The 57,671-nt window shown below is 52.8% G+C and carries 49 protein-coding genes, 1 tRNA gene and 1 riboswitch (1 of these 51 running past the window's edge); of the genes, 21 read left to right on the top strand and 29 right to left on the bottom strand.

What is annotated here, in order from left to right:
• The 3 genes from AB1598_11160 to AB1598_11150 form a co-directional block, all read right to left on the bottom strand.
• Nucleotides 1–288, bottom strand: partial view of a VOC family protein gene (locus AB1598_11160; GenBank protein ID MEW6145565.1) — the 5' portion only. The gene continues 198 nt to the left of window position 1, outside the view; only the first 288 of its 486 coding nucleotides appear in the window; its start codon is at nt 286–288; the stop codon falls past the left edge of the window.
• 360 nt (nt 289–648) lie between these two features.
• Nucleotides 649–724 (bottom strand) — tRNA-Arg (locus AB1598_11155).
• Nucleotides 715–1,518 carry a uracil-DNA glycosylase gene (locus AB1598_11150; protein ID MEW6145564.1) on the bottom strand — a complete coding sequence of 268 codons (804 nt, stop codon included), beginning with the start codon at nt 1,516–1,518 and terminating at the stop codon, nt 715–717. Before AB1598_11150 ends, AB1598_11155 begins: the two co-directional genes overlap by 10 nt.
• 140 nt (nt 1,519–1,658) lie before the next feature.
• Between AB1598_11150 and leuS the strand changes: the two genes are divergently transcribed.
• Complete coding sequence (leuS, locus tag AB1598_11145; GenBank protein MEW6145563.1) at nt 1,659–4,145, top strand: leucine--tRNA ligase; 2,487 nt, start codon at nt 1,659–1,661, stop codon at nt 4,143–4,145.
• Here the strand turns inward: leuS and thiE are convergent.
• A complete protein-coding gene (thiE, locus tag AB1598_11140) occupies nt 4,129–4,803 on the bottom strand; it encodes a thiamine phosphate synthase (protein ID MEW6145562.1) in 675 nt (224 codons plus the stop codon). The genes leuS and thiE overlap by 17 nt on opposite strands.
• Nucleotides 4,804–4,939: 136 nt before the next feature.
• Here thiE and AB1598_11135 point away from each other — a divergent pair, with 136 nt between their 5' ends.
• Nucleotides 4,940–5,824, top strand: coding sequence for a hypothetical protein (locus AB1598_11135; protein ID MEW6145561.1), 885 nt, complete (start codon nt 4,940–4,942; stop codon nt 5,822–5,824).
• A 38-nt stretch (nt 5,825–5,862) separates the two neighbouring features.
• Here the strand turns inward: AB1598_11135 and thrC are convergent, their stop codons facing one another.
• Nucleotides 5,863–7,200, bottom strand: a complete 1,338-nt coding sequence (gene thrC / locus AB1598_11130) for a threonine synthase (GenBank protein ID MEW6145560.1) — start codon at nt 7,198–7,200, stop codon at nt 5,863–5,865.
• Nucleotides 7,201–8,165: 965 nt separating this feature from the next.
• Here thrC and AB1598_11125 point away from each other — a divergent pair.
• From AB1598_11125 to AB1598_11100, 6 genes are all read left to right on the top strand, one after another.
• Entirely contained in the window at nt 8,166–8,441 is a 276-nt protein-coding gene (locus tag AB1598_11125) for an acylphosphatase (GenBank protein MEW6145559.1), read from the top strand.
• Between the two features lie 24 nt (nt 8,442–8,465).
• Complete coding sequence (locus AB1598_11120; GenBank protein ID MEW6145558.1) at nt 8,466–9,110, top strand: MBL fold metallo-hydrolase; 645 nt, start codon at nt 8,466–8,468, stop codon at nt 9,108–9,110.
• 1 nt (nt 9,111) lies between these two features.
• Entirely contained in the window at nt 9,112–9,381 is a 270-nt protein-coding gene (locus AB1598_11115; protein MEW6145557.1) for a septum formation initiator family protein, read from the top strand.
• Nucleotides 9,353–11,491 carry a diguanylate cyclase gene (locus AB1598_11110; protein ID MEW6145556.1) on the top strand — a complete coding sequence of 713 codons (2,139 nt, stop codon included), beginning with the start codon at nt 9,353–9,355 and terminating at the stop codon, nt 11,489–11,491. The genes AB1598_11115 and AB1598_11110 overlap by 29 nt, the downstream gene beginning before the upstream one ends.
• Nucleotides 11,492–11,596: 105 nt before the next feature.
• Nucleotides 11,597–12,481 (top strand): 16S rRNA (adenine(1518)-N(6)/adenine(1519)-N(6))-dimethyltransferase RsmA, encoded by an 885-nt coding sequence (gene rsmA, locus AB1598_11105; GenBank protein ID MEW6145555.1) that lies wholly within the window; start codon nt 11,597–11,599, stop codon nt 12,479–12,481.
• A 64-nt stretch (nt 12,482–12,545) separates the two neighbouring features.
• Nucleotides 12,546–13,115 carry a hypothetical protein gene (locus AB1598_11100; protein ID MEW6145554.1) on the top strand — a complete coding sequence of 190 codons (570 nt, stop codon included), beginning with the start codon at nt 12,546–12,548 and terminating at the stop codon, nt 13,113–13,115.
• Nucleotides 13,116–13,194: 79 nt separating this feature from the next.
• Here AB1598_11100 and AB1598_11095 read toward each other — a convergent pair whose 3' ends face one another.
• From AB1598_11095 to coaE, 4 genes are all read right to left on the bottom strand, one after another.
• A complete protein-coding gene (locus AB1598_11095; protein ID MEW6145553.1) occupies nt 13,195–13,689 on the bottom strand; it encodes a biotin/lipoyl-containing protein in 495 nt (164 codons plus the stop codon).
• Complete coding sequence (accC, locus tag AB1598_11090; GenBank protein ID MEW6145552.1) at nt 13,686–15,179, bottom strand: acetyl-CoA carboxylase biotin carboxylase subunit; 1,494 nt, start codon at nt 15,177–15,179, stop codon at nt 13,686–13,688. Before accC ends, AB1598_11095 begins: the two co-directional genes overlap by 4 nt.
• Nucleotides 15,180–15,196: 17 nt before the next feature.
• A complete protein-coding gene (locus tag AB1598_11085; GenBank protein MEW6145551.1) occupies nt 15,197–16,741 on the bottom strand; it encodes an acyl-CoA carboxylase subunit beta in 1,545 nt (514 codons plus the stop codon).
• Nucleotides 16,742–17,441: 700 nt separating this feature from the next.
• The gene (gene coaE, locus AB1598_11080) at nt 17,442–18,044 is read right to left on the bottom strand and encodes a dephospho-CoA kinase (GenBank protein MEW6145550.1); all 603 of its coding nucleotides are present in this window, start codon (nt 18,042–18,044) and stop codon (nt 17,442–17,444) included.
• 156 nt (nt 18,045–18,200) lie between these two features.
• Here coaE and AB1598_11075 point away from each other — a divergent pair, with 156 nt between their 5' ends.
• Entirely contained in the window at nt 18,201–19,043 is an 843-nt protein-coding gene (locus AB1598_11075; protein ID MEW6145549.1) for a 3-hydroxybutyryl-CoA dehydrogenase, read from the top strand.
• A 72-nt stretch (nt 19,044–19,115) separates the two neighbouring features.
• Here the strand turns inward: AB1598_11075 and gltX are convergent, their stop codons facing one another.
• Complete coding sequence (gene gltX, locus AB1598_11070; GenBank protein ID MEW6145548.1) at nt 19,116–20,522, bottom strand: glutamate--tRNA ligase; 1,407 nt, start codon at nt 20,520–20,522, stop codon at nt 19,116–19,118.
• A 703-nt stretch (nt 20,523–21,225) separates the two neighbouring features.
• A complete protein-coding gene (locus AB1598_11065; protein ID MEW6145547.1) occupies nt 21,226–21,957 on the bottom strand; it encodes a hypothetical protein in 732 nt (243 codons plus the stop codon).
• Between the two features lie 566 nt (nt 21,958–22,523).
• Between AB1598_11065 and AB1598_11060 the strand changes: the two genes are divergently transcribed.
• A complete protein-coding gene (locus AB1598_11060) occupies nt 22,524–23,087 on the top strand; it encodes a hypothetical protein (GenBank protein ID MEW6145546.1) in 564 nt (187 codons plus the stop codon).
• The gene (locus tag AB1598_11055) at nt 23,084–23,866 is read left to right on the top strand and encodes an ABC transporter permease (protein ID MEW6145545.1); all 783 of its coding nucleotides are present in this window, start codon (nt 23,084–23,086) and stop codon (nt 23,864–23,866) included. Before AB1598_11060 ends, AB1598_11055 begins: the two co-directional genes overlap by 4 nt.
• A gap of 226 nt (nt 23,867–24,092) precedes the next feature.
• Here the strand turns inward: AB1598_11055 and AB1598_11050 are convergent, their stop codons facing one another.
• On the bottom strand, nt 24,093–24,584 hold the full coding sequence (locus AB1598_11050) for a hypothetical protein (GenBank protein MEW6145544.1): 492 nt from the start codon (nt 24,582–24,584) through the stop codon (nt 24,093–24,095).
• 123 nt (nt 24,585–24,707) lie between these two features.
• Nucleotides 24,708–24,794: riboswitch (cyclic di-GMP riboswitch) on the bottom strand.
• Nucleotides 24,795–25,088: 294 nt separating this feature from the next.
• On the opposite strand from AB1598_11050, the gene AB1598_11045 reads away from it, so the two are divergent.
• Entirely contained in the window at nt 25,089–26,633 is a 1,545-nt protein-coding gene (locus AB1598_11045) for a nicotinate phosphoribosyltransferase (protein MEW6145543.1), read from the top strand.
• A 47-nt stretch (nt 26,634–26,680) separates the two neighbouring features.
• Here the strand turns inward: AB1598_11045 and AB1598_11040 are convergent, their stop codons facing one another.
• The 3 genes from AB1598_11040 to AB1598_11030 all read right to left on the bottom strand — a co-directional run bounded on the left by AB1598_11040 (nt 26,681) and on the right by AB1598_11030 (nt 30,086).
• Complete coding sequence (locus AB1598_11040; protein ID MEW6145542.1) at nt 26,681–27,688, bottom strand: carbon-nitrogen hydrolase family protein; 1,008 nt, start codon at nt 27,686–27,688, stop codon at nt 26,681–26,683.
• Nucleotides 27,689–27,770: 82 nt separating this feature from the next.
• Nucleotides 27,771–28,649 (bottom strand): LLM class F420-dependent oxidoreductase, encoded by an 879-nt coding sequence (locus AB1598_11035; GenBank protein MEW6145541.1) that lies wholly within the window; start codon nt 28,647–28,649, stop codon nt 27,771–27,773.
• 684 nt (nt 28,650–29,333) lie between these two features.
• Nucleotides 29,334–30,086, bottom strand: coding sequence for a lytic transglycosylase domain-containing protein (locus tag AB1598_11030; protein MEW6145540.1), 753 nt, complete (start codon nt 30,084–30,086; stop codon nt 29,334–29,336).
• Nucleotides 30,087–30,643: 557 nt separating this feature from the next.
• On the opposite strand from AB1598_11030, the gene rpmH reads away from it, so the two are divergent.
• The 6 genes from rpmH to AB1598_11000 all read left to right on the top strand — a co-directional run bounded on the left by rpmH (nt 30,644) and on the right by AB1598_11000 (nt 34,114).
• Nucleotides 30,644–30,793, top strand: coding sequence for a 50S ribosomal protein L34 (gene rpmH, locus AB1598_11025; protein MEW6145539.1), 150 nt, complete (start codon nt 30,644–30,646; stop codon nt 30,791–30,793).
• Nucleotides 30,790–31,143, top strand: coding sequence for a ribonuclease P protein component (rnpA, locus tag AB1598_11020; protein MEW6145538.1), 354 nt, complete (start codon nt 30,790–30,792; stop codon nt 31,141–31,143). The genes rpmH and rnpA overlap by 4 nt, the downstream gene beginning before the upstream one ends.
• Complete coding sequence (gene yidD / locus AB1598_11015) at nt 31,140–31,364, top strand: membrane protein insertion efficiency factor YidD (protein MEW6145537.1); 225 nt, start codon at nt 31,140–31,142, stop codon at nt 31,362–31,364. The genes rnpA and yidD overlap by 4 nt, the downstream gene beginning before the upstream one ends.
• Before the next feature lie 11 nt (nt 31,365–31,375).
• A complete protein-coding gene (yidC, locus tag AB1598_11010; protein ID MEW6145536.1) occupies nt 31,376–33,058 on the top strand; it encodes a membrane protein insertase YidC in 1,683 nt (560 codons plus the stop codon).
• Between the two features lie 2 nt (nt 33,059–33,060).
• Nucleotides 33,061–33,708 carry a Jag N-terminal domain-containing protein gene (locus tag AB1598_11005; protein ID MEW6145535.1) on the top strand — a complete coding sequence of 216 codons (648 nt, stop codon included), beginning with the start codon at nt 33,061–33,063 and terminating at the stop codon, nt 33,706–33,708.
• A gap of 88 nt (nt 33,709–33,796) precedes the next feature.
• Nucleotides 33,797–34,114: a zf-TFIIB domain-containing protein gene (locus AB1598_11000; GenBank protein ID MEW6145534.1), complete on the top strand. Its 318-nt coding sequence runs from the start codon at nt 33,797–33,799 to the stop codon at nt 34,112–34,114.
• An 11-nt stretch (nt 34,115–34,125) separates the two neighbouring features.
• Here the strand turns inward: AB1598_11000 and tadA are convergent, their stop codons facing one another.
• The 5 genes from tadA to trpE form a co-directional block, all read right to left on the bottom strand.
• The gene (gene tadA / locus AB1598_10995) at nt 34,126–34,587 is read right to left on the bottom strand and encodes a tRNA adenosine(34) deaminase TadA (GenBank protein ID MEW6145533.1); all 462 of its coding nucleotides are present in this window, start codon (nt 34,585–34,587) and stop codon (nt 34,126–34,128) included.
• 37 nt (nt 34,588–34,624) lie between these two features.
• The gene (locus AB1598_10990) at nt 34,625–36,352 is read right to left on the bottom strand and encodes an AMP-binding protein (protein ID MEW6145532.1); all 1,728 of its coding nucleotides are present in this window, start codon (nt 36,350–36,352) and stop codon (nt 34,625–34,627) included.
• Between the two features lie 206 nt (nt 36,353–36,558).
• Nucleotides 36,559–38,280 carry an AMP-binding protein gene (locus tag AB1598_10985; protein MEW6145531.1) on the bottom strand — a complete coding sequence of 574 codons (1,722 nt, stop codon included), beginning with the start codon at nt 38,278–38,280 and terminating at the stop codon, nt 36,559–36,561.
• 127 nt (nt 38,281–38,407) lie between these two features.
• Nucleotides 38,408–38,992 (bottom strand): aminodeoxychorismate/anthranilate synthase component II, encoded by a 585-nt coding sequence (gene pabA / locus AB1598_10980; GenBank protein MEW6145530.1) that lies wholly within the window; start codon nt 38,990–38,992, stop codon nt 38,408–38,410.
• A 49-nt stretch (nt 38,993–39,041) separates the two neighbouring features.
• Nucleotides 39,042–40,517, bottom strand: a complete 1,476-nt coding sequence (gene trpE / locus AB1598_10975; GenBank protein ID MEW6145529.1) for an anthranilate synthase component I — start codon at nt 40,515–40,517, stop codon at nt 39,042–39,044.
• A gap of 347 nt (nt 40,518–40,864) precedes the next feature.
• Between trpE and AB1598_10970 the strand changes: the two genes are divergently transcribed.
• Complete coding sequence (locus tag AB1598_10970; protein ID MEW6145528.1) at nt 40,865–42,232, top strand: phosphomannomutase/phosphoglucomutase; 1,368 nt, start codon at nt 40,865–40,867, stop codon at nt 42,230–42,232.
• 9 nt (nt 42,233–42,241) lie between these two features.
• Here AB1598_10970 and AB1598_10965 read toward each other — a convergent pair whose 3' ends face one another.
• The 3 genes from AB1598_10965 to AB1598_10955 form a co-directional block, all read right to left on the bottom strand.
• Complete coding sequence (locus AB1598_10965) at nt 42,242–42,475, bottom strand: hypothetical protein (protein ID MEW6145527.1); 234 nt, start codon at nt 42,473–42,475, stop codon at nt 42,242–42,244.
• A 195-nt stretch (nt 42,476–42,670) separates the two neighbouring features.
• Complete coding sequence (locus AB1598_10960; GenBank protein ID MEW6145526.1) at nt 42,671–43,810, bottom strand: carbon-nitrogen hydrolase family protein; 1,140 nt, start codon at nt 43,808–43,810, stop codon at nt 42,671–42,673.
• Nucleotides 43,811–43,823: 13 nt separating this feature from the next.
• The gene (locus tag AB1598_10955; protein ID MEW6145525.1) at nt 43,824–44,216 is read right to left on the bottom strand and encodes a hypothetical protein; all 393 of its coding nucleotides are present in this window, start codon (nt 44,214–44,216) and stop codon (nt 43,824–43,826) included.
• 163 nt (nt 44,217–44,379) lie between these two features.
• Here AB1598_10955 and AB1598_10950 point away from each other — a divergent pair, with 163 nt between their 5' ends.
• Nucleotides 44,380–46,074 carry a thiamine pyrophosphate-binding protein gene (locus tag AB1598_10950; GenBank protein MEW6145524.1) on the top strand — a complete coding sequence of 565 codons (1,695 nt, stop codon included), beginning with the start codon at nt 44,380–44,382 and terminating at the stop codon, nt 46,072–46,074.
• Between the two features lie 34 nt (nt 46,075–46,108).
• On the opposite strand, the gene lepA is transcribed toward AB1598_10950, so the two are convergent.
• The 6 genes from lepA to AB1598_10920 form a co-directional block, all read right to left on the bottom strand.
• A complete protein-coding gene (gene lepA / locus AB1598_10945; GenBank protein ID MEW6145523.1) occupies nt 46,109–47,902 on the bottom strand; it encodes a translation elongation factor 4 in 1,794 nt (597 codons plus the stop codon).
• 148 nt (nt 47,903–48,050) lie between these two features.
• On the bottom strand, nt 48,051–52,346 hold the full coding sequence (locus AB1598_10940) for a PAS domain S-box protein (GenBank protein MEW6145522.1): 4,296 nt from the start codon (nt 52,344–52,346) through the stop codon (nt 48,051–48,053).
• A gap of 190 nt (nt 52,347–52,536) precedes the next feature.
• Entirely contained in the window at nt 52,537–54,234 is a 1,698-nt protein-coding gene (locus tag AB1598_10935; GenBank protein ID MEW6145521.1) for a DUF2207 domain-containing protein, read from the bottom strand.
• A 33-nt stretch (nt 54,235–54,267) separates the two neighbouring features.
• Nucleotides 54,268–54,825 (bottom strand): LemA family protein, encoded by a 558-nt coding sequence (locus tag AB1598_10930; protein MEW6145520.1) that lies wholly within the window; start codon nt 54,823–54,825, stop codon nt 54,268–54,270.
• A 182-nt stretch (nt 54,826–55,007) separates the two neighbouring features.
• The gene (locus AB1598_10925) at nt 55,008–56,231 is read right to left on the bottom strand and encodes a DUF1015 domain-containing protein (protein MEW6145519.1); all 1,224 of its coding nucleotides are present in this window, start codon (nt 56,229–56,231) and stop codon (nt 55,008–55,010) included.
• On the bottom strand, nt 56,231–56,863 hold the full coding sequence (locus AB1598_10920; GenBank protein ID MEW6145518.1) for an L-threonylcarbamoyladenylate synthase: 633 nt from the start codon (nt 56,861–56,863) through the stop codon (nt 56,231–56,233). Before AB1598_10920 ends, AB1598_10925 begins: the two co-directional genes overlap by 1 nt.
• A gap of 311 nt (nt 56,864–57,174) precedes the next feature.
• Here AB1598_10920 and groES point away from each other — a divergent pair, with 311 nt between their 5' ends.
• Entirely contained in the window at nt 57,175–57,462 is a 288-nt protein-coding gene (gene groES, locus AB1598_10915; GenBank protein ID MEW6145517.1) for a co-chaperone GroES, read from the top strand.
• The last annotated feature ends 209 nt before the right edge of the window (nt 57,463–57,671 follow it).

Genomic DNA, 57,671 nt, shown 5'->3' with positions numbered 1-57,671 from the left:
CGCGTTCCAGTAACGATCCGTTTCGGCCTGGTCAACAGTTGCGACCTGAAATGAGAACGCTTCGTTGTGCTTGAATGCGGGTCCGCCATTGAGCCCGAGGCAAGGAATCCCCATAACGGTAAACTCGACCGTCAACACGTCCCCTTGCTCCCCCGACGGAAAATCTCCCGGTGCGCGGAGTACCGCGCCAACAGATGAATCGGGGAAGGTCTCGGCGTAAAAACGCGCCGCCTCTTCGGCGTCGCCATTGTACCAAAGGCAAATCGTGTTCTTTGCTTGCTTCATCATGTCGCTTCTCCATCGTAATGAGCCACCCTAAACCGGAGTCAACGATGTGCTCGCAATCGAAGGGCAGTGGCTCGACAAACATTTTCGCGTCAAAGTGTACGGCAAGATTCGTATCATTCCGGCGCTTCTTCGCTGTGCTTCGCACAATCGGGATAACTACAAATTAGGCTGTAAATATGCAGTATAGTATCCCATATAGAGTGTTATACAGCAAACCGGCGAAATTTAAAACACGGGTAATCCGCTCCCAACTGTTGCAAAGAGAAGCGTTAATGCAACGATTCTGATAGCTATTAATTTAGGAGTAGACACCAATTTGGACACTACGCACTATCTACATACTATTCATAGTTTATTTCCTGGCGGGCGATGGGGGACTCGAACCCCCGGCCTCAGGCTTCGGAGGCCTGCGCTCTATCCACTGAGCTAATCGCCCGGTCTTGAGATTCCCAATTCCTTCATTACTACCTGCATGTCTTCCCAGAGGGGCTTCTTGAAATTCGGGTTCCTGAGAAGGGCAGCCGGATGATAAGTTACCATAAGTTTCGCCCTTCCGTACTGATGGAACTTCCCGCGGAGGCTCCCGAGGCTGAGTTTCGATTTAAGCACCGACTGGGCGGCCGTGCTCCCGAGGCACACTATAACCTGGGGCTCTATCGACCGAATCTGCTTGAAGAGGAACTGCTCGCAGGTCGCCATCTCGTCGGGCTCGGGCGTCCTGTTGTCGGGCGGGCGGCACTTCACCACGTTGCAAATGTATACGTCCTCCCTCTTTAACCCCATCGCCTCTATGATCTTGTTGAGTAACTGCCCGGCTCTCCCCACGAACGGCCGTCCCTGCAAGTCCTCATCCCTCCCGGGCCCTTCGCCCACGAACACGAGCCTCGCCTTCGGGTTCCCTTCCCCGAACACGATATTCGTCCTTCCTTCAGAGAGCTTGCACCTCGTGCAGTCTCCTATCTCGGCCCTTATCTCCTCGAGCGTCATTCTCTTGGCCGATGCGTCGAATATGCCGATCTGCTGCTCTACCTTGATGACGTCTTCCTTCTTTTCGGTTTTTACAGGCGCTTTCATCTGTGCTCTCGCGGGCTCTCTATCTTGCGGTTTCGGGGGCGGCTCTTCTTTCGCCTCTTTTATTACGGACACCCTCCCGACCCCCATCGATTTCTCGAATTCCAGGTAGTTCTTTAAGTCCTCGATAATGCCTTTAAGCTCCGATTCGCGGCTCATGTCGCTCGATACCTCATATAATAAACACGGTTTAGGCCGAAAAATCCATATCCCGGGAATATACGTATTCTTTGTCCTGAGCCTCCGGTTATGGTAAATAATTCTATCCTTATCAAACGGCCGGAGACGAAGAGCGCGCAATGAAAGACAGCTACAAGCCTGAAGAAATAGAAAAAAAGTGGCGGGACATATGGGACAAGGGAAAGGTCTACGAGGTCAGGACCGAGAAGGACCGTGAGAAATACTACGTCCTCGAGATGTTCCCTTACCCCTCCGGGCGCATACACATGGGCCACGTGAGGAACTACACGATAGGGGACGTCGTCGCGCGGTACAAGCGCACGAGGGGTTATAACGTGCTCCACCCGATCGGATGGGACGCGTTCGGCCTCCCCGCCGAAAACGCCGCCATCGCACGCGGCGTGCACCCGGCAGAGTGGACATACGACAACATCGCGCAGATGAAGGCTCAGCTCAAGCAGCTCGGCTTCAGTTACGACTGGACGAGGGAGATCGCCACATGCGACCCGGCTTATTACAAGTGGGAGCAGATGGTGTTTACCCGGATGTATGAGAAAGGGCTCGCCTACCGGAAATCGACGACCGTCAACTGGTGCCCTTCCTGCGAGACGGTGCTCGCGAACGAGCAGGTGGAGGACGGGCTCTGCTGGCGCTGCGGCTCCGTAGTCGAGCAGAAGGTAATGGAGGGATGGTTTTTCAAGACGACGGAATATACCGAGGAGCTCCTCGAATACACTGAAAAGCTCAAATACGGCTGGCCCGAAAGGGTACTTGCCATGCAGAAGAACTGGATCGGGAAGAGCACCGGCGCCGAGATCGAATTCCCGCTTGCAGAGCCCGTCGATGGCGATAGCGCGCTTAGCATATTCACCACGCGCCCGGATACCGTGTTCGGCGTCACGTACATGAGCATAGCGCCCGAGCATCCGCTTGCAACGGAGCTTATAAAAGGGAAACCCGAGGAAAAGACGGCGCTCGAATTCATAAAGAGAGTCACTCAGCAGTCGAGCCTCGAAAGGATAGCGGAAGGGGCCGGGAAAGAGGGCGTCTTCACGGGCGCTTTCGCTATCAATCCATTCACAGGAGGGCGCGTCCCGATATACATAGCCAACTTCGTGCTCATCGAATACGGCACCGGAATAATCATGTGCGTCCCCGCCCACGACCAGCGTGACTTCGAGTTCGCGAAGGAATACGGGCTTCCGATCGTTCCCGTGATAGAACCCGAAGGGACTCATCTCCGCGCTGAAGACATGACCCAGGCCTTTGAGGATACCGGCATAATGGTGAATTCGGAGCAGTTCTCGGGACTTCCTTCGGAAGAAGGGAAAGAAAAAGTCATCGAATTTGTCGAGGGAAAGGGGATAGGGAAGAGGAGGGTCAATTACAGGCTCAGGGACTGGGGCATCTCGCGGCAGAGGTATTGGGGCGCGCCGATTCCGATCGTCTACTGCGATAAGTGCGGTATAGTTCCCGTGCCGGACGAAGACCTCCCCGTCGAGCTCCCGCTCGATATAGAGTTTACGGGGAAGGGCGGCTCGCCGCTGTCCAAGGCGGAGAGCTTCGTCAACACCGTATGCCCGAAGTGCGGCGGTAAGGCGAGGCGCGAGACGGACACCATGGATACGTTCGTCGAGTCCTCGTGGTACTTCCTCAGATACGCGTCCCCTCATTACGAGAAAGCCATGTTCGATAAAAAAGAGGTCGGATACTGGCTCCCCGTCGACAGGTACATAGGCGGCATCGAGCACGCGATACTCCACCTCCTCTACGCGAGGTTCTATACGAAGGTCCTCCGGGACCTGGGGATGTGCAAGCTCGACGAGCCTTTCACGAACCTCCTCACGCAGGGCATGGTCATAAAGGACGGTGCCAAGATGTCGAAGTCAGTCGGCAATATCGTAGACCCCGACGACATGATAAAGAAATACGGCGCCGATACGGTGCGGCTGTTCATGCTCTTCGCCGCGCCCGTTCAGAAGGACCTTGACTGGAGCGACGAGGGGATTGAAGGGGCGTACAGGTTCCTTAACAGGCTCTGGCGTCTCGTCTCAGACAGGTTCCCTCAGATCGAAAAACTTAAAGGCAAAAACCCGGACGTGAATAAAATATCCGCCCCTGGAAAGGACCTGCTTACCAAGGTGCATAAGACCATAAAGAAGGTCAGTGACGACCTGGAGAAGTTTCAGTTCAATACCGCAATCGCCGCCGTCATGGAGCTCCTCAACGACACCTCGCGCTTCGAGCCTTCCGGAGGCGAGGACGAGAAGGTCGTAAGAGAGGCGGTCGAGGCGATGGTCAGGCTCCTTTACCCGATCGCCCCCCACGTTTCGGAAGAGCTGTGGAGCGAGCTCGGCTACGGCAAATCTCTCGTGGACGAGCCCTGGCTCGAGTGGAATAAAGAGCTTGTGGCCGGAGCCGCGATAACCGTCGTCGTTCAGGTGAACGGCAAGGTCAGGGCGCAGCTTTCGATGGACGCGGACGTGAGTGACGAAGGCATGAGAGAGGCCGCATTCGCCGATGAAAAGGTAAAGGGTTATCTCGCCGGAAAAGAGCCAAAGAAGGTATTCGTAGTGCCTAAAAAGATAGTCAATATAGTGGTTTAGGAGCGGGATTCAATCCCTTTTTTTTCAAATACCGTTCGGCGATGGATGAAAGCCCCCTCGCCGCTTTCTCCGGATCCTCCGCACCGAATACGGAGGTGATGACAGCGATGCCGTCGACACCTGTTTCGAGTACGGAATCGACGTTTTTAGAGGTTATACCCCCGATAGCGAATATCGGGATGCTCTTGATTTTCGATACAGCTACTCTCAGGACATCGAACGACGTAGGTGTCCTTTCGGGCTTGGTCGGCGTGAAGAACGGGGTCCCGAAGGCGACGTAATCAGCCCCACTCCGCTCTGCATTGATTCCTCGTTCGATCTTCCCGTAGCAGGAAACGCCGATGATCTTGTCCTCCCCGAGCACCTCCCTAGCGCGATCGACCGGCGCATCTTCTTCGCCTAGGTGAACGCCGTCGGCCCCTATCTCCTTCGCCGCTTCGATGGAGTCGTTGATTATAAGCGGGACGCCGTATTTCCTCGTCAATTTCAGGAGGGCTTTCCCGAGCTCGACTACCTCATCCGCGGGCGTATCTTTCTCCCTCAGCTGAACTACATTCGCTCCGCCGCGAAGCGCTTTTTCCACTGTCTCGATGAATCTGTCCCTCGGTATGAGCTTCTTGTCCGTGATCACGTAAAGCCCTTTCAGCCTATGCTTCATAATGCTAGAAACTTATCGGGGCTTTTTGCTAAGCGCAAATACGGTACGAGCCGGATCGATGCCGGGTGATGCAATTTGTAATCTTCATACTCTCATAATAAAATCTTAGCAAAATGTGCGAGGAGGCAGAGACGAAATGACGGCGAGCAGAATTATATCGGCTGCGTTTGTACCGTTTTTTTTGACCCTGACCGCGTTCATGCTCATGCCTCCGAATATAGCGGGCGCTTTCGGCAGCAATGTCCCCTATTCTTTCTTCCTCGAGCATCCTTACACGAGAACGGGGCTCAAGGCGAACCTGGAGATTGCTACAGTCGACGGAGGCGGCGCTCTCGTAATGAACCAGCTGAGGGCCGACCTCAATCTGAACGACAACATATTCGGCCTTTACGCGAAGTTCCCGTTTTCGGGCGTGACGGACGATGTCTTCGGAAATGGCGATTACGACTTCGGTAACATAGGCGTCGGCACGAAGTACACGCTCCTCGACTCTCCGAGCACTGCGCTTACATTCGGATTCGAGGCCATTCTGCCGACGACCGGGAATAACTTCGGGGCTCTCGGCGCTCGCTCATACTTCCGCGATTTCGCCTATTTTACGGACGACGCCTATACGTTCGTTCCTTACGGCGTGTTCGCTATCGGCGGCGACGTGCTAGCATTCCAGGCCAATCTGGACTTCGACATAATGACGAACGCCAAGGACGCAGACGAGAGCCCGTTCGATACCGGTCGCGATGATATGGAGCTCATCATCAAGTACGGCGGCACGGCGAGCGTAACGCCCCGATTCAACCTGCCCTTTTCGACCTCATTTCTTCTCGAGCTCCTGCTCGCGTCATCAACTTCTTTCGACAAGAACGTCACGGGAGTCTATGTCACCCCGGGCGTGAGGCTTGGCGGTTTAAAGTACTTTTTCGGTGCGGGAGTGCAGATTCCTTTCGGGAGCGACGAGATAAGCGATTTCGCCGGCGTCGATTTTTTGGTGGATTTCCAGATAAAGTTCGGAAGCGACCGCTGAATATAAGCGCGCCGGTTTTTACCGCTCGACCGCAGCCTTCAATGCTTCCCTATGGCCTTGAATATCGCGTCCGTCACGGCGTTATAGTCAGGCGGGAGCTCGACAGGCTTGTTCGCGTACTTTGAGAAAACTCCTTCGAGCTCGCCCTTGTGGTAGCCGATCTTGAACTCGACGAATTTCAACCCATGCGCAGTCGATATTATCACGATCCTGTCGGAAGGCCTGAACACCTTTCTCTCCTTGAGTTTGAGGAACGCCGCGAGAGCGACTCCGGTGTGAGGGCAGTTGAACGTCCCCGTCTTGTCGACGATCGCGCAGGCGTTTGAGAGCTCGTCTTCGCTTGCCTGCTCCACTATGCCGTCGAATTCCTTTATTATTCTTATGGCCTTGTTTACGCTCACCGGGTTTCCGATCTGTATGGCGTTCGCGAGCGTTGTCTTCGCTTTGACGGGGTGGAACTCCTCGAAGTTTTTAAGGTAGCTTAGGTAGAGGGGGTTTGCGTGCTCGGCCTGAGCGCACACGAGGCGCGGGAGCTTGTCTATGAGCCCGAGCTCCTTCATGATTAGGAATCCCTTTCCCAGAGCGGAAATATTTCCCAGGTTGCCGCCCGGGATTATGATCCAGTCAGGCACCTCCCAGTCGAACTGCTGGCATAGCTCTATGCTTATCGTCTTTTGCCCTTCGATGCGGAGAGAGTTAATTGAATTCGCCAGGTATATGTTGTTCTCCGTGCATACCTTCTGCACCATCTCCATGCAGCCGTCGAAGTCCGTATCCAGCGACAGAACAAGCGCGCCGTTCGAGATAGGCTGCACGAGCTGGGCTATGGAGACCTTGTCTTTGGGGAGGAATACTATGGCGGGTATTCCCGCCGAAGCGCAATACGCGGCAAGGGCGGCCGATGTGTCCCCCGTGGACGCGCAGGCCACGGCCGGAATATCCTTCCCCTCGGCTATCATCTGATTGACGACCGATACGAGCACGGTCATCCCCAGGTCCTTGAAAGAGCCCGTATGGCTGTTCCCGCACATCTTTATCCATATATCTTCCATCCCGATCTGCTCGCCGAACCTCTCCGCCCAGAAAAGGTTGGTCGCTCCTTCGTACATGGACACCACATTGTCGTCGTCTACGTAAGGGCATACCCATTCTTTCTTGCCCCAGACGGAGCTCCCGTGGGGCCAGCTCTGTTTCCTGTAACGGTTATCGAAGAGGTTTTTCCATTCCTGTGCGGATTTCTCCTTAAGGGTGTCGATATCATGGGTTACTTCCAGCAGATTTCCGCACTTCCTGCAGCGGTAAATAATCTCGTTGAGAGGGTATGTTTCCCCGCAATTTTCGTCGATACAGCTGAACCAGGCCCTGTAATTGCTCATAGATAAACAAAATACCCCCTCGTATTTTGACTGTCAAACAAAGCCGCCCGAGGCCGTTATTACCGGCTAGCAATTGTAAATGTTAAATAATTCGCGGCTGGAATTTCTCCGGATGACATGTAATGGAGAGGGCTTGTATTTCCCGACATTCACGGAATCGTCGGCGCAGAATCTGCGCTCATATTCGATTCTTCCCAGGCCCATCTGCTTAGCTAACGCCGCACCCAACCCGTTTGCCCTGAGGCGCAGAACCTGCGCTGGTATATGATTCCTCTGTCGCTCCTTAGCTTTAGCCAAATGATGGAGTCGATCCCGAACCGCGCCCGTCCTGAGCTCCGTTCATCCTGAGACGCAGAATCTGCGCTCATATATGATTGCTCCGTCACTCCTCAGCTTTCGCCAAATAACGGAGCAAGGACAATACTGATCTGCGAGCCTGTCCTGAACGAAGTCGAAGGGTCGAAGGACGAAGGATCGAAGGGTTGAACGGGTTTAACTCCCGTTAGGTCCGGGGCGGAACTGATAGATTGTAGCCGTAATAAGATATTTTAGCCAGGATTCTGTGCGGGTGTGCACCCGCGGGCATACGATCTCTAATCTCCACATACGCTAAATTTCTACAATTGTTAGATTTGCGACTGTTGTTGCTTAACAACCATAAAACACACTGTGTGTGCTCGTTTCAGGATCATTTCAGGAAAGGAAAAGAAGAATAATATATCGCTTTCTTATGTATTCCGATGGGACAACTTTTGTCCACGAATTACTTGACATCTACAACAATGAGCAATTTCCCGTGTGGACGACTGTCCCTACTGGTATTTTTTACAAAAATAATGTAGTGTGTATAATTAAAGGAAATTCTAAAAATTAGATCATAAGTATATGGGGATTTGTGATAATTGGAGCGAGAGTTGCTCATTCGTTGACACAAAATAGGTGCTTCGGTAATCTGAGCGTGTCTAATGTTGAAAAGCAAAGTGCATCTCAGGATCCAAGGGCGAGTTCAGGGCGTGTTCTTCAGGGCATCTGCCATGGATAAAGCGAGGGCGCTCGGACTGACGGGCTGGGTGAGGAATAATCCGGACGGTTCTGTCGAGGTCGTAGCGGAAGGGCCCAGAGAAGACGTCGAAAAGCTCGTTGCCTGGTCCTATCAGGGTCCGAGACACGCAGTCGTAACCAGCGTCGAGGTGGATTGGGAGCCGTGTATTGATGAATATACCGATTTCACTATCGAATAATTACAGCGGAGACTTGATAATAGAATGATAATTAAATGCATACCTGGCGGTATTTTTCTTACCAACTGCTATATAATCGGGGACGAGGAGACGAGAGAGGCTATACTCGTCGATCCGGGGGAGCAGGTCGACGATATTCTGGATGAGGTTAAAAGGTCGGGACTGAAAATCACAAAGATCGTCAATACGCATACCCATATAGACCATGTGGCCGGTGCGGTGGAGGTGAAAGAGGCTCTTGGTGTGGGATTTTATATCCATCCCGAGGAGGAGCCCGTGCTTCAGGCGCTTCCCGAGTCCGCGATGAGGTTCCCGCAGTTCGGCGACGTAAGCGTTCCGGAGATAGAGGGTTATATAGAGGAAGGGGATGAGATAGAGATCGGCAATCTCAGTGCGAAGGTGCTGCACACCCCCGGTCATACCTGGGGGAGCATATGCCTTGTCATAGATGATCAGGTTATTTCTGGGGACACGCTCTTTGCGGGGAGCGTGGGCAGGGTCGATCTCACGGGCGGGACGTCCATGAGAGAGCTCGTCCGCTCGATCAAGACGAAGCTCATGGTGCTGCCGGATTCCTATAAAGTGCACCCCGGACACGGGCCTTCGACGACTATCGGTATTGAAAGGAGATCGAATCCGTTCTTGACCGGCGATTTGATTATCTTATAAATTGGAAAGGCTAATATTCAGAATCATCGTAATACTGGCGGTCGTCTCGTTCCTGGTCTATATGTTCGCCAGGGAAATATCTCAGGTTTATGCTCTCCACAAGGAGAATGACAAAGTAAAGCTAGAGGGAAAGGACTTGGAAATGGCTAATAACGAGCTTAGGAAGAGAATAGATTTGATAAAATCGGACAAGGTATATATGGAGAAAGTTATAAGAGAAGAACTGGGGATGATCAAAACAGGTGAAAAAATATACAGATTTAAAGAATAAAATATCGTACTCGAATTTTTTACTCGGAAAGGTGTTCATTCTTTTACTTTCCGCGCTCGTATTTATTCTTATTTATAAAAACAGCTTTCATTCGCTCAATTTTTATTCTGTTCTTGCAGCCCTGCTTCTGATTTCCACGGCGGGTTACAGGACGCTTCATTTCATAAGGTCGGGCTCGACGAATATCCCTCTCCTTGAAAGGCTCGAGTTCTCGATTCTCTATACGCTTATATTTGAAATCTTTTTACAGATCTTCGGGAACGATGTCTTCCCCCTCTCCTTTCTGCTTGTCCCCGTACTGATCTATTGTTTCGGATGGCCGGGCGGAATACTCTCGTTATTCATCATAACGGTTCTCCGGATAACCCTTCAACCGGCTATGGGCGCGCTGATCGAGGTCTCCCTGCTCATGATCACGGCTCTGGTGATCGGATATTTACTGAAGGGCAATGCGGCGGAGAGGATGGGTTCATACATATTCCAGAGGAACAGGGGGAAGAAGGTCGTACTGCCTGCGCTTATATCCGGGGGGACCGGGAAAGACGACAATGGCGAGCCCGTAGGCCTGAAGGAGCTCAAGAGCGAAATAAGGAATTCCCTCAGCATACTTTGCGACCTCGTGCCCAACCACAGCATCGTGCTCTATATGAAGATGGACGACGGGCTATACGCCATAGCTGATTTCATATCCAAGAGCAGGGATTATATAGACAGGGGACAGAGGCTTAACTTCCGCGGAGGGTATCTGGGCTGGGTGCTCAAGACCAGGACCCAGGTCCTTATTACGAGCATAAAGAACGTGAGGAAGAATCTCATATACTATAATAAAAACGTGCCCGTCAAATCCCTCCTCGCGACCCCTCTTTTTTTTAAAGGCGAAAGAGACAAACCGGAAGGCGAAGAAAGCATATTCGGCATGATCGTGGTCGACAGCCTGCAGCAGGACGCGTTCGGCGATAAGGAGAAAATGATAGTTTCGCTCGTATCGGACAGAATAGTGGAAACGATAGACAGGTTCCTGCTTTCGGAGAAGATCAATCTCAGCTCGCAGGAGCTGAATTCGTTCTACGAGTTTACCCAGAAGCTCAATTCGACGAGCGACGTGGACGTAATTCTGGATCATATTATCGACACGCTTGTAAGGCTGTTCGAGGCCGACTTCGTCGGCTTATCGCTCGTTGATAAGGAGGGCGGCTACAGCTGTCTTAAAAGGGTGAGCGAAGGCATGAAGGAGCATCTCCACGATAAGGAGATCCCGCACGGCGATACGCTCATAGGGCTCGTCGCGGAGAGCGGAAACCACTTCCACTTCGACGACATATCGGCCAGGGCTAAATACAGGAGCGTTTTCGGGAAGGAAATCGACTTCGCTCTCGGCATCAAGAACATAAAGTCCGTCCTTATATACCCGTTCCACGAGACCTATCAGGACGCCGAGAGCAACGACCAGGACGTCCTCGGCTGTGTCGTCATAGGTCGGCGTACGAAGAGCCCGTTTAACGAGGGCGAGATAAGCCTCGCAAAGATTATCTGCCGCGAGTCGGCCAAGTCCATGACGTCGTCCCTGAACTTCCAGAAGGTGAAGGAGCTCGCGATCAGGGACGGGCTGACCGGGTTATATAACCACAGGCACTTTCAGGAGATGCTCTCCTATACGCTGGCCCATTCCGACAGGTTCTCGACGGAGGCTTCTCTGCTGCTGCTCGATGTGGATGATTTGAAGGTCATCAACGATACGTACGGACATCAGGCGGGCGACGCCGTACTTTCCTCGATCGGCGAGCTGTTGACCGACACTTTAAGAAAGGTCGATATACCCGCCAGGTACGGAGGAGACGAATTCGCGGTAATACTCCCCAACACTAATAAAACGGGATCGATCACCGTCGCTGAAAAAATCAGGAGCAGGCTGAAACGTGTCTCTCTGAAATCGGATTCACGTGACATAACCGTCTCATTCAGCATCGGTATCGCGACCTACCCCCAGTGTGCGAACGGTAAGGAATTACTGATCGAGAAGGCGGACCGTGCGCTCTACGAATCGAAGAACCACGGTAAAAACAAGATAACGCACTACGAGGACATATCGCTCGAGGAGCTTGGGAGCTAGAGACAGGAAACGGCATTCCCGAAGAAGAGTATTTAGCTCTGCATGTTTATGCAGTCCCTGCGGTTAATGGTTATACTTCCCCTCATACATATTTCACGGTAATGCATGACGGACGAACGAAGAAAAGAATTCAACCCCAGGGAATTTTTCCAGGGCGGAAAAACGTTTCCGAAAAAGAGCCTCGGTCAGAATTTTATAACCGACAAAAGGGTGATAGAGAGGATTATCGAGTCGGCCGGGATTTCGCGGGAGGACGAGGTTCTTGAAATCGGACCCGGCATGGGAGCGCTCACGCTTGCGCTTGCGGAGAGGGCCGGGAGGGTCGTTGCGATAGAGAAGGACGAACGTGTAATAGACAGCTTGCGCGGGCTCCTGGAAAGCTACCCCGATACGCGAATAATTCAGGGAGACTGCCTCAAGCTCGACTACAGTGATTTCTACAGGGGCAGGAAGATGAAAGTCGTATCGAATCTCCCGTACAGCATTTCGACGCCGGTCCTCATAAAGCTTCTCGGAGACCGGGAAATGTTCTCGTCCCTCATCCTGATGCTCCAACTCGAGGTCGGGGAGAGGATTACCGCTTCACCCGGAGGCAGGCAATACGGTTCCCTGTCGGTGCTGATTCAAACGTACATGGATGTTAAAATATTGTTCCGTGTTCCGCCCTCGGCGTTCTGGCCGAAGCCGAAAGTCGATTCAGTCGTGCTCAAGTTCGTCCCTCTTTTCCGGCCCAGGGTTCCTGTTTCGGATGAACGGCTCCACGAGAGGGTGCTGAGGGCCGCATTTTCATCGAGGAGGAAAATGCTCGGCAATTCACTGCGTTCGTTATTGCCCAAAGAAGCCGTCGATAGCGTGCTCGACTCGTGCGGCATAGACAGGACGAGGCGCGCCGAGACCCTCACTATAGAGGAATTCGGCAGGCTCGCGGAGGAGGTGGCGCGATGCCATAGTGACGAGCTTATTCCCGGCCGCTCACAGGGCATTGAATGAGCCCCCGTGAGGCTATATAATTCGTCCTGAGTAATCAATCGCGCTCCCGCGGAGGGTTAATACCATGCGTAATACGCTCGCATCTTCGGTTTTTTTCCTTACCGTATTATTGTCCCTGCCCTCTGTATCGTCTTCCCAGGATTTCGGGATCGGCGGAATCTGGTACCACAACAACATGCAGACACATATAAACGTAAGGGACTTCACCCACGTTGTATTGATAAACGAGAACGGCGACAGGGCAGTAGGGCATTTCATCGACCCGTGGCAGATAAAGGTCCCCGGCTGGAACGTGGTCGGCAACATCCAGAACGGCGGGACTCAGATTTCATGGTCGAACAACACGACCTGGACCAGGTACCCGAGCGGCAAGACGCATATAAGCGGCACCTGGTACCATAATAACAGCCCGACCTCCATACAGGTCTATGACAACGGCTGGAGGTTCAGCATCACGAACGAGAACGGGCAGACGAGCGACGGATACGCCAAGAGCAGCCGGGAGCTCTACATCCCCTCACTCGGCATTACGGGATACGTGAATAACGACGCGACCAGGATCAGGTGGAGTAACGACACTGTCTGGACAAGGAATCCGCACGGCTCGGGGCCTCTTTCCTCTCCGGAAGAGTGAGGGCGGGCTTGTAATCGCCTGGATAGTTGCGAAGAACAGCGGAGTTCACCCGGGTATTATCGGGTTCTATAGTCGGGCCTTATTCCGACGAGACTACGAGTAAGACGGTACCGGATTCGACAGCGTCGCCTTCCTTGACCATCAAGTTCTTTATTGTTCCGGCGATCGGTGACTTGAGCTCGCTCTCCATCTTCATGGCTTCGATCACGATGAGCCCCTCGTCGGGCGCCACTTCATCGCCTTCGCCCTTGAGGATTTTCACAACCCTGCTCGGCATGGGCGACTTGATCTCCTGGACGCCCGAAACGATGTGCGAGGTCTTGCGCTGCTCCCTTTCGGAGACGGCTTCGAGCTCGTAAAGCTCTCCTTCGATAAAGACCTGGACTTTCTTGCCTCTCCTGAAAACCCCTATGGTCATGGACTTCCCGTCTATCAGGACCGAGTAAAGGTTGTCCTCGATTTTCTCGAAATCCACGTCAACGCTCCTGCCCTCGATTTCCATCTGCAGCAGGCTGTCTTCTTTTTCAAGGCTGATCTTATAGATTTGATCTCTGATCTTAAAGGTGTATGTCATGCAAGGGGGCTCCTGGATACGCCTGATCTTCTGCCAAAGAGTTTCCAGTTCGATGCCGGTTTCTGTGCCGGCTGACCGGCGCTTTCGGCACCGCTCATCGAGAGTGCTGCTGCTATCAATGCCGGTTCAATTTCCAGAACCGGCGGTTTTAAAAGTTCGGGGTGTCTTTCTATGAACCCGGTATCGATCTTGCCTTTCCGGAATTCCTCGTTGTTCATGACGCGTATGAGGAATCCGATGTTCGTCTTCACGCCGAGCACAACGTATTCCCGCAGCGCAGATTCCATTCTCCTGATCGCGGCTTCTCTCGTTTCAGCCCAGACGATGAGCTTGGATAACATCGGGTCGTAGAAGGAGGTTATCTCGCAGCCGTTATATATGGATGAATCGTTCCTTATACCCGGTCCGCTCGGTGTTTTTAAATATTCGATCACGCCCGGAGACGGAAGGAAATTCGTCTCGGGGTTCTCTGCGTAAACCCTGCACTCGAGCGCGTGCCCCTTCATGGCGATGCTCTTCTGCTTGAACGGGAGCTTCTCTCCCGCGGCTATTCTTATCATCCACTTCACTATATCGAAGCCGGTTATCAGCTCCGTCACCGGATGCTCCACCTGGACCCTCGTGTTCATCTCGAGGAAGTAGAAGTTCTGGCTCTGGTCCATTATGAACTCGATAGTTCCGGCCCCCTTGTATTTAACCGCCTTTGCGATCCGCACCGCGACTTCGCCCATCCGCTTCCTCGTTCTTGCGCTGATAGCTGACGACGGGGCTTCTTCGATCACCTTCTGGTGCCTCCTCTGTATCGAGCATTCGCGCTCGAACAGGTAGAGAGTATTACCTTCCGCGTCGGCTATTATCTGTATCTCTATGTGCCTCGGACGCTCGATAAACCTTTCGACGAAGACCGAATCGTCCCCGAAGGCCGAGCGCGCCTCGCTCCTCGCCATGCGGAGTGAGCTGTCGAACTCGTCCTTGCTCCTCACGAGCCTCATCCCCTTCCCGCCCCCGCCGGCCGACGCTTTGATCATAACCGGATATCCGATCTCGTCGGCGATTACGGACGCCTCGACATCGCTCACAGCTCCGTCCGAGCCGGGCACGAGCGGCACTTTAATGTCGTGGGCGATTTTTCTCGCCGTTATTTTATCCCCCATCAGGCGTATCGCCTCGGGTGAGGGCCCTATGAACACGATTCCCGATTTTTCGCACATGTCGGCGAAGGACTCGTTCTCGGAAAGGAAGCCGAATCCCGGGTGTATCGCCTCGGCGCCTGACTTTCTTGCAGCGTCTATTATTTTCTCTTTATTAAGGTAGCTTTCTCCGGGGGCGGAGCCTCCTATGTGGTACGCTTCGTCGGCGAGCGCTACGTGGAGGGAGCGCCTGTCGGCGTCCGAATAGACGGCAACGGTGCTCACGCCCAGGTCCCTGCAGGCCCGTATAATCCTTACCGCGATTTCCCCCCTGTTGGCTATGAGAATCTTTTTGAACATTAAATAATCCTTTTATATTAGAGTGGTATGTTCCCGTGCTTTTTCGGGGGGTTTGACTGTCTTTTCCCGTCCAGCATCTCGAACGCCGAGATCACCCTCGGCCTCGTATCTTCGGGCCTTATGACTTCGTCTACGAATCCAAGGTCTGCGGCCCTGTAGGGGTTTGCGAACCTTTCCTTATATTCCTCGATGAGCTTCGCCCGTTCCGCTTCCTGGTCCTCGGCCTGCATGATCTGGGCGCGCGAAATAATATTGACGGCGCCTTCCGAGCCCATGACCGCGATTTCCGCTGTCGGGTATGCCATCACAATGTCGCCCCGGACGTGTTTGGACGACATGACGTCGTACGCCCCGCCGTAGGCTTTCCTCGTAATGACCGTCACCCTCGGGACTGTCGCTTCGCTGTAGGCGTAGAGCAGCTTGGCCCCGTGCTTTATTATGCCGCCCCACTCCTGCGATGTTCCGGGGAGGAAGCCCGGCACGTCTTCGAAGGTGAGGATGGGTATGTTGAAGCAGTCGCAGAACCTCACGAATCTCCCGGCTTTTACGGAGGCGTCTATGTCGAGACACCCGGCGAGTATGTTCGGCTGGTTTCCGACTATGCCTATCACCCTGCCCGCCATGCGCGCGAACCCTATCACTATGTTCTGGGCGTAATGCTCCTGGACCTCGAAAAAATAACCTTCGTCGACTACTGCGTTTATTACGTCCTTTACGTCATACGGTTTGTTCGGGTTTTCAGGGACTATCGCCCGGAGCGCGGTAGCCTTCCTGTCGGAAGGGTCGTCCGTCGGGTGTCTGGGAGGGTCTTCCATGTTATTCGAAGGCAGGAAGCTGAGGAGCTCTTTTACGAGCGCTATGCATTCCTTGTCGTCTTCGACCGCGAAATGCGCGACACCGCTCCTCGAGTTGTGAACCATCGCTCCGCCCAATTCCTCGGAGTTCACCTCCTCGTGCGTGACGGCCTTTATCACGTCGGGCCCGGTGATGAACATATAGCTCGTGTTCCTGACCATGACGGTGAAGTCCGTTATCGCCGGCGAATAGACAGCGCCTCCCGCGCATGGCCCCATTATTGCGGAGATCTGCGGCACGACCCCTGAAGCGAGCACGTTCCTGCAGAATATCTCCCCGTATCCTCCGAGGCTCTCCACGCCTTCCTGTATGCGCGCGCCTCCGGAGTCGTTGAGTCCCACTATCGGAGCGCCCACCTGCATTGCGAGGTCCATGACCTTGCATATCTTCTTTCCGTGGACCATTCCGAGCGACCCTCCGAAAACGGTAAAGTCCTGGGCGTAGACGAAGACCTGACGCCCGTCTATTTTGCCGTATCCGGTGACGACTCCGTCCCCGAGGAACTTCTTGCTGTCCATACCGAAATCGGTGCATCTGTGGACGACGAACTTGTCGAGCTCTACGAATGTGTTTTTATCTATGAGGAGTTCGATTCTTTCTCTAGCGGTGAGTTTGCCGATTTCGTGCTGTTTCTGTATCCTCGCTTCGCCGCCCCCGGCTTCGGCCTCTCTTTCCTTTTCTTCGAGTACGGCAATTTTATCCTTCATTATCGGCTCCTTTGAAGGTTCTTGAGAATCCAAAAAAATACTACGTAAATACCTAATTGGCAAGTTTGCAGGGCGGAGACTGGATTTGCATATGTAGCCCGAAAATATGAGGAATTTTGTCGGGCGTTTCCTCTGTACTGGTATCCTGGAAACGGGCCTGGTGTCAGGCGCAGTTTTTCGGGCATCAACTCATCCCTTATTGTAGACGTTATATAATTCGAGGCTGAAATTCTATAATTTGCTTGTCATGCTGAACTACGTTCTCGAACGTGCGCAAGAATCGGACTCCACTGGCTGAATCCGGTGATGTAACTATTCTCAATTTACTCGTTCATAAAACCAAAATATTCAGTATCTCGTCTTTCTCCTAACCGGGCTGACAAAATTGGCGGCGGCTGAACACCCGCAAAAATTTCCCTCTCCCCAGCGTGGGAGAGGGCTAGGGTGAGGGGGTACATCAGTTCAATAAATCAAACCCACCCGTTCGTACTGCTTGTCCGGCGTAGCCTTTGGTGAAGACGGAAGCATGTCGAAGTGCGCATGTTTAGCCAATATTCTGTGCAGTTTTTCGAAAGACCACACTACGTGTGTTTTCATCAAGGGAAAGAAGAGAATATATTTTGCTTTATTTATGTATTCCAACTCCTTAAGAAAGCCGAAGGCAGCCGAAGATCCGGGGCTGTCTCAACTCGCATAAGCTCTAGGCCGAGGTGCGGATTTTTTCCCACACAGCTTCAACCTGCGCTCTCGTATCATCGAGCGACCCAGAGTTATCTATGACATAGTCCGCGTGTTTTATCTTCTCTTCTGCCGGCATCTGCGCCTTGAGCCTCGAGACCGCTTCCTCCCTCGTGTAGCCCTTGTCCCTGATGAGCCTCTCTATCTGCGTCTCTTCATCCGCTGTCACTACGATGAGACCGTCGAACAGGCTTCTGAGTCCCCCCCTCTCCACGATCAGCGTGGCCTCGATCATCGCTATGGACGCTCCTTCCTCCTCGTACTCCCTCAGGAGATCCCTGATTCTCTCCTTTATCCTCGGATGAGTTATATCGTTGAGCCTGCCCCTCATGGCTTCATCGCTGAAGACTATCTCAGCTAGCTTTTTCCTGTTTATGCGCCCATCGGGATCGAGCACCTCCTTCCCGAATACGTCTGCAACATCTTTCCAGGCGGGCTCTCCAGGCTCGACGACCGCCCTGGCGACATCGTCCGCGTCGATTATCCGCGCGCCCAGCTCCTCGAACATCCGCGCGACCGAGCTCTTGCCCGAGGCTATGTTTCCGGTAAGGCCTATGACCTTCATCGGGGGTATTTTAATTTGCCGCTAATGCTCTTTCAAATCGGCTGCGCGGGTCGATAAGCCGGGGAACTTGATAAAATTATCATTTGGGTATAATAATCCTGTATTTCGCAACTGCGAATAGAAAAGGAGGACGCCATGTCCAAAAAAGCGGAGGATATAAAACTGGTAGGTGTCGTAGGGGCGGGAACTATGGGCTCGGGTATCGCGCAGGTAATCGCTTCGAGCGGGAGGAGCGTAGTGCTGGTTGACGTAACCGATGCGGCCCTAGGCAGGGGCTTGAAGGCGATAGAAGGCAGTATCGGCAGGCTCGTCAAGAAAGAGACCATAAGCGAGGAAGAGGGCAAGTCCATAGTATCGAGGATAAAAACGACCACGAAATATGAGGATTTTAAAGCTGTTGACCTCGTGATAGAGGCCGCTTTCGAGGACATGAAGGTTAAAAAGGAGATTTACAAGAAGTTAGACGAGTCGACGTCGCCGGATGTCGTGCTCGCGACCAATACCTCTTCCCTCCCGATCGTGGAGATAGCCGTCGGGACGGGGAGGCCGGATAAGGTAGTCGGTATGCATTTCTTCAATCCCGCTCCCGTGATGAAGCTGGTCGAGATAATAAAGACGCTCGCGACGTCGGACGAGACGGCGCAGTTCGCCTTCGATTTTGCAACTGCTCTCGGAAAGGAGCCCGTCAGGACGAAGGACATCCCCGGCTTCATCGTGAACAGGATACTGATACCGATGCTAAACGAGGCGGTGTTCGCTTATTCTGACGGCGTCGGGACTGCGGAAGACATAGACAAGGCCATGAAGCTCGGCACTAACCAGCCCATAGGCCCTCTCGCGCTCATTGACCTGATAGGGCTCGACGTAACCATAGACGTGATGGACGTATTCTACAAGGAGTTCCAGGATTCTAAGTACAGGGCTGCGCCTTTACTGAGGCAGATGGTCAGGGCAGGGTGGCTCGGGCGCAAATCCGGGAAGGGCTTCTTTCAATACTGATATATAGCGGCGTACACTGAGGGAAGGACCTTAATACTTTCGTTCGGGAAATTGAGGGTTAAGTCTATATTTTCAGGCGTGCTTCCCGGCGGATATAAATTCGATTGCTTTATTGAGCCTTTTTAAAACCATATCCTTCCCCATTATCTCCATCACCTCGAATATGCCGGGGCTCACCGTCACCCCTGTGAGCGCGACCCTCACTGGCTGTGCGATTGTTCCGAGCTTGAGCCCCTTCTCCTCCATTATGCCCTCGAATACCTTTTGTATATCGCCCGCCGTGAATGAACCCGTTTCTGAAAGCTTCCCGGCCAGGTCTTTCAGGACGTCGAGATTATCCTGTGTGAGGAACTTTCCAGCCGCTTTCTCCTCGTACTCGATGTCCTCTGCGTAAAAGTATCCGAGTGAATCGGCTATATCGAGAAGCGTCTTGGCCCTCTGACCGAGCTCCTTTACGATCATTACGAGCTTCCGATCGAGCGTGGCCTTTATGCCTTTATCGAGGAGTATGGGGAGCACGAGCTCCGCTGTCTCTTCGGGCGGCTTGTTACGAATGTACCATCCGTTCAGCCAGTCGAGCTTTTCGGGATTGAACACGGCGGCCGATTTCCCCACGTTGTGGAGAGTGAATTTCTCTATGAGCTCTTCTGTAGTGAATATCTCCTGGTCGCCGAACGACCATCCGAGCCGCGTCAGATAATTTACGAGAGCCTCGGGGAGGTAACCACCTTTCCTGTATTCCACGACCGAAGTTGCCCCGTGCCTCTTGCTTAGCCTCTTTCCGTCGGGCCCGAGTATCATCGAGACGTGCGCGAGCTCCGGCACTTTGAGCGAAAGACCTTCATATATGAGCACCTGCCTGGGCGTATTTATAAGGTGGTCGTCCCCTCTTATGACGTGCGTTATCCCCATGAGCGAGTCGTCCGCGACGACCGCGAAATTATAGGTCGGGAAGCCGTCAGTCTTCAGTATCACGAAATCGTCTATTTCCCCGGCGTCGAATACGACCTTCCCCCGCAAAAGATCGTGCACCTCTATAGTCCCCTGGTCGGGCGTAAGGAGTCTTATTGCGTAGGGCTTGTCCGGCCCCGCGTTCCTGTCCGCCCATTCGCGTCTGTAATGGAACACCTCTCCCCTTTCCTGGGCCTCTTTTCTCTTCCCGTCGAGCTCCTCAGGCGTTACGTAGCACCTGTACGCATGCCCCGATGCGATGAGCTTCTCAGCGAGATCTTTATATATATGTAGCCTGTCCGACTGTCTGAAAGGCCCCTCGTCCCATTCGAGGCCGAGCCACTTCATGGCGTCCGTGATTTCCAGTATCGATTCCTCGGTCGAACGTGAGCGGTCTGTGTCCTCTATGCGGAGTATGAATTGCCCGCCGCTGTGCCTGGCGAAGAGCCAGTTGAAAATGGCTGTCCTGGCCCCTCCTATGTGAAGAGAGCCTGTGGGGCTCGGGGCGAATCGGGTCCTTACGGTCATGGGGGTAAAATGTTAATTTAGAGTCGGAGGGGAGTCAAACTTCTCCTGTTTGATTCCCTCGTATTGAAAATCTAACTTTACTTATCGCACAGTCATACAGCGGCAGTTCATTTTCAAGGGCAGACGCATGTTGTTTCGTTGTCCTTCATTATAAACAATTGAAACGACTTGTCCTTTATATTTGATTTGCAATATGAGTCGCATTCGATTTCCGTTTTAATATCGTCTTTGGGTACTAACCATGAATACCTGCGGATAAAGGGATGAGCCGACCAGCTTCTGAAAAAAGCCGAAGATTTTGAATTACCGTTCAAGTATCTCAAATTATATGGGTTTGTATTTTGTATGTATTCTTTTCTCGTCGAAACAAATATCGAGTTGCCCTCGATTTGTGCCGCGGTTATAGAGTTCTCAATGTTTCCGAGAACCTGAAGATCCTGTTTAAATAATTCGGGGTACTCGGATGAAAATGTCCACGATATTCTGATGAATGCTAAAAGAATCAGGCAAAAAAGAATTATGACTACGGCTTGTGCTCTCCGATTCTGAATGAGCTCCACTAAAATAACAAAAATAGAAGTTAAAATGAAAGGAGCCAGATACATCACCCTCCAGGAAGTATTATTCTCGGAAATCAACAATAAGGTAAAAAATGGACTCAATAGTAAAGATGCCGATAATATCAGGTAAAGAGAAATCAGCTTTAAAGAATATGACCGCTCCGTATTTTGATTATAATCCTCGTTATAAGAATTAATACAATGACGAGTATCAAGATGTCCAGCCAAATCGGGTAATGATTTCTGTTAAAAATTGACGAATAGTACAGATCAAAAAAATATTGTGGTTTTGTTAAAATGGATGATGAAGAGGCAAAAGTAGCCCGATTGTCAGTTATGATATTGTAGTTCGAGGCGATAACGTAACTCAGTATCCCGCCAAGTAAATATCCGAGCGCCAGTATAGATGTTTTGTAAATCAATCCTTTACCGATAACCTCTTCTTTCTCGTCGGTATCAAGGATTAAAATAAGGCTCCAGATTAATATGCCGCTTAAAGCAGAAACCACATTAGTTAGCATTGCGAGAACAATCAGTAAAAAACCCGTAATATTGTATGTAAGTGAAAATTTCTTACTGTGGTGAATTGAAAAAACTCCGAGTAAACCCAGGAATGCCCCTAACGGATAAAGACCGGCGGATCTCCATAGCACAGCTTCTCCATTGAAAGGCCATAACAAAAATGCCATTACCCCGATAATAGCTGTCCACTTTTTTGTCTGAATCAAAATTAAAAGTGCCGCTATTGAGGCGGCTAGGCAATGGAAAATTCCTTGAATAAACCTGATCAAAATGTTGTAGATATCGAGGTTAGATACTTGAGCGGGACAGAATGTAGTAAACCATAGTCCTGCAACCGGTCTACCGTTTATCAAACCCTCATGAAAAAGACTTGAACAGGAGCGTTCTCCAAAAGCATAGTCATCTGAATGCCACCAGGCTACATGTAATGCGGGCCAGTTAGATAAAGTCCAGGTAAAAAAATATATTAAGGCAATATAAGAGAATAATCTCAGGTTAGTCATGAACCTTTAATTTGGCGTTGTGTGATCTATGGCGTTTACCCAGGAGCTCATCCTGAAAAATAAGAGATTTCTTAATCTCCTGAATATCTTAGCATACTTTTGTGCTGTCTATTTATCGAAAGCCGGAATGAGTATAAGTAGTCTTAATTTTTTTCCATACCGCTCCTCCCCGCTAAGAATAGGCCGGTGAACCCCGGAAAATTTGACCGTTTAAAATCGGAGGAATTCGGATAGAAAAACTTGATTCGGGGGTACGTTATATGTATTTAAAATTCTCCGGCTCGTTTTATTTCCTCGAAATAGGGGATACAATTACTCGGTGTTGAGATTTGTTTGGTTTTATTGAATGTTTTGAGTATTATTGAGAACCCGTCGGCCCGATTGTTGCGGCCCGCCTCGGTTTTATAGGGAAAATCTTGTACAAGCTAAATTATCCAAAGATAAAGGGCATATTTTTATTAATATCTGCTGCGGTGTTTCTCGGTTCCTGCTCTATCGGAAAGTTCGTGGGCTACTACGCCTCCGCGGGTTCGGGCGATAAAGGGAAGCTCGACGGGCAGGTTTATACGTCCGATTCGACGTCATACCGGATAGGCTCTTTGCCCGACGGGTGGAAAAGGATAGACATCGAGGGAGGGGACCTCGCATTCAGTAACCCCTCCAACGATTCCACGATAACCGTGAATTCGACATGCGACGAGCGCAAGATGAAGTACAGCTTAAAGGCGCTCTCGGAATCGCTCATAGTAGGCGTGAAGGACAAGAAGGCTGAGTCGAGGCAGGAGACTCAGATAGACGGGCAGCCCGCGCTTATGACCGTATATACGGGAAGCCTGAACAACACTCCCGTCAAGATAGAGACGCGCGTATTTAAAATGAACAATTGCGTGTATGATTTTACATACGCCTCGTCTCCTGCAAGGTTCGATACGGGGGCGCAGGTATTTAACGAATTTATTTCTCAGTTCAGGGTGCTATGATCATCTATAGCTACATATCCCGCCTCGGGTCTTCATGCGTATCCTTCATCGAGCAGCTGGGTGACGTTTGGCTGTTCCTCTATAGGTCTGTCTATGCGAGCTTCACCCGGCCGTTTAATTACAGGCTCGTGCTCGAGCAGCTCGACGAGATCGGCTTTAAATCGATACCCATTGTTATAGCGTCCGCAATGGCGATAGGCATGGTCATGGTAGTCCAGCTCGCATGGGGCTTCGCGTGGTTCGGCGCAAAGGGCGTCGTCGGCCCCGTCGTCTCCCTCTCTTTCGTCAGGGAGCTCGGCCCCGTCGTAACGTCTCTCCTCGTGGGGGGCAGGGTCGGCTCCGGTATTACCGCCGAAATAGGGTCGATGAAAGTAACCGAGCAGATAGACGCCATAAGGACGCTCGGCGCAGACCCCTTGAGGAAGCTCGTCGTACCGAGGCTCGTGGCGGCTGTCATCTCTTTCCCCTTCCTCGCGATAATATCCGACTTCACGGGGATTTTAGGCGCGATGATAATGGCGAACATCGACCTCGACGTGAAGCCAAGGCTCTTTATTTCAAGCATACTCGAGTGGGTGACCATAGACGATTTCGTAAGCGGTATCTCGAAGACATTCTTCTTCGGGATAATAGTGGCTATCACCGGATGCTATGTCGGGATGAGGGCCGAAGGCGGGACGCAGGGCGTCGGAAGGGCGACGACAACGACCGTCGTGGTAGCTCTCCTCCTCATAATAATCGGAGATTTTTTCCTTACGAAGCTCTTTCTCCTTCTCTAGCCTGGATCATCGCTTCAGAAGTTAATCAATTCTGGCCTGATTCGGAAGCAAGACTCAAGCCGTTCGTCCTGCTTGCGGCACGTCGCCCGGAGGCTTTGAATCGTAGCGTGATCCGGCGTAGCATTTGGCGAAGACGGAAGCGTCTCGAAGTGCGTATTATCAGGCAGTTTTCTGTGCCGTCGTCATTCCTGACCTTATCCGCTGACTGGTTTCTGCACGCTGTGGCTTATTGACCGGATTGTTTTATATCGAGGGCTTTCTTATATTCGGAATAGTTGCGCAGCGCGTTATCGGCGCTCGCCTGCCTTCCGGAGCTTACTGCGTTCGAATACTGGTCGCTCCAGTAATCGATATTCTGAATGATAGAGTCTAGGGAGTTGTTTTGGGCGAGCTCCCGCGCTCTCTCTTCGCTCCTCAGAGGCGCGGCCGGATGAGAATCGTAGCTCTGCCCCCAGATGGGCTTTACATCCGAATATTCCTCGGCTTCGTAGCTTTCCTCTTCCGCGTCTGCGTAATTTATCCTTTCCCTCTCTCTTGAGTAAGTGGCGTTTTGGAAATCAGCGGGTTTCTCCTGCTCCTTTACGTCCGATGTGTAGACAGGGGTGGGTTTGTCGAGGTAGGAAGGTAATATATCCGAATCGACGATGTAGACGGTTGCAGCCGCCGAGCCGAAGACGGTGAGCAGGGTAATACAGAGAACTTTTCCGATGGTTTCCATCTCGCCCTATCCGTACTAACCGCGCCCTCATCGGCAACGTTCTCGTTGGACGGTAATTTTATTTCGGGAATCAGTATCAGGGCGGTCGGTGAAATTCGAGATAGACGCTGTGTTTTTTCCCGTTTCGGCGGCATTGCAGCCATTGGGTTACTATCCCTTCAGACCTATGCTTTTCTTCCCATCCTTTCGAGTGGTTTGCCGTTTCATACGGATTTTGACAATAATTATTACATCTTTACCCGTATCGACCTATTATAACAAATATTATAAGGAATATCGTAGATTGTCAATAAATTTAGCATTACGGCATATTATTCCAAAAATTGTAATGTTGGCATTTACTTGAGCCTGCCCTTTTGTCCATCGAAAGAGCATTCTCAAACGGGCACTCATTGTTGACTTGGGATTAAAAAAAAACTATACATTAATGGACGGGCTTTCGATTACGTTTTAAGACCCGTAGATTCCCGCTAAAAAATAAATAATCCATGGCCCTGTTTCAAAATGGATAACAGAATAGCTGAAGGGATACTCTTTACCGACCAGTACCAGCTCACGATGGCCCAGCTCTATTTCAGGTTCGGGCTTCACGAGACGCACGCTCAGTTCGATCACTTCTTCAGGAGCTATCCGGATTACGGTTCCCACAAGGCTGGTTACTGCGTGAACGCCGGGCTCGAATGGCTGGCGGAGTGGATGAAGGACGCTGCGTTCGGGGACGAGGAGATAAGCTATCTCAAGACGCAGACCGGGCAGCTCGGCGAGCCTCTATTTGCGGATGATTTTCTCGGATGGCTGAGGAAGCACGGCAATTTCGAAGGGATAACGATGCTATCCGTTCCCGAGGGCAGGGTCGTCCATCCGAACGCTCCCGTGACGGTGATTCAGGGTCCCCTTCCCATGGCTCAGATACTGGAGTCGCCTCTCCTCAACAAGCTCAACTACCCTATACTCATAGCCACGAAAGCCGCGCGTATAAGGGAGGCGGGACGCGGGCAGCCGATACTCGAATTCGGAATGAGGAGAGGGCCCGACCTCGGGGTCAATGCCGGCATAAGGGCTGCGCTCATTGGCGGGGCCGACTTTTCATCGACGGTCGGCATCTCGCACGTTCTCGGTTTTCCGCCCAAGGGCACGCACGCGCACAGCATGGTGCAGGTGTTCATGGCTTTGGGCGAGGGTGAGTTAGGCGCCTTCAGGGCTTACGCCGATGTGTATCCGGATGACTGTCTCCTGCTGGTGGATACCATAAACACGCTCGAGAGCGGCGTGCCTAACGCAATAAAGGTATTCGAGGAGCTCCGGAGGAAAGGGCACAAGCCCCTAGGCATCAGGCTAGATTCGGGCGACCTCGCGTATCTCTCCATACAGTCGGCGAAGATGCTCGACAGCGCAGGCTTCACCGATACGAAGATTGTGCTCTCGAACCAGCTCGACGAGCTCGTCGTCTGGCAGGTGATAACACAGATCGAGGAAGAGGCGCCCCGTTACGGGCTCGACCCCGACAGCCTCATAAAGCGCCTGGTCTACGGGGTGGGGACGAAGCTCATTACCTCCAGGGGGGATTCCGCTCTCGACGGTGTATACAAGCTCGTCGCCGTGAGGGAGAGGTCCGAGTGGGTGCCGGCTATAAAATTGTCCGAAACCCCGAAAAAGACGCTCAACCCGGGCAATAAAATGGCCTGGCGCATATATGACAGGAGGGGGTATGCGACGGCAGACCTGCTCACGATAGACGAAGGCGATCCCGGGGAGGCGGGCTTATTAAAGATGCACCACCCTTCAGACCACACAAAGTTCAGGATAATGAAGCATAGCGAGATAAGCAGGACGGAGCCGCTTCTGGTAAAAGTGCTCGACGAGGGCAGGCTCGTTTACGATTTTCCTTCCATAGAGGATATCAGGGTGAGGAGAATCGAAGATATAGAGAGACTCGATTCGGGAGTGAGGAGGATCATGAATCCTCACATCTATCACGTTTCTCTTTCCGAGAAGCTCTGGAACTTGAAGCAGGAGCTAATAGAGTCGATAGAGAAGGAAAGCGTCTGATAATTTGATAACCGCCCGGCTAGTTCCCCCGAAATCAGACCTGAATTTCAGGACTGCGGCCTGACTTTTTCCGCTGCTGACGGCTTCCCGGATTTTTTCTGCCGCCGGCTCCGGCTTCCGTTCCCCGCCTTCTCTTTACCGGGGTCATATCCCTTGATCTCGAGCGTCAGTATGTCGGGCCTCGAAAAATGCCCGACGCCGTCTATGACCGCTTTCGCGCGAATTATCATGTCCGTGTCTATGTCGGCGTAGACTATGTCTTCCTTCCCGTAAATGGGACCTGCAAGGTATTCCCCCCTCGGGTTTATGATGCCCGCTCCGCCGGGATAGTCCCACATAGTATATTTTTTCAGCGGGAAGCTGTCGGGCACCATGTCCTCCGTGATGTGTCCCGAGGACGCGACCACGAACACCTGCCCTTCGAACGCGTACTCGCGGCTCGCGAAATCCATGGTCGGTTTTACGAACCCGTGCCCCGCCCAGAGCCCCGCGTGTATCTCTTCCCCCTTCATGAACATCGCGGCCTTTGCGAGCGTCATGTGGTGCTCGTAGCAGAAAAACCCGCCCACTTTCCCGATGTCCGTATCGAACACTCCCAAATCCTCCGCGCCTCCGTTCCCCCAGATGCACTTCTCGCTGTCTATAGACATGAGCTTCCTGTGTTTCCCCAGGATTCCGCCGTTTTTGTCTATATACAGGATTGTGTTGTAAAGAGTGCCGCCCTCCCTCTCGTTCACGCCTATTACAACGTAGGCCCCCGCCTTCTTCGCGGCCTCGCAGAGCTTGTCAGCATCGTTCCCCGGTATATCGACCGAGTTCTTGTGCAGCTCGATGTATGCGTCGAGGATGTGCTTTCTCCCTTCTGCGGTGCCGATGTCCTTAGGCCAGTACGGGTAACAGGGGACGATAGCCTCGGGGAACACTATGAAACTCGCTCCGTTGCCGGCCGCCTCCTCGATGAGGCTCACGATCTTCCCGATCGTCTCGGCCTTGTTTAAAAACACGGGCGACGCCTGCACGGCCGCCGCGGTGAATTTCCTGCTCCCGTTTTCCATTTTACGATTCCCCCCTGTTTTCCGGATTTGTCCCGAACCCCATTATCCCACGAACCCGAAGTTTCTGTCAACGGACGTATAATTATTCGAACCCCGGCCTAATCTCCCCGGCGAAGACCCTGAGCGTTTTGAGAATCCCTTTATAGTCCCCCGCTAATATATATAGTATAAGGTGCTCGACGCCTGCGTCCATGTATTCCCTTATCCCCTTTGTTATTTTTTCTTTCCCTCCCCTTAGCGTGTCGTCCGGACTGAATTCCCTCTCCTCGTTTATCTCGATGTTCCTTCTGAGCGACATGACGAACATATCTTTTTTGTCGGGCGGGAGGATTGATCTCAGATACTCCGCCTTCTCGCGGAACTCCCCGGGAGTCAGCCCGAAGGGGTGCCAGCCGTCCCCATATAATGCAGCGCGTTCCACGGCCCTCGGGCTCATCCCTCCGACCCAGATCGGGGGGTAGGGCTTGCTTAACGGTTTCGGAAGGAATTTGATATTCGAGAATGCATGATAGTCACCGCGATATTCCGGGTTTTCGCTCGTCCAGAGCTCTTTCAGTATCTCTATATATTCGTCCGTTATCTTCCCGCGCTCCTTGAAACTCACCCCCAGCGCGTCGAATTCCTCCTCGAGCCACCCCGCGCCCACACCCAGAATGACCCTCCCCCGGGAAAGCGTGTCGAGAGTCGAGACCATCTTCCCGAGGACCAGCGGGTTTCGGTAAGGGAGTATTATCACGCTCGTCCCGAGCTCTATTTTATCCGTTTTTGCCGCTATATAGGCGAGAATAACGAGGGGGTCGTGAAAGGTATCTCCGAACACCTTATGAGAGGAAGGGATCACCACATGGTCGCTGACCCAGAGGGAGTCGTAGCCGAGCTCTTCTGCGAGCTCCGACGCCTCGAGTATCTGCTCCCTGCCCGCGTACTTGCCGAAATTGGGGACGGCTATTCCGAATTTCATCCGGCATTAATTTTAACATCACGTCTCGTGATTGAAATAAAATGCCCGGCTGTTCTATGTCGTAGACGTAAAATAATTCGGTGTGGAATTCTCCTGGATGATAAGAAATGAAGGGGGGGTTGTTTCCCCGTCATTACGGAATCGGCGGCGGGCGGACACATGCAAAAAAATTCCCTCTCCCCTTCGTGGAACGGTTCTGAGCGTGCACAAGAACCGGTCGGATCTACAACGGAGCTCATACGGCCTATCGACTTCAGCCTCAATGCTGCCTAAACCAAGTTAGGGTTAGGGTGAGGGGATACCTTCCTCTCATCAATTATACCATTCCCGTTTGCTCCGTTTGTCCCCCGAAGCATTAGTGAAGGGGGAAGCTTGTCGAGTCATCAACGGATGTCATTTCGAACCGAAGGTGAGAAATCTATTGTTTGTTTTTTGATTTCCATCCACCCATCCTGAACCATGTCCCGGCCTATCCTGAACCACGACCTGAACCTTTTTCAGGATTCGATTCAGGAATGGAAAAGAAGAAGATAAAAGAAGAAAATATATGTTGCTTTCTTTATGTATTCCAAGTCCTTAAGCAAGCTCAGAGCTAACAAAGATCATAATCTTTCTCAGCTTATAACCCCGTTCCCTGCATCATCCTCTGTCCCCGAATTACTTGCTTACCTCCGCGGGGAGCCCTCAGCTGTTCTTGGCCAGAATTAGGCTTTCTTCTTCGAGATTTTTTTTGAAATTAAGAACTTTCTTCGCGTATCTCGACGGCTTCCTGTCCGAATCGGAGGCCTGCGCCTTTTCGAAATTGGATGGGCCGTAGTTATACGCGTCGAGAGCGTTCTCCGTGGAATCGTACCGCTCGGTCAGCAAGGACAGGTAATGAATGCCGAGCCTGACGTTTAGTAAGGGGTCGTATAATGATTTTCTGCCGCTGTAATAGATTCCCATCTCCTTCGCGATGTATTCCGCGGTTCCGGGCATGACCTGCATGAGGCCGATCGCGCCTCTTTTGGAAATAGCTTTCGGAGAAAATTCACTCTCGACCTGAATTACGGCGAGTATCAGGTAGGGGTCCAGGTTCTCGTAATTGTCGCATTCCTTGACGATCAGCTTCGCGAGCTTGCGCGCGTTTGACTGGTTTATCGAATCCGATAACCTCAATATGAAAAAGTAGATCTCTGCTTCCTCGGAGGTCATCTCCTCTATCCTGGGCTCTGACGACTCCGCCGCCTTCGGCTCTTTTACGGTGGATCCCGCCATCAGGTACTCGATTCCGCCCGGCTTCGCGAGCGAGCCCGCGAATGCGGGTTTTTCATCCATAAACGGATCGTTCGATTTATCCAGAAATAACATCGAAACGCAGAAGAAAAGAATAAATAAGGTGACCTTGACCAGTCCAAAAAGGGAAATCATAAAGAAATCGTAGAGGTTCCGTATCATATATATCTCCTCGCTGAGTGGGATTGAGACAGTAATTGTGCTCTGCGGCGGAAAGTCGGTTTATTTGGATTTCGCGGATTTAAAAGTGTTTTCAGACCCCGTTTTAAATTAGCTTTCTCGTCCGAAGGGCTTGAGCGAATCGAAGTCCGCTATGTATGCTTCTTTCACGGCTGCTTTTGCGTAAATCGGCTCGTCAATCAAATCTTTCACTTCAAACGGTGTGTTTTCTTTAAAACGATTTGTTCTAAGTATTCCCGTTGAGTTTTGCGTTTTCCATAACTTTTTTATTTTCACGGTCAAATACTATAAGGGGGAGTCTCCGGTTGTCAAGAAATATATACGCAATTGCGAGATGAAAACCCCCTGATTTAGGCGTAATTCTAAGTGATATTACTATCTTATATTGCAATAGCGTACAAGTATGCTATTTTTATAAAAAAGGGCGTTGCTGGTTTTGAGGCGATGCCGGGGGGTTGTGGAGAGGAATATCCGTCTCGGGGAACGAGGGCTATTTTCTTGACCGTAAAAACTTTTCGTGTTAATTTTTAGGGCGCGTTATGAAAAGAACATATCAACCTCACGAAAAGAAAAGATTAAGGGTGCATGGGTTTCGCGAAAGAATGAGCACTACGGGCGGAAGGCGCACTCTCAAGAGACGGATCGCCAAGGGCAGGCACAGTCTCACGGTTAAGCGCTGGAAGAAATGAACTTTGTGGTGAGTTTATCTTTCCCAAAAGAATTAAAAATCCGTACAAACTCTGAATACGAAGAGATTTTTGGGAAGAGCAAAAGGCTCAATACAGAGCATTTCAGCATACTGTGCGCTCCCAATTCGCTCGGTTATCCACGGCTGGGGCTCGTGGTCGGTAAAAAGGCGGTGCCCGGCGCTGTTGAGAGGAACCGTGTAAAGAGGGTCTTGAGGGAAGTATTCCGGCTGAATAAACCCCTCTTCGGATCGAAGGACGTGGTCTTTGTTGCCAAAAAGGGAAGCGAAAAGCTCGATTACTCTTCGGCGAAAAGAGAGATCGAGGAAACACTCGGGTCTAAGTTATCATGATTTCGAATTTATTGGTGTATCTGGCTACCTTGCTGATAAAGGTTTACAAATATGCGGTCTCTCCTATATTACCCTCTTCTTGCAGATTCTATCCCAGCTGTTCGGAGTATGCGATAGACGCCCTCAAGAAATACGGCCCATGGAGGGGTTCGTGGCTTACTCTCAAAAGAATCGCGAGATGTCACCCGTTGAGTGCCGGCGGATATGATCCGGTTCGGTAAAGGACGAGTGGATGACTGACAACAAGATCAATACAATCATATTTTTCGTACTATCGATTTTAATATTCTTCGGCTACACGTATTTCTTTTCTACGCCGGACAAGAAGCAGGTGAAGAAACCGGCGGGAACGGAGGTATCCACAGAGTCCTCGCCCGCCCCGGGCGCTGAAGAGGCCGGCCGGTCTCAAGACTTCCAGGAAGAGGCCGACTCCGACAACATCCACTTTTCACCAGAGGGCAGGCTCATATCGGTCGACACCCCCCTCTATCACGGTGTTATAGACACCGCTGGCGGCAGGATTTACAAATGGGAGCTGAAGAAGTTTAAAGAGAGCACAAATGGCGGAGCCCCCGTAAACCTTTTTAAGGATTCCCCGCCCGGGTTCAGCACGCTCCTCAGGATGAAGGGCTACAACGTCCCCGATCTCATACCTTTTCAGTACTCGGGACAGGACAATGTGTCTGTAACTGACGGGACCGCGGAATTGACCCTCACCTGGCAGTCCCCCGAAGGCATGACCGTCAAGAAGGTATACGGCATAGATTCCTCAAGCTACGTATTAAAGCAGAGGTTCGAGGTGACCAATCCCGGCACTTCTCCGATCAAGCAGGACGTCGCAATAAAGTGGTTCGGCAGGGTGGAGGAGCACGGCAGGGAGGGCAATACGATGAGCTTCACCGCACTCGTTTCGGGCGACGTCGAGAGGGTAACCAAGATGCCCAAGGAAGCACGCAGCTGGAGCGGGGTCATAGATTGGTTCGGGTACTCGCAGAAATACTTCATATCGAGCTTCCTCCCTGAGACCGGCGCGGCAACGACGGTCACGCTGAGCCCTGTCGGGGACAAAGGCCTCGTGAAGGCGCTCTACAGATATCCAGGAGACACGGTCCCCGCCGGAAAAACCTCGGTCAAGAACTGGGATGTGTATCTCGGGCCGCTCGAGTACGATACCGTTAAGGCGGTAGGCTACAATCTCCAGGAATCGATCAACTACGGCTGGGTCGAGTTTCTCGCGAAGCCTCTCCTGGATTTCCTCAAATGGCTCAACAGTTATTTTCACAATTACGGGATCTCCATAATTGTGATCACGGTGATAATGAGGCTGATTTTCCTCCCTCTCACTATCAAGAGCATGGTTTCCATGAAGCAGATGCAGGTCAAGATGGAAAAGATCAAGCCCAAGATGGACGCGCTCAAAGAGAAATACAAGGACGACAAGGCAAAACAGAATTCCGAGCTCATGAAGCTTTATACGAGTAACGGCATCAACCCTCTCAGCAGTCTCGGAGGCTGCCTGCCTCTCCTCATACAGCTGCCCGTCTTCGTTGCGCTTTATGACGTGTTCCTCCATTCCATAGACTTGAGGCACAGCTCCTTTCTATGGATAAACGACCTTTCCGAGCCCGAGCATCTGTTCGACATACCCGGCATAGGGATACCCTTCAGGATTCTCCCCCTCGTGATGGGCGTCTCATGGTTCATATCCCAGAAGATGACGCCGATGACTCCTACGGCCGGGAATGAAAATATGCAGCTGCAGATGAAAATGATGCAATTTATGCCTATAATTTTCACAGTGATGTTTTGGGGACTGCCTTCGGGCTTGATACTGTACTGGACGGTTAGCAATATACTTTCGATAGGACAGCAGATTTACGTTAACCGTCTCGTAAACACTCCTAAAGGAGGATGACGATGGCTATTGTAATAGAACGTGAAGCGAAAACGGTGTCGGAAGCGGCTATCAGCGCATGCGAGGAGCTCGGCATTCCGAGGAGCGAAGTCGATATAGAGGTGCTCGATGAGGGCTCCAAAGGGGTTCTGGGGATCGGGAGCAGGAACGCCAGGATCAGGGTCAGGGTCAAGAACGAGAACCTGAGCGAGAAGGGGCTGAGGTCGAAAAAAGCGCTGGAATCGATCCTCAACTATCTCATCCCCACTTTCTCCGTCGTGCTCAGGGAGGGCCCTGAGAAAATCAGGCTCGATATCAAGGACACCAACGACAAAGGCCTCCTTATTGGGAAAAGGGGGGAGATGATAAAGTCCCTCGAGTACATCGTAGGCAAGATCGCCGGGCGGAATTGCGAAGACGGCCGGGACAAGAGGGTCGCGATAGACGTGGACGGATATAAGAGACGGAGGGAGGACGACATTTCCAAGCTCGTCAAGGAAACGGCAAAGAGAGTCAGGAAAATCAAGAAGCCGGTTTCGCTCGAGCCGATGTCGGCTTCCGAGAGAAGAATCGCTTACCTTACCCTCAAACGTGAGGGCGGTGTGAGCTATGAGACCAAGATCGAGCAGGAAGAGAAGAGGATAATAATAACTCCGTTGACAAAGAGTTAAGCGGTACGCAGCTCGGCAGGACCGGAGGCTCCCGTAATATATTTATGATTCCGGCTTGTAATGCAAAGTTCATCTACAGGAGATTCAAATGACGAAAGAGAAGCCCTCCAAGACTGAAGAAGAATATTTCGCCAAGGAAGAAGCCGAGAAGTCGAAGAGGCTCAAAGAGAAGGTAAAGCATGAGACCGAGGAGGAGGAGAGGGAGAGGATCAAGGCGACGTGCTATATGAGATGCCCCAAAGACGGCGGGAACCTGCATGAAGTGGCGTTCAGGGGCATAAGGATCGACAGGTGCAGCACGTGCGGCGGGGTATGGCTCGACAACGGAGAGCTCGAAAAGCTGGCCGGGACGGAGGACAAGAGCGTCATATCCGATGTGCTCGGCTTTTTCAGCGGGAAGAAATAAGCCGGGTACGATTATTTCCTGAGAGTCTTGAAAAAATCTTTAAGCAGATTCGAGCATTCTTCCATACATATGCCTTCCGTAACATCGACCGTATGGTTTAGCCTGCGGTCGTTTCCAATATCGTAAAGCGAAAAAACAGCACCCGCTTTCGGGTCCCTCGCGCCGAACACCAGCCTGTTCAGCCTGGCGAGTATGATGGCGCCCAGGCACATGAGGCAGGGCTCGATCGTAACGTAAATGGTTGCGCCTTCGAGCCTCCAGCTCCCGAAAGCCCGGCCGGCTTCCCTTATCGCGATTATCTCGGCGTGTGCCGTGGGGTCGTTTCCGGCTTCGCGGAGGTTGTATCCGCTCGAGACGACACTGTCCGATCCGTCGGTTATGACAGCGCCGACTGGCACCTCGCCCATGCGCCCGGCTATTTGAGCTTGCTCGATAGCCAGACGCATGAATTTTTCGTCGTCTTTCTTTGCCATTAATAGGCTAAGCGGAATTATTGAGTCCGGAGCGCGCTCATTTCCTTGCGCTGAATTTGAGTCCGGTCTTGTTTCTGTCCCAGGTTTTGTCGGTTATTTCCTTGATCTCCGCGACTTTAATTTTCTGAGTGGCGGTTACCGGGAACCCGTTCTCATAGACTTCGATAAACCTCGGGACCATTGCGACCATGACCCTTTCGGCCATCCACTTCGAGAACTCGACCGGGTCGAACTTCTCGCCCTGCTTGAGAGTGATATTCAGCTTGATCTCGTCGTCGGAGACGTTCGGCAGCCTTATGCCTACGGCTACCGCCTCCTGTATTGCCGGGTACTGCATCGCGAAGTCCTGAACGGCTATCGGGTCTACGTTTTCTCCGGACACCCTTATCCTGCTGAATCTCCCGACGAAGTAGTACCGCCCGTCTATCCCCCTCGCGAAGAGGTCGTCGGAGTTGAAGAACCCGTCGTCGTCGAACGCCTCCCTGGTTCTCCTTTCGTCCTTGAAATATTCGTTGAGCGTTGTGTGCGGGACAAGCGGCTTGATATAAAGCAGCCCTTTCGCTTCATCGGGCGGAGTAGGGTCTTCATACGGGTCCCAGAACGGTCTCATCACCTTCTGCTGGTCCTGCGGGTCTCTCAACTCGACATAATAGCCTTCCATCGAGAAGCCCGACGATCCGGGGCGGTGGTCCTCAGGGTCCTTCCAGAGCACCATCCCCATTTCCGTAGATCCGTATCCGTCTATCACCCTCACACCGAACCTCTCCTGGAACTCCTGCAGGTTCCGTGGGGCCGGGGAGCCTAACATGATCCTTACTTTGTGCTTCCTGTCCCATTCGGAGGGCTCCGCAGCCCAAAGGTACTCGGCGACCGCACCCAGCATGTTGACGCAGTTGGCGCCGCACCCAGCCGCCCATTTCCAGAAACTCGACGCGGAGAACCGCGGAAAGAACACGGCTGTGGCGCCCGCGCCCATAGCGCTGAAAAGGCACATGACCTGCGCATTCGCGTGACCGAGCGAGAGTACGCTCATGAGCACGTCGTCGCTCCTCACTCCCTGCTGCTGGAGATACGCGCGGACTGTCAATATCACGCCTCCGTGGTTCCTGGCGACACCTTTGGGCATGCCGGTCGTGCCGGACGTGAACATGCACCTCTCCATATCGTGCGTCGTTACATTCACCCCGGGGTTCTTAGAAGGGAACTTGTCGAACGTCGCAAACGGTAGTGTCTTTATGCCTCCGATCTCCGCCGGGACCTTTTTAGGGTCGCCTGTCATGAATATGACACGGAGGTTCTTTAAATCCTTGGCGATTTCTTCAATGAAGGGCAGGCTTCCCGGATCGATGACCAGTACCACCATCTCCGAGTAATTGATAACGTAAGCGAGCCTCTCTCCCTTCTCGTCTTTATTGATCGGGACCTGCACGGCTCCGGTTTTATGAACGGCAATTATCGATACGACATACTCGGAGCAGTTGATCATGTACATTCCGACCTTATCGCCCTTTTTTACACCGAATTCGTCTTTGAGGCCGTTCGCTACGCGGTTGGCCCATTCGTTTGTTTGCTTGTATGTGTAGCTCTCGACTATCTCTCCTTCTCCGTTCCCCACTCGGAACATGGTCTTGTCAGGGAACTGCTCGGCTCCCATCTCCAGGCATTTCGTTATGGGCTTCCATTCCGCGGTATTATCGAATGTGCCGAACGGGAGCGTACCGCTGCCCAGGTATTTCGCGTCACGGGGTTTAAACAATAAAAGCATAACAACCCTCCTTGTGTTGGCTTAATTGGAATACAAGAAATTTAAAACAAGCCCTATTACAATAAAAAAGTAGCATAAATTTGTCAACCTGATATTTCCTGCGGAATCATGAGGACAAATTTGTCGTTTCTCCGCTTAGTTACATCACCACCTCGGTATGCGAAACCCGCTCCGCGGGCGCACGGTTTAATATCCTTTCAAGAGGGTCAGCGGACCTTGAACTTGAGCCCGGTCTTATTCCTGTCCCAGGTCTTGTCTGTGATCTCTTTTATCTCGGCGACCCTTATCTTCTGGGTTGCCGTTACGGGGAACCCCTCTTCATAGACCTCGATGAACCTCGGCACCATGAAGACAGGTGCAATTCCGGCCATCCACTTGGAGAACTCGACAGGATCGAACTTCTCGCCCTTTTTCAGGGTTATATTGAGCTTGATCTCGTCGTCCGATACGTTCGGCAGCCTGATACCCACGGCCACCGCCTCCTGTACGGCCGGGTACTGCATCGCGAAGTCCTGCACCGCTATCGGGTCCACGTTCTCCCCAGATACCCTTATCCTGCTGAACCTCCCCTGAAAGTAGTACCTGCCGTCTATTCCCTGGGCGAACAGATCGTCCGAGTTAAAGAATCCGTCGTCGTCGAACGCCTCCCTCGTCCTCCGCTCATCCTTGAAGTATTCGTTGAGCGTCGTGTGCGGTATGAGGGGTTTTATGAAGAGGAGCCCCTTGGCCTCCTCGGGCGGCTTCGGGCTCTCGGACGAGTCCCAGAAAGGGCGTATGACCCTGGAAGTATCCAGGGGGTCTCTGACCTCGACGTAGTATCCCTCCATAGGACGGCCGGAAGAACCTGGTCTCGTGTCCTCGGGGTCGTTCCAGAGCACCATTCCCATTTCCGTCGAGCCGTAGCCGTCTATCGCGCGCGTGTTGAATCTTTCCTGGAACTCTTTCAGGTTCCGGGGCGCGGGCCCCGAGAGCACCAGCCTGACGCCGTGCTTCCTGTCCCACTCGCTCGGCTCCGCGGCCCAGAGGTACTCGGCGACTGCGCCCAGCATGTTGACGCAGGTCGCCCCGCATTCCGCCGCCCACTTCCAGAAGCTCGACGCCGAGAACCGCGGATAAAACACCGCCGTCGCTCCGGCGCCTATTGAAGTGAAGAGGCACATTACCTGGGCGTTCGCGTGACCGAGGGTCAACACACTCATGAGGACGTCCCCGCTCCTCACCCCCTGCTGCTGGATGTATCCCCGCACGGTCAGTATGACCCCTCCGTGGTTCCTCGACACCCCTTTCGGCATACCCGTCGTGCCTGAGGTGAACATGCAGCGCTCTGCGTCCGAGGTCTTGACGTCGATTCCGGGGTTCTCGGCGGAAAATTCATCGAAGCTACCGAAAGGAAGGGTTTCTATGCCCCCGATATCGCCCGGCAGGCCGCCTTCCCCGGTGACGAAAATGTGCTTGAGGAATTTCAGCCCTCCGGCGATCTGCTCGACCATGGGAATGCTCTCCCGGTCGATAACGAGCGCTTTCATCTCGGAGTAGTCGATTATGTATGCGAGCCTCTCGCCTTTCTCGTCCTTGTTTATCGGCACCTGCACCGCGCCGGTCTTGTGTATGGCGAGTATGGAAATTATGTATTCGGACGAATTCAGCATGTAGATGCCGACCCTGTCACCTTTCCGTATTTTAAATTTCGTGATAAGGCCGTTCGCGACGCGGTTAGCCCATTTATTGGTTTCATCGTACGTGTAGCTTTCCGTCAGGTTTCCCTCTCTGTCGGCAACCCTGAACATCGTCTTGTCGGGAAACGAGACAGCGCCCTCTTCCAAATATTTCGTGATGGGCAGCCATTTCGATGTGTCGTCGAAGCTCCCGAAAGGAAGGCCCCCTTTACCGACGTATTGGTTATCCCGCGGCTTGAAAAGAAGGATCATATCCCGTCTCCTCTGTTAATATCGGACGTTTAGGAATATAAAGAATCAGGTGTTTATTTGTCAACTGACGAAACTATGCACGGATGCGCGCAGGCGTATTAAACGGGGCAGGCTTAGGGGGACGTCTCTAAGCGGGTCTTTTCCCCCGCGCGATAGATATGAAATTTCTGAGTATGTCCTTTCCGTATTTCGTCAGAATGGATTCCGGGTGGAACTGTACCCCTTCCATAGGGTATTCCTTATGTCTTATCCCCATTATTTCCCCCTCGTCCGTCCATGCGGATACCTCGAAGCAATCGGGCAGGGTCTCCCTGTCGACCAGAAGTGAATGGTACCTCGTGGCCTCGAAAGGGTCGGGGATGTCCTTGAATATCCCTTTTCCGTCGTGGTGTATCTGCGATGTCTTCCCGTGAAGGAGCCTTCCCGCCCTCACTACGTCGGCCCCGTACGCATAGGCCATCGACTGGTGGCCGAGGCAGACTCCGAGGATAGGCGTCCGTCCCGCGAACTCCTTGATGACGTCGACCGAGATGCCCGCCTCTTTCGGAGTGCACGGCCCGGGGGACACTACTATCATATCAGGGTTGAGCTTCCCCACGTCCTCGAGCGTGATCTTGTCGTTCCTGTGGACTACGACCTCCTCGCCCAGCTCCGAGAGATAATGAACGAGGTTATATGTAAACGAGTCGTAGTTGTCTATCATCAATATCATGTCCGCATCCGGTTACTGCTCTCTCTATATTATTATACGGTCCCCGGAATCAAAGCCCCGTCTTTGCGACCTCGATCGCCCTGACGAGGGCCTTCACCTTATTCACTGTTTCCTGATATTCGCGCCCGGGGTCGGAGTCGGCCACGATTCCGGCTCCCGCCTGTATGAATATTTCTCCGCCCTTGATCACGAACGTTCTGATCGTAATGCACGTATCCATGTTCCCCGAGAAGCTGAAATACCCCACGGCCCCCCCGTACGCCCCCCTTCTGCTCGGCTCCATCTCCTCTATTATCTCCATCGCCCTCACCTTTGGCGCGCCTGAGAGCGTGCCCGCGGGAAATGTCGCTCTGACCACGTCGAATGCGTCCTTGTCCGCTCTCAGCTTCGATACGACGTTCGACACTATGTGCATGACGTGGGAATACTTCTCTATCACCATAAGCTCGTCGACTTTTACCGAGCCCGTCTCCGATATCCTTCCGAGGTCGTTCCTCGCAAGGTCAACCAGCATTATGTGCTCCGCGCGCTCTTTCGGGTCCGAGAGGAGCTCTTTTTCGAGCTCGCGGTCTTCGCTCTCGGTCTTCCCGCGGGGCCTAGTGCCGGCGATGGGGCGGCTTTCTACCTCTCCGTCCTCAACCCTGACCATGACCTCCGGCGAAGACCCGACCAAGGTTTCAGTATCGGTCTTGAGGTAGAACATATAAGGCGACGGATTCAGCACCCTGAGCGCCCTGTAGAGGTCGAACGGATCGACGTCGAGTTTCGTCTTCCACCTCTGCGATATGACCGCCTGTATGATGTCTCCGGCCGTGATGTATTCCTTTGTCCTCTTAACGGCTTCCTTGTAGTCACCGGGCTTGAAATTCGATACGAGCTCAGGCCCTCCGTTCATCCCCGCGCACCTTTCGTCGTAGAAACTGAGCGGTTTTCTGAGCTTCTTTATTATATCTTCTATCTTTTCGATTGCGCCGTTGTAGGCCTCCTCGGCTTTCTCCGGGTGAGACACGTACGCGTTGTAGATTATCTTGATCTTGTGGTTTACGTTGTCGAAGACGAGCACCGTGTCGGTGATCATGAAGAGGGAGTCCCAGAGTCCCAGCTCGTCTTTTTTCAGGGCAGGGAGGTCTTCGACGAACCTGACTATATCGTAGCTGAAATAGCCGACCGCCCCCCCGTGGAAACGCGGAAGCTCCTCGGTATGCACGGGTTTATACCTCGACATGAGCTCTCTGAGCGAGTCTATAGGGTCGCCCTTTATCTTTTTCGATTTCCCGTCCTCCATGATCTCTATGTCCCTGCCCTTCGACCTGAAAATGACGGAAGGCTCGGTCCCTAGGAAGCTGTACCTGCCCCATTTTTCCCCGCCCTCGACGCTTTCGAGGAGGAAAGCATAGTCGCCAGTCTCTATCTTCCTGAACGCCGAGACAGGCGTATCGAAATCGGCCAGCACCTCTTTCCATACGGGTATGAGGTTCCCCTTCTTTAACTTTTTCCTGAATTCGGCGAGAGACGGTAAAATCATGGCAACAAAGAATAAAATCAGCGGGGTTAAAGTCAAGGCTCGATCCACCCAGCCAACAACGATAGCCAAACCCGTTCGCCCTGAGCCTGTCGAAGGGTTGAACGGATATTATTCCGTACATCTGTAGCGACGCACCGCCCCTTAGTTATTTCTTTTAGCTTTTCTTTGTCATTCCCGAATGTCTTAATCGGGAATCCAAATATTTTGTCATCCTGAAACAAGTTCAGGATCTCGTCTTTATCATTTTCCTGACTTTGCGAGCGAAGCGCGGCAATCTCACCCTCTTCTTGCCTTTCACCGATTTTCAGAGATAGTATTACAACCTTTTATGATAGAGGGCATTAAATATGGCTTACATAAACCCCCAGATATTCAGGGAATACGATATAAGAGGAATAGTAGACAAGGACCTTAACGAGGACGTGCTCGAGAGGATCGGCAAGGCGTACGGCACGTACATGAAGGACTTCGGCGCCAAAGTCGTTTCCATAGGCAGGGACTGCAGGCTGAGCTCGCCTGCCTACTCCAAGGCGATGACGAGGGGCATCAACTCGACAGGGATAGACGTAATAGATATAGGCATGGTCTCGACGCCCATGCTCTACTTCTCTCTTTACAACCTCGAAGTCGGGGGCGGCGTCATGATAACGGCGAGCCACAACCCGGGCGAATACAACGGTATAAAGCTCTGCCGCGGCAGGGATTCCGTATTCGGGGCGCAGATACAAAAAATAAGGGAGATCGCCGAGTCGGGAGAATTCGCTTCGGGGAAAGGCTCATCTAGGGAAACCGATATCGAGGAGCTCTACGTCGGGTTCCTCAAGGAAAATATCGAGATGAAGCCCGGCCTCAGGGCCGTAGTCGATTACGGGAACGGAATGGTGGGCTCTATCGGCCCCCGCGTGTTCAGGGAATTCGGCTGCGACGTCACCGAGCTTTACGTCACCCCCGACGGCAACTTCCCTAACCACCACCCGGACCCGACCGTGGAAGAGAACCTGGCTCAACTGATCGAGACCGTGAGGAGCGGGAAGTACGAGCTCGGCATCGGCTTCGACGGCGACGGTGACAGGATCGGAGTAGTCGACGAGAAGGGAAATATAGTATGGGGGGACATGCTCGTGCTCGTCTTCGCAAAGGACGTCATATCGCGTAAACCGGGGGCGAAGATACTCGGCGACGTAAAATGTTCGAACCGGCTCTTTAACGGCATAACCGAGGCCGGCGGGGAAGCGATAATGTGGAAGACCGGGCACTCGCTTATAAAAGACAAGATGAAAGCCGAAAAGGCCGCACTCGCCGGGGAGATGAGCGGACACATATTCTTCGCCGATAAATTCTTCGGCTACGACGACGCACTCTACGCCTCGCTCCGCATTCTCGAGATAATATCCAGGACCGGCAAGCCCCTTTCTAAATTGCTCGATGGTATCCCCCCGGCTATATCCACGCCCGAAATCAGGGTCGATTGTCCCGAGGCCATAAAGTTTCAGGTAGTGGACATGGTGAAAGAGAAGCTCCGGAAGTCGTACAGTATTATCGACATAGACGGCGTCAGGGTCGAATTCCCCGACGGATGGGGGCTGATTCGGGCCTCCAACACTCAGCCCGCGCTCGTGTTAAGGTTCGAGGCCCAGACGGAGGTGAGGCTCCGCGAGATAAGGTCGCTCATAGAGAGCGAGCTCCAGGCCTCGATGGCTAATTTATCCGGTTAACAAGCGATATTATAAAACACTCTCTTTCGATTTCCGGCCGTTGTTCTCGTGGTTCTTGAGTGAAAGGTATATGCGCTCGAACTCGGGCTTGGCTATTATGCCCTTTTCGAACAGGGCGCCCACGAGAGTCCAGGTGAAACTCTTCTCGTCTATCTCGACCCCGTTTTTCTTAAGTATTACCAGTATGGCGTCCACCGCTTCCTGGGCCGAGTACTCCCCGTATTCCACCCTGAAATTCATCATCCGTTCCTCCTTTAAAAACACTGGAAGCCAACACCTTTAGTTCCCATTCGTTTATATAACTTATTTGAATCCGTGTCAAGGGTTAATGATAAGGCTGTAGTCGAGAATGAAGGCGGATATTTCTCTTTTTCAGGAAGTTTACAACGGAGGGATTGTCTCGGGCGCTCCGGAGCTGCCGGGTTCGGACGCGGGCCCTCAGTTTCTTCCGAGCCTTCCGACGTCTCTCAGGATGGACTCCAGGCTCTCCACGCTGATTTCGTATTTCTCCGATATCCGTTTGAGCTCGCTCGCCGGTAGCTCTGGGTCGCTAATGTGCCTCCCGCCGGCCGCGACCTCAGGCTCCCACGGGCCTTCTCTGAGCGATAACTGCGCTATATCCCAGCGCGAGTAGTGCCCCAGCGAATCGAACACCGCTTTTACGGCCTTTATCTGGTTAGCAAAGCATTCGGCGTAGAGTATCGCGTCCTTCTCGAAATTGGGCTCGGCCAGATACCTGCCCGCGGGGTTGACAATCGAGCTCCCGCCGCGCGCCCAGTCGTAGTTTATGTGGTCTCCGTCTCTGAGACTATGCCACCTCTCGGGGAAATCGTCCGCATCCAGATACCCGCATCCGCTGAGCACGAACGCGCCTGCCTCGAATGCGTGCACCTTTATTAGAGACTGCAGATTGCATAGCGCCCCGCCGGGGCTCGTGTCCGCGTCCAGAAGACGTTCCTCGCCCCTCTTCCAGTTCCCCGGCCATACGGCTATGTGGAACTCCTCCCCCCTGTGTATCATCGCGGCCCTGATAAGCGTCATGTGGTTTTCCCAGCAGATTAATCCCCCGATCCTGCCTATCTCCGTATCGAAAACCCTTATGTCGGACGCGTCCCCCATGCCCCAGTACAGTCTCTCGGTGTATGTGGGCATCGTCTTCCTGTGCCTTCCCATCACCTTGCCGTTTTTATCTATAAAAAGAAGCGTGTTGTAGACGGTCCGGCTCCCAGGTCTGTCGTCGAGCTCGTTACACCCGATAACCACGTACGCGCCAGCTTCCCTGGCCGCTTCCCCGAGCGTATGCGTATCGTCGCCCGGTATGACGAGCGAGTTCTCCTGGAGCGCTATCATGTAGTCGGTCCATTCGTGGGGAGGGGTTTCGTAACCGACGGTGTAATACGCGGGGTAGCCTGGAATGAATGCCTCGGAGAAGGCGATGAGCTCCGCATTGTTCCTTCCCGCCTCCCTAATAAGCGCGCACGCCTTCTCTATGGTCTTCCCCTTGTCCATGAAAACGGGGGAAGCCTGAACGACGGCGGCTTTTACTTTCTCTTTCCCTCCGAGAATCTTCTTGCTCATATACGGTGCGCGGCTATGGGGTTATGATGCCTCCGCCCGGGTTACTCTGAGGAGACATCTGCTGCTGAGTTCTCACGGCCCTCATCTCAATAAGCTCAAGGAGCCTGTTCTTGAACTCCTCGTCGTAAGCGCATACGGAAGGAATAATGTATCCGAGCAGTGCGATCTGGAGAAAATATTCGGTGTTGGCCCTGAGGAAATCGTCCTGGAACCGGGTCCCGTAGACCTGCGAGAGGTTGGTATAGATCGTGGTCCCGAGCTCAGCGACTGCATCGGTGACACTCTTTATACCCCCCGTCTGCTGGTTATAGGAAACCCCGAGATTAAACGCCATCAAGATTGAGCTCGCGATGCTCCCGAGCTCGCCCTCGTGTCCGCCGCCCTGCGGAAGTCCCTGGTCTGTCATCTCTCTACCTCCTTGTTTTCAAAGGTTTATTCTAACACAAATCGATTTTAAAGCCGAAACCCCCTGTCATGCCCATTTAATTTTACATTCAGTTGCCGATTTAGTTGATTTGGAAATCCAAAAGTGTAAAAGTATTTAGAGCTTAAAGACCGGAGGAATCATCATGGCGATTGCGGAGGGGGGATGGCTTGCGGTGAAGACGCTTCACAAGCTGGGCGTCAGGGAGATATTCTCCCTGGGCGGCGGGCACATAAATCCCATATACAAGGCCTGCTCTGAATTCGGCATAAGGATAATCGACACCCATCATGAGCAAGGGGCTTCCATGGCTGCCGACGCCTACGGGAGGGTTGGGAGGAAGCCGGGGGTCTGCATCGTTACGGCCGGTCCCGGATTCACTAATACCATAACCGGCATAGCGAGCGCCTACCTTGCGAACTCCCCGCTCATGGTCATTTCAGGGCGCTCAGGGGTCGAGGAGAACGACAGGCTGTCGCTTCAGGAGATAGACCAGCAGGGCATGGCCGCCCCCGTCACCAAGTGGGCGAGGACTGTCTTCGATACGAAGCGAATACCCGAGTACATAGCTTCGGCGTACAAAAAGGCGGTCAGCGGCAGGCCCGGGCCGGTTTATCTCGGCATGTCGTACGAGGTCCTCTATACCGGGTGCGAGGAAAATGAAGTCTCGGCGTATAACACCGACATTCCTTTTTATAAAACAGCCGCCCCGGAAGAGTCGGTCGCGGCAATTGCGGAGCTGCTGACGCGTTCGAAGAAGCCCGTGGCAATAGCGGGGAGCGGCGCATGGTATTCGGGAGCGGATAAAGAGCTTCTGAGGTTCGTCGAGAATACGAAGATGCCTCTATACACGCTCAACTTCGGGCGCGGGATCGTCTCTGACGATAATCCGTTCTCCTTCGGCGCGGCAAGCCCGTCGGCTCCGAACGCTTTTAAGGAAATCACCCGCGAGGCCGACCTCATACTCCTTCTAGGCGTGAGGCTCAGCATATACATCGGCTTCGGAAGGACATTCAACCCCGAGGCGAAGATAGTCCAGGTCGACATCGACCCTGGCGAGATAGGGAGGAACAGGCCTGCTGACCTCGGCATTGCGGGTGACTTGGGAATGGTGTTATCGCAGTTGACGGAATACCTGGAAGAAAACTCGATAAGGCTGAATTACTCCTCATGGATGAAAATGGCTCAGAGACTGCGCATGGAAAGGTGGAAGGAGGCGGAGAAACTGAGGAAATCCTCCAGGACCCCCATACACCCCGTCAGGGTGGCTAAGGCGGTCGAGGGTGTCATTGGGGAAGAGGGCATACTCGTCGTAGACGGGGGCGACACGCAGGCCTGGACGGACGGTAATTATAGAGTGAGGAGGCCGGGGCATTACGTGAAAGGCGGTCCGCTCGGATGCATGGGAGTGGGCGTGCCGTTCGCCGTAGGGGCTAAGGCCGCGAGGCCCGATAAGCAGGTCGCGCTCATCACGGGCGACGGCGCCGCGGGTATGAACTTTATGGAGTTCGAGACGGCGCTAAGGCACAAGCTGCCCTTCGTCGCCGTCGTGTGCAACGACAGCGCCTGGGGTATGACGAAACATCAGATAGAGATAACATATGGTAAAAGAGCCAAGGCGCAGGGCGTCGAGCTCGGCATGATCCCATTTCACGAGGTGCTGAAAGCGTTAGGCGGATACGGAGAGCTCATTGAAAACCCCCGCGATCTCGAGCCCGCGATCGAAAGGGCTTTCTCTTCGGGAGTCCCCGCGCTTATAAACGTCGTCACAGACCCCGGAGCCGTGAGCGGCGCTACTTATGCGATTACCGAGATGATGATGTCGGCGAGCAAGAGATAAGAATGACGGCCGTGAGAGCCTTCGGTATATCTTTCTAGGTCTTGAGCACGGCCAGGAACGCTTCCTGCGGTATCTCTATCTTGCCGATTTGTTTCAGGCGCTTCTTGCCTTCCTTCTGCTTCTCTAAGAGCTTCCTTTTCCTCGTCACGTCCCCGCCGTAGCATTTTGCGGTCACGTCCTTCCTAAGCGCCTTGACCGATTCGCGTGCGATGATCCTGTTCCCTATGGCTGCCTGTATCACGACCTCGTACAGCTGGCGGGGGATGAGCGACCTCAGCTTCGCGATAAGGTCCCTCGCCCTCTCGTACGCTTTTTCCTTGTGGACTATTATCGAGAGCGCGTCTACGGGGTCGCCGTTTACGAGCACGTCCAGCTTTATGAGGTCCGATTCCTTATACCCTACGGGGTCATAGTCCATCGAGGCGTATCCCTTCGATACGGATTTAAGCTTGTCGTAGAAATCGAACACAAGCTCGGAAAGCGGTATCTCGTATTCCACGATGACCCTGTCCTGCGTTACGTACTTGATGTCGCGCTGTATGCCCCTCTTTTTTATGCACAGGTCGAATATCGCACCCAGGTAAGTCCCCGGCGTGTGGATCGAAACCAGGACGTAGGGCTCTTCGACCGTCTCCAGCTTGTCTGGCGTGGGCAGCTCGCTCGGATTGTTGACGTAAAAGACCTCCCTCTTATTGTTAGTCGCCCTGTATACGACCGTCGGAGCCGTCGTAATGAGCTCGAGCTCGAACTCGCGCTCGAGCCTCTCCTTCACTATCTCCATGTGCAGTAGTCCCAGGAAGCCGCATCGGAACCCGAATCCCAGAGCAATGGAGGTCTCGGGCTCGTATACGAGGGATGAGTCGTTGAGTCCAAGTTTTTCGAGCGCCTCTCTCAGCTTGTCATAGTCGCCGGGGTCGATCGGATAAAGACCGCTGAAGACCATGGGCTTCATGACCTTGAACCCGGCGAGAGGCTTGTCCGTAGGCCTCGATACGCTAGTGATCGTATCGCCGACCTTGGCTTCGCTTATCTCCTTTATCGAGGCCGATACGAACCCGACCTCCCCGGTCCCGAGCTCCTGTACCTCGACGGCCCTCGGCGAGAAGACGCCGATCTTTTTTATTTCGTACGGTTTGCCGGTGGACATGAACTTGATGTTCTCTCCGAGGCTTATCTTGCCCTCGAATACCCTTATGAGCATCACGACACCCTGGTAGGAGTCGAACCAGCTGTCGAATATGAGCGCCTTCAGGGGCAGGTGAGACTTGTCGGCCGGCGGAGGGATATTCCTGACGATCGATTCGAGTATATCCTTCGTCCCGATGCCTTCCTTTGCGCTCGCGAGTATCGCGTCCTCCGCGCTTATGCCTATCACTTCCTCTATCTCCGTTTTCGCCCTCTCCGGGTCCGCCGCCGGAAGGTCGATCTTGTTGATTACCGGGACGAGCTCAAGGCCGGCGTCCGAGGCGAGGTACGCGTTTGCGACCGTCTGCGCCTCTACGCCCTGCGAGGCGTCGACCACTAGGAGCGCCCCTTCGCATGCCATTAGGCTCCTAGAGACTTCGTAGCTGAAATCCACGTGCCCGGGGGTGTCTATGAGGTTGAATTCGTATCTGATCCCGTCGTCGGCGTTATAATAGATCCTCACCGCCTGGGCCTTGATGGTTATACCCCGCTCCCTCTCGATCTCCATATTGTCGAGGAACTGTTCTGTCCTGTCCCTTTCGCTGAGCGTCCCCGTGAATTCGAGGAGCCTGTCGGCGAGCGTGGATTTGCCGTGGTCCACGTGGGCGATGATGGAAAAATTCCTTATATATTTTGATTCCATAAGGTTGTGCTGAAATATAGCCCGAGATTGCGGGAAAGAGCTAAGTATATAGGATAAGCGATTATATTCAACTTGAGCCCGGAAATTCGCGGTCCTGGCCTGGTTGCTGATTCATTCCGCGGAGCTCTTTGATAACATTCCGTATTTGTTAACGATTTTTGATCTTGCCCGTATCATTCAGGACTGTATGTATGGCTTTGCTCAGCACTTCGATGTTATACGGTTTCGTTACCACGCCCTTGAACCCGTATTCGTCGTATTTCGACATCACCGGGTCGTTCGAATAGCCGCTCGATACGATTGTCCTGACCGCGGGGTCTATTTCGAGCAGGATTTTTTGGGCCTCCTGTCCTCCCATACCCCCGGGCACCGTGAGGTCTATCATCACCGCGTCGAAGGGCCTTCCCTCTTCCATGGCTCTGGTGTATTTTTCTATCGCATCACGCCCGTCCGAGGCGTAGCCGACCTCGTACCCCAGCTGGCTTATCATTTCCCCCGCTACTTCCCTCACCATCTGCTCGTCGTCCATTACGAGTATTTTCCCGCTCCCCGTCAGCAGATTTCCGGTGCTTGATTGAATAACCGGTTTTCCCGTAACAGCCGGAAGATAAATATCGAACCTGGTGCCTGCCCCTATATTCGAAGAGACCCTGATGTAGCCGTCATGGTTTTTGACTATCGAATATACGGTTGCCAATCCCAGGCCGCTCCCTCTCTGCTTGGTCGTGAAATAGGGGTCGAAAATCTTTTCCAGGAGGTCTTCCGTCATCCCTATACCCGAGTCCTCGATCGTAATGTTCAGGTATCTGCCCTCTCTCAGATGGAATTCGTTGTCCGCTTCGAGCTCGACGTTCCGGGCGCTCACATTGACTATGCCTCCGTCGGGCATCGCCTGGTCGGCGTTGATTATGAGGTTGTGTATGACCTGGCTTATCTGGCCTTCGTCGACTTCCACGGGCCAGAGGCCGTCTTCGATTTCGAATTCACACTTTACCTTCGATCCGCTTACCACGAAATTTGCCGTGTCGACGATCAGCTCGCCGAGCGACTGCACGAATTCCTTTACGGGGGCCCCTCCCTTGGAAAAGGTGAGGAGCTGCGAGGTCAGGTCCCTCGCCCTGAACGACGCGTTCTCCGCTTCTACCAGTCTTCCGTATATTTTGTCTTTAGGATCGAGCTTCATCTTCGATACCGAGATATTGCCCAGGATAACGGTAAGGAGATTATTGAAATCGTGCGCTATCCCGCCTGCAAGGACGCCTAGAGACTCCAGCTTCTCCGCTTTGAAGAGCTCTTCTTCGAATCTCCTCCTGTCCGTGATGTCGCGGGATACAATGACGCACGCGGGCTCCCCGGACGCGGTTTCGACCGTCTGGCCCGTGCTCTCGAACCACCTCCAGCCGCCGTTCTTGTGTCTGTATCTGAAAATTGCTTTGCCCGCTGTCTGGCTGCTTACGACCCTGCCGAATTCTTTCATGGCGTGCGGTCTGTCCTCCGGGTGAACGTTCTCGAAAATATCTCTGCCTACAAGCTCCTCGGGCTTGTATCCGAGAGCATCCTCGTGTTTCGGGCTTAGATAAATAAACCTGCCGTCGGCGCTCGTCTCCACGATCAGGTCGCTTATATTCTCGACCAGTGTCCGGTACCTGCTGGCGCTCTCTTTGAGCAAGTCCTCGGCGTTCTTAAGGTCGGTGATGTCTTCCACTACCGACATTCCCCCCACAATATTGCCCTGTGCGTCCTTGAGCGGCGTAGCGGACACCAGTATGTAAAGCTCCGCATCGCCTGTCGTTGATTTGTAATAACCCTCGTGTCTCGATTTTTGTCCCTGTACCGCCTGTTCATGAATGTAATTGAATGATTTGTCTTCCAGGTCGTTTATATCGAGACCTATTATCTTGTCACGCGAAGAGTGCATTATCTCCGCGTGCCTTTCGTTTACGTTGGTAATAACCAGGTTTTTATCGTACGTATATACTCCGACGGGCGTTTGTGCAAATAATATCCTGTACCTCTCTTCGGATTCTTTAAGCGCCTCCGCCTGCCGCGCGTTGTTTACGGCAATTTCTATCTGGGCCGCGATGATCTCGAGAAGGTCGAGCTCGTCCTCGTCGAACGCGTTCGTCCTGAATGAATTTATGTTTATGCATCCTATGGTCTTGCCGTCGTACTTGATCGGCATGGAGGCGTAGCTCTTGGTTCCCACATCTCTCCCGGCCTGGCCGATGACAGGGTCGTTCTCGATATCCGGGCTATAGATCAGTCTCCCTTCCAGTATCGTTTTCCAGGTGAAGCCTTTCGGGCGCGGAATACGGCTCGTTTTATTGAGGAACCACTCCGGATATCCCCTGTATGCCTGGATAACTGCCACGTCCCCCTCGACGAAGTAAATTGAGACGTTGTCTGCGCCTTCTATGTTCTTGTTCATCGCGTCGACTGCGTTCTCGAGGACCTCCTGTATGTCTATGGAGCTGTGGACGCTCCTCGTGATCGTGCCGATAATTTCTTCGTATCTTTTCTTCTTGGATAGCTCGGTCAGTTTTTGCTTGATGTCTTCCTCGGATTTCTTCAGAGCCTCCGCCTGGTTCGCGTTCTTGATGGCCGACTCAAGCTGCCGCGCAACGATCTGCAGCATGTCGAGGTCCTCGATGCTGAAACTCTGCTTTTCCTGGGAATGGATATGGATGCATCCGACTGTCGTCCCTTCCGACTGTATCGGCATGGACAAATAACTCTTCGTGCCGAATTCTTTTCCCGCCGGACCCAGTACGTCGTCCTCGTCGGTGTCGGGAACGTATCTCGGTACACCGTCCAGGATAGTTTTCCACGTGGCGCCCTTGGGATAAGGAATTTTTCTGAGACGCTCTATGTACCAGTCCGAGTGGCCCCTGTCGGCTTTCAGTACGGCGTCGTTCCCCTCGGCCATGAATATGACGACGCTGCTTGCTCCTTCCACGTTCTTGTTGAGCGCGTCCACGGCGTTTTCGAACACGTCCTGCAAGTCGAGCGATTGGTGCACGCTCTCTGTCACCGCCCGGACTATCGATTCGTACCTGTTTTTCTTCGATAGCTGCTCGACGTGCTCCCTCAGCACTTCTTCCCGCTTTCTCGGCTCGGTCATATCGATGACGTCGGCGATGTATACCTTCTTGCCATTGAAGCTCGACAGCTGGAGATAAGTTTCGACCGGGTACCGCGTGCCGTCCTTTCGCCTGTGAACGCCTTCGATCCGTATTTTTTTGCGGTCGCCCGAAATCAGCGTTTCGGCTCTGCCGAGGAAGTCCGGCGTGAGGTCCGGGTTAATTTCGACAGTGTCCGTGTCGAGAAGCTCTTCGTACGTATATCCGAGATTGATCCTGGCTCCTTTGTTTACCTGGAGGTACCTGCACGTCTCGGCGTCTATTATGTAAATCTCGTTGAGCGACTCTTCGAGGATTTCGCCGAACTGCTTGGCGAGGTCCTGGGCCTTCATCCGCTCGATCGCGATGCGGGCCAGGTGCGTCGCCGCCTCTATTATCTTTTTTTCGTGAGAATTCGGAGAACGGGAGTGATCGTAGTACATGGCGAAGGTGCCGAGTACGTTCTTTTCAGTCGACAGTATCGGCGTTGACCAGCAGGCCTTGAGGCCGTGCTTTAGCGCAAGGTGCTTGTAATCCGCCCAGCGCTGGTCGGTTTCTATGTCGCTCGCGATTACGGGCTTTTTCAGGTAGGCAGCCGTGCCGCACGAGCCTACACCGGGCCCTATCTGGACACCGTCTATCGCCCTTGTGTACTCCCTCGGCAGGCTCGGCGCCGCGCCGTGCCTGAGGTGCTTCCCTGCTTCATCGAGTATAAGGAACGAGCAGAGCATGCCGGGAGCCTGACTCTCGGCTTGGCGACAGAGGTAGTCGAGAATACGGTTCAACGAAGTGTTGCGTGTGATCAACTCGAGCACTTTGTTTTCCGTGTTCAGCAAAAACTCCGCGTTCTTTTGGTCCGTTATATCTTCGCATACTATATTTATGCGGGTTTTTCTCCCGCCGCTTGGTGCCGCCTCGGCGTTTTCCCGGACCCAGATCAAAGTGCCGTCTTTTTTGACCTTGCGGATCTCCCATGTATGCACCTGGTTCGGATTGTTCAGGCATTTCTTCATCTGTGCGAGTACGCTTTTTCTGTCCTCGGGATAAAACACCTTCAGCACCGGCTGTTCAATCAGTTCATCCGCCGAATACCCCAGATGCTCCGCGCCTACTGAATTTACGGCTTTGACCGTACCTTTATTATCTATGGTGAAGAACATGAGCGGGCTGAACTCGTAAAAGGATTTGTATAAAAGGTGTTGGTCGGGCTGAGATTCGGGAATCAGCCGGCGCCGGCCCTCCTTTCCGCCGCGCGCTCCAGAGCGGTTTTTTAGCGGGCCCGGTCCGTCTGTTGCCTGTTTTTTCGGAGTGTGCTTGTCTTGCATTCTCTTGCCTGCGGTTTTCGATTCCCCCTATAAATTATAATCCCTTTCCGTCTGGAATTGGGACAATCTTTGCAGGTGCATATTATTAATGATTACTGTCGGTTCCCGGTGCATGTCCGGAATCTCCAATCCGGCCGGGATGATGCAGTGCTTTGGTAGTTTTAGAATCGGATCGAGCTCGTAGGAGCGGCTACCAGGACCCGCCGCCGCCCCCGCCGAAGCCGCCGCCGCTCGAGCCGCCTCCCCCAAGTCCGCTCCCGCCCGATTTCCTGGGCGTTGAGGAGAGCGTGCTGCTCATCACTCCCAGGCTCCTGCCCAGGTCTGAAACGAACGCGTTCGGCGAGAACGAGCCCCTGTAGTTGGGAGAGGAATACCAGGACGGCGGTTCCCTGTACATATCCCGGAACGCGTCCGCCCATTTGTCCTCGAGCCCGAATACGAGCGCGAAAGGCAGTATCCTGTCGAAGAGCGTCGGGTCGTTCTTTGCGAGAGCCTCGATCCTGTCCTTCTCCGCCCTGTCTATGAACTCCCTGAACCCGAGGAGCTCTTCGTTAAGGAGCGCACCCTCCTTTGTTTTCCTCGGCATGTATCTCGACGAGACGAGTATTATCAGACCCGAAAGCGCGATCGAGAGCTTTAAAAGGAAGTTGCTGAACAGGACGAACGAAAGAATTAGGATTATGATTCCGATCCATTTATAAATACCCTTGACCTTCTCGGGGTCTGCGGGGAAGTATTTCCTGCCGATGAGCTCTCCGTAGAGCGCTTTCTTGATGGGTGGAAGCTCGGTATAGAACTTATTCCTGAGGTCCGAAACGAGGACCTTTTCCTTCCCTTTGAAGATGCCCGAAAATATCTTCTCTTCGTGGGGCTTCAGCTCTCCGGGCGCGGGCTCTTTAGTCCTTACTAGCCTGTAATCCCTGTCCGTGAAGAAGTAAAATTTCGTGCTCTCGATCTCTTCTATCCTCAGGTATCCCCTCACTGCGAGGTCTATTATTGTAGATGTGATGTCGAGGATGTCGGCCCTTTCGTCCGCGAGCGTACCCGCCTCTGCGGGCGTGAGGTTCTTGGGTGGCTCATACCGGACGGTGATCACTCCCCTTCCCTCGGGGTCCCTCCCGCGGCTGTTCCATATGTAGGCTACGACGAAAAAGGTTAGGAACGGGAGGCCGAAATACCAGTTGTCGGATAAGAACCATATCGCTTTCGTCGTTGCCGAGGGTTCCTCTATAAGCCCTTTGGGCAGTCCGACTGCGACTGTAAGCCCCTGGCCGGCCCAGAGCGGATTCTTCGTCTGAAAGCTCACGCTTCCCGCTGAGATTTTATGGCTGCAGTCCTGAGCCTTCGAGCCTCTCCCGCCGGTATAACATTCGGCATTCACGCCTTCGTTCGTCTCTACTTCGAAAAAGACCTCTGCGCCCGCTCTCATTATCGGGACTCTCCATTCGTCCCCCGTTACGTTCCAGTAGAGCTCGTCGTGGTCTTCGAAAAACGCTATGGCCCCCCTCACTCTGTATTCGATCCTGTATCCGTGCACGCCCGTGACAGTCGCGTCGGGGTCGCCTATCCTGATATGGACATATCCGCCTCCGCTGCTGACTTCGTATTTATACGGGGTGCCGTTAAAATCCGTGACGTCCGTCACGTCGAGCCTGATGCTGTACCTCTTGTAACCGAAGTCGTAGTTGTACGGGATGTCCCTGTAGATGCCGTGGCGCTCGGCGTACTGGAAGTCGTACTCTATGTCTTCCCGGACGTCTATCGTCCCGTCCCGGTTTATGAATATTTCCGAGTGGAAGCCCCTTATTTCCTCGGCCTGGGATACGCCTGAAAATGAAAACCAGAGAGAGGAGAGAATCAATAATACCAGTGCGGTTGCTCTGTTCATTCGTCGGAACGTCCGTTTCAGACGCGCATATCTCTAGCTGAAGCTCACCTGAGGGACCTTTCTTTCCTCTTCGGAGTCGAGCTCGAAATACTCTTTCTTCTGGAAATTGAACATGTTCGCTACGAGGTTGCTCGGTACCGACTCTATTTTCGTATTCAAGTCCCTCACCACGGCGTTATAGTAGCGGCGGGCTAGCTGTATCTGCTCCTCTATATTGGCGAGCTCCGACTGCAGCTGAATGAAGTTCTGGTTCGCCTTGAGGTCGGGATACGCTTCGGCAAGTGCGAAGAGGCTCTTCAACGTGGACTGGAGAAAATTCTCCGCCTGTGCCTTGTCGGCGGGGGACGTGGCCTGCATCGCCTGGTTCCTCGCCTGGACGACCTTTTCGAAAGTCTCTTTTTCGTGCGACGCGTAACCCTTCACGGTCTCGACGAGGTTGGGGACAAGGTCGTATCTCCTCTTGAGCTGCACGTCCACATCGGACCACGCCTGCTCCGATGTGTTTCTCAGTCTTACAAGCCCGTTATAAATCCCGACGAACGCCAGTACTATGAGTGCTATTATTACCAGCAGTATCAGAAATGCCGACATGTCTCTCTCCCTCCGCGATAGCCGGTTCGATTTGCGAATATCGCCTGCGAATTGCTGCTGCCGGATAAATTATAAATCAAATTGGAGTCGGAGCGAAGATGTCTTGGTGAAAATAGCATTTTAGTCCGCATATCCCCGTCCCCTACCGGGGGTTTTGAATGAGTCGCCGGATAGGGCGTTTTTTACCAGAGTGGGTAGAACGTAAGGCCGGATAGTATCTTCGGGTAGAAATAGGTGGTTTTGTGGGGCATCCTCTCGCCAGTCATGACGACCTTGAATATGTCGTTCGCCCTGAGTTCGGGGAGAATGAATGCGAGCTTATACTCGCCGCTCCTGACGAGCCCGAGGGCCTCATCCAGATACTTCGTGTAGAATATGCCTGCCTCCTCTTCGTTCAGGATCTTCTTGAACACGATATTGTGGAGGAGCATCACTCCAAGTCTCGCGTATTCCGTCTGGGTGGCTTTAGGTTCGGATACTCTGTATGCGAATCCGTCATCCCCCGTAACAACCGCGAATTCTTCGTAGCCGATGTCCGAGACCCCTTTGTTTAAAGGCATTTTTTCGACACTGAATTCCTCGCCGAGCCTCTCGAGAAATCCCTCCGCCGTATATCGGCCGAGGTTTTTTATGACCCTGTGGGTGGGGTTGATGATGAGCCCCTGGCCTTCACCCCTCGCGATATACGTCATAACGTAGTCGAAGGGCTCTTCCCCGGTCCCTTCCTTTTTCTCCCTTTGTATCCTCCTGTACTCAAGAGCGGTCTCATACCTGTGATGGCCGTCTGCGATAAGGAAGCTCATGTCTGCCATCCTGTCCGTTATGAGCGAGATCGTCTCTGGGTCGGAAATCTTCCATAATCTGTTCCTGATGCCGTCCTTGTATACGACGTCGAATATGGGCTTCTCGGGAAGCTTACTGTCTATCAGATTTTCGATGGACCCCTCGGGGTCAGAGTAGACGGAGAATACGGGGCTCATATTGGCCCTGCACGCGGTATTCAGTTTGAGCCTGTCGAGCTTGTGCTTGGGGAACGTCATCTCGTGGGGCAGTATTTTTTTCGTCGAGAAGTCCTCGAGCTTGACCCTGGCGATGAACCCCTTCCGCGTAAATTTCTTTCCGTTTTCCTCGAAATCCTGATAATAAGGATAGATGCTCGGTTCCTTGTCCTGTATGAGCGTATCGTTTACGAACCAGTCCCTGAACGTCTTCGCCGACCGCTCATATTTAACGTCGCCCTCACCTTTGGGGAGGATGAGACGTATTACGTTAAGCGGATGCGTCTCGTGGAATTCTTCCTGCTCACGGGGGCTGATAACGTCGTAGGGCGGCGCCAGGACGCTGCCGAAGTCTTCGATTTTGTCGGGATTATATCTTATCCCCTTGAACCCTCTTACAGTCGGCATCAGAAGAACTCCTTTAATTCACGGGGAGTTAAGTCACCATCTCTCAATATCATGGGAGGAGTAGTCGTCGCGTCCACTATAGTAGACCCTTTCGAGGGCGGAATGTTACCAGAATCTATTATAAGTTCAACTTTACCATCGAATATACGGTAAATATAGTCGAATACCAGCAGGTTTTCACTCCCGCTGGGGTTGGCGCTCGTCGATGTCAGCGGACCGTCGAGCTCGTTAAAAAGACTTATTACGAAAGGGCTGGCGGAGACCCGTACGGCCGCTTTGCCGGTACCCGCCGTTATAAGCCGGGGGAGCTTCCCTTTATCCTTTAATACGAGCGTAAGCGGTCCCGGCCAGAAATTCTCGGCGAGAGCCAGAGCCGCTTCGTTGAATTCGACCAGCTCCTCCAGCATCTTTATATCCCTTCCTAGGACTGGTATGGGGTTGCCGTGGGGCCGTCCCTTGATTTCAAAGACCCTCTCTACCGGTTTTTCGCTCAATGCAAGGGCTCCGATCCCGTAGAGTGTCTCGGTCGGATATATGATTAGCCCTCCGCCCTTCAGTACGGATGCCGCTTTCGGGGGCGCTTCCGGGTCGGAAGCCTTGAAGACTTCGGTTGAAACTCTTGATTTAACTATCGCGCTCTATCCCCGGCCCTCAATGATATTCGATATTCCCATTGACCACTGTACCGCCGGTGTTCGTCAAAACCCGCCTTCCGGCGGCTACGGTCTGAAGACTTAACATATCGCTTTTGTGTCGGATTTTCAAGAATTGGCAGGTTGTCTTTAATTTATGATTTTCTTTCGGTATATTATATGGTTTAAACTTGACAAAGCAGTCGGTATGGTTATTTTAATTCGCGGTAAGTTAGCTCATTTAGAGTAAACGCAGAATTTCCAGCCAACAATAAATTTCAGATAATAACCTTGTAAGGAGGAAGTTTGCAATGAAGGTAAGGCCGCTGCACGATAAGGTTTTGATAGAGAGACTCGACACCGAAGAGACGACGAAGGGCGGAATTATAATTCCCGATACAGCGAAGGAGAAGCCGCAGGAAGGCAAGGTGGTAGCAGTCGGGACGGGGAGAATTCTCGAGGACGGTACGAAAAAGCCGCTGGATATAAAGAAAGGCGACAAGGTGCTCTTCAGCAAGTACGGGGGAATTGACATCAGCATAGACGGAGAGGATTACCTGATACTCAGGGAAGAAGACATATTAGCCGTAGTCGATTGAATTAATAGAAGTCAATAGAAAACATTCAGAAAACATCTGAGGAGGTCACAGAGAAATGGCAGCGAAGGAGATAAAATTCGAAAGGGCGGCGCAGGACGCGATACTTAAGGGCGTGAACACGCTGGCGAACGCGGTGAAGGCGACGCTGGGGCCGAGGGGGAGGAACGTTCTTATAGAGAAGACGTTCGGAGCTCCCGTGGTAACGAAGG

It is taken from the genome of Thermodesulfobacteriota bacterium (genome assembly GCA_040754335.1).
Lineage (GTDB): Bacteria > Desulfobacterota_D > UBA1144 > Nemesobacterales > UBA2774 > 2-12-FULL-53-21.
Note: the sequence above shows the minus strand (reverse complement) of the source record. Positions and strands in the feature narration are given on the sequence as shown.

Coding starts and splice junctions, on each gene's coding strand:
- AB1598_10930 (MEW6145520.1), bottom strand. CDS start 54,825: ATGTCGGCATTTCTGATACTGCTGGTAATAATAGCACTCATAGTACTG.
- AB1598_11000 (MEW6145534.1), top strand. CDS start 33,797: ATGACGAAAGAGAAGCCCTCCAAGACTGAAGAAGAATATTTCGCCAAG.
- AB1598_11055 (MEW6145545.1), top strand. CDS start 23,084: ATGATCATCTATAGCTACATATCCCGCCTCGGGTCTTCATGCGTATCC.
- AB1598_10955 (MEW6145525.1), bottom strand. CDS start 44,216: ATGACAGACCAGGGACTTCCGCAGGGCGGCGGACACGAGGGCGAGCTC.
- AB1598_11125 (MEW6145559.1), top strand. CDS start 8,166: ATGTTGAAAAGCAAAGTGCATCTCAGGATCCAAGGGCGAGTTCAGGGC.
- accC (MEW6145552.1), bottom strand. CDS start 15,179: ATGTTCAAAAAGATTCTCATAGCCAACAGGGGGGAAATCGCGGTAAGG.
- lepA (MEW6145523.1), bottom strand. CDS start 47,902: ATGGAATCAAAATATATAAGGAATTTTTCCATCATCGCCCACGTGGAC.
- AB1598_11150 (MEW6145564.1), bottom strand. CDS start 1,518: ATGAGCCGCGAATCGGAGCTTAAAGGCATTATCGAGGACTTAAAGAAC.
- groES (MEW6145517.1), top strand. CDS start 57,175: ATGAAGGTAAGGCCGCTGCACGATAAGGTTTTGATAGAGAGACTCGAC.
- thiE (MEW6145562.1), bottom strand. CDS start 4,803: ATGAAGCATAGGCTGAAAGGGCTTTACGTGATCACGGACAAGAAGCTC.
- AB1598_11095 (MEW6145553.1), bottom strand. CDS start 13,689: ATGACATACACCTTTAAGATCAGAGATCAAATCTATAAGATCAGCCTT.
- tadA (MEW6145533.1), bottom strand. CDS start 34,587: ATGGCAAAGAAAGACGACGAAAAATTCATGCGTCTGGCTATCGAGCAA.
- AB1598_10970 (MEW6145528.1), top strand. CDS start 40,865: ATGGCTTACATAAACCCCCAGATATTCAGGGAATACGATATAAGAGGA.
- AB1598_11135 (MEW6145561.1), top strand. CDS start 4,940: ATGACGGCGAGCAGAATTATATCGGCTGCGTTTGTACCGTTTTTTTTG.
- AB1598_11040 (MEW6145542.1), bottom strand. CDS start 27,688: ATGGAAAACGGGAGCAGGAAATTCACCGCGGCGGCCGTGCAGGCGTCG.
- rpmH (MEW6145539.1), top strand. CDS start 30,644: ATGAAAAGAACATATCAACCTCACGAAAAGAAAAGATTAAGGGTGCAT.
- thrC (MEW6145560.1), bottom strand. CDS start 7,200: ATGAGCAATTACAGGGCCTGGTTCAGCTGTATCGACGAAAATTGCGGG.
- AB1598_10990 (MEW6145532.1), bottom strand. CDS start 36,352: ATGCTTTTATTGTTTAAACCCCGTGACGCGAAATACCTGGGCAGCGGT.
- coaE (MEW6145550.1), bottom strand. CDS start 18,044: ATGAAGGTCATAGGCCTTACCGGAAACATAGCCTCGGGCAAGAGCTCG.
- gltX (MEW6145548.1), bottom strand. CDS start 20,522: ATGACCGTAAGGACCCGATTCGCCCCGAGCCCCACAGGCTCTCTTCAC.
- yidC (MEW6145536.1), top strand. CDS start 31,376: ATGACTGACAACAAGATCAATACAATCATATTTTTCGTACTATCGATT.
- AB1598_10985 (MEW6145531.1), bottom strand. CDS start 38,280: ATGATCCTTCTTTTCAAGCCGCGGGATAACCAATACGTCGGTAAAGGG.
- rsmA (MEW6145555.1), top strand. CDS start 11,597: ATGACGGACGAACGAAGAAAAGAATTCAACCCCAGGGAATTTTTCCAG.
- rnpA (MEW6145538.1), top strand. CDS start 30,790: ATGAACTTTGTGGTGAGTTTATCTTTCCCAAAAGAATTAAAAATCCGT.
- AB1598_11045 (MEW6145543.1), top strand. CDS start 25,089: ATGGATAACAGAATAGCTGAAGGGATACTCTTTACCGACCAGTACCAG.
- AB1598_11100 (MEW6145554.1), top strand. CDS start 12,546: ATGCGTAATACGCTCGCATCTTCGGTTTTTTTCCTTACCGTATTATTG.
- AB1598_11005 (MEW6145535.1), top strand. CDS start 33,061: ATGGCTATTGTAATAGAACGTGAAGCGAAAACGGTGTCGGAAGCGGCT.
- AB1598_11035 (MEW6145541.1), bottom strand. CDS start 28,649: ATGAAATTCGGAATAGCCGTCCCCAATTTCGGCAAGTACGCGGGCAGG.
- AB1598_11085 (MEW6145551.1), bottom strand. CDS start 16,741: ATGAAGGATAAAATTGCCGTACTCGAAGAAAAGGAAAGAGAGGCCGAA.
- AB1598_10940 (MEW6145522.1), bottom strand. CDS start 52,346: ATGCAAGACAAGCACACTCCGAAAAAACAGGCAACAGACGGACCGGGC.
- AB1598_10950 (MEW6145524.1), top strand. CDS start 44,380: ATGGCGATTGCGGAGGGGGGATGGCTTGCGGTGAAGACGCTTCACAAG.
- pabA (MEW6145530.1), bottom strand. CDS start 38,992: ATGATATTGATGATAGACAACTACGACTCGTTTACATATAACCTCGTT.
- AB1598_10965 (MEW6145527.1), bottom strand. CDS start 42,475: ATGATGAATTTCAGGGTGGAATACGGGGAGTACTCGGCCCAGGAAGCG.
- trpE (MEW6145529.1), bottom strand. CDS start 40,517: ATGATTTTACCGTCTCTCGCCGAATTCAGGAAAAAGTTAAAGAAGGGG.
- yidD (MEW6145537.1), top strand. CDS start 31,140: ATGATTTCGAATTTATTGGTGTATCTGGCTACCTTGCTGATAAAGGTT.
- leuS (MEW6145563.1), top strand. CDS start 1,659: ATGAAAGACAGCTACAAGCCTGAAGAAATAGAAAAAAAGTGGCGGGAC.
- AB1598_11050 (MEW6145544.1), bottom strand. CDS start 24,584: ATGGAAACCATCGGAAAAGTTCTCTGTATTACCCTGCTCACCGTCTTC.
- AB1598_10925 (MEW6145519.1), bottom strand. CDS start 56,231: ATGCCGACTGTAAGAGGGTTCAAGGGGATAAGATATAATCCCGACAAA.
- AB1598_11030 (MEW6145540.1), bottom strand. CDS start 30,086: ATGATACGGAACCTCTACGATTTCTTTATGATTTCCCTTTTTGGACTG.
- AB1598_10935 (MEW6145521.1), bottom strand. CDS start 54,234: ATGAACAGAGCAACCGCACTGGTATTATTGATTCTCTCCTCTCTCTGG.
- AB1598_11120 (MEW6145558.1), top strand. CDS start 8,466: ATGATAATTAAATGCATACCTGGCGGTATTTTTCTTACCAACTGCTAT.
- AB1598_10960 (MEW6145526.1), bottom strand. CDS start 43,810: ATGAGCAAGAAGATTCTCGGAGGGAAAGAGAAAGTAAAAGCCGCCGTC.